The sequence below is a fragment of the Streptomyces sp. NPDC005803 genome (assembly GCF_040630435.1).
Lineage (GTDB): Bacteria > Actinomycetota > Actinomycetes > Streptomycetales > Streptomycetaceae > Streptomyces.
In genome coordinates this window covers 1-57,534 of the sequence record NZ_JBEXXO010000006.1, presented here as the reverse complement: position 1 = coordinate 57,534, position 57,534 = coordinate 1, and the positions used below count along the sequence as shown (strand labels likewise).

Genomic DNA, 57,534 nt, shown 5'->3' with positions numbered 1-57,534 from the left:
CGAGACCACTGCCGAGGACGCCCTGGCCAGGCTGGCCAAGCTGCCCGGTGAGCTCCGGGAGGTGCGCAGCCAGATCGACCGTTTCGCCGGCGCGGACTCGCCGGACATCGCCATCGCCCTCACCGAGATCAACACCAACACCGGCGGCAGCCGGCTCACCGCCCGTCCGAACGGCTTGTTCGCCGCCGACGCGTTCATGACGGCCTTGGAGAACGGCGTGTTCGCCGTCGACTGGTGGAACACTCATAACGGCGCGGGCCAGATCACGACCGTCGACGGCGAGACCGACTACGGCGACATGGGGATGCTCTCCAGCGGCGCCTGCACCGGCGACGTGTGCGAACCGGCGCCCAACACACCGTTCCATCCCTACTACGGGATGAAGATGACCAGCGAACTGGGCACCGCGGGCGACACCATGGTCGCCGCCGAGTCCACCGCGCAGGACGTCTCGGCCCATGCCGTGCTCCGTCGTGACGGGCGGCTGAGTGTCATGCTCGTCAACAAGGACCCGGACACACCGCGGACCGTGGACCTCGACTACGCGGGCTTCACCCCGTCCGCCACCACGCCCCGGGTCACCCGCTACGCGCGGGGTGACAGCGACATCACCGACGTCGCCGACGGTGAGGCGTCCGCGTCCCGCGTCACCGTGCCGCCGTACGCGTTGCTCACCGTGACCCTCGAACCACGAGCAGGGACCGGGCCGGGCGCCTCGGCTGCAGGCACCCCCGGCACCCCGAGGCTGGACATGGCGACCGACACCACCGCCCGCCTGTCCTGGGCGGCCGCGGCGGGCGCCACCCGTTATCTCGTCCTCGAGCGAGACGGCGCCCACACCCGCGTGGTCGGTGAGACCACCGGCACCTCCGTCACCCTGCGGAATCTGCCGCCGGGCAGCACCCACACGGTCAATGTACTGGCGGCGGATGCCTCGGGGCGGCTCTCCGCCCCGTCCTCGCCCCTGACCCTCACCACCGGCACTCCCTCGGACGCCGCCTGCGCGGTGACGTATCACCGTGATACGAGCTGGGGCAACGGCTTCGTCGCCACGGTGACCGTCCGCAACCTCTCGGACACACCGATCACCGGCTGGACCGTGGACTGGGACTGGCCGACCGAGGGACAGTCGGTGTCCTCCAGCTGGAACGCCACGTTCCACCAGGTCGGTTCACATATGCGGGTGACCGCCTCCGAAGGTGCGGGGCCGCTGGCCCCGGACGGCGGTTCGGCGGCCTCCTTCGGATTCGTCGGCGCCAACGACGGGCCCAACCCCGACCCGACTTCCTTCCGGCTCAACGGCACCGTCTGCTCCAGCGGCTGACACCCGGAGTGCCGGGTCCGGGAGCGCGCAGTTGACCCGCTCCCGGACCGACCCGGCCCGCTACCGGCCTCTGGCCGGCAGACGGTCCGCGAGCCGGGTGGTCCTGCTCGGCCCGCTTCCTTGCCCTTCCGGCACCGTTTCGGCGAGGGTGGGCCGATGCCAGGACAGGGGAGAAGAAGGCGGCGGGCCGAGGCCGAGAGGCAGCGGCTCGCCGCGCGCACGGCGCCGGATGCGGGGCGGTGGGAAGTGGTGTGCGAGACGCGGGACGAGGCGGAGTTGCGCGCACAGCAGAGCCGTCTTAGGGAGGCAGGAGTCGACGGGTCGATGATCCGTATCGACGTCCTGTGCGGGCGGCTGACGCTGCCGACCACGTACCGGTTGAGCCGGTTCGTCGCGCACTCCGGCAATCGCGGGCCGCAGACGTCCTCGGGGGAAGACGCCACACGCTGAGGCACGACGAAGGGCCTCTCGGCCGGTGTGAACACCCCAAGCCACACCGGACCCGGAGGGCAGCCCTCAGCCCGTTGACGAGCCCAGACCATGATCACAGGCAACGCTCCCGAGTTCCGTGGACAAAACCCCTGCGGTCAGCCGTCGGCGGCGCTCCCAGGGCAGCTCCCCGCTCCGTCGCACCGCGGTCACGGCGATGGTCGGGGGAGGGCGATCGTGAAGGCCTGAATCCCGTTGTGACCTGAAGGTGTGCGTGAACCCGGAATCGCGGGGCACAAGGATGAGCGCGACAGGGACCTGATGGCTGTCAACGCGAGGTCGGTCAGGTCGTGCCGGTCGTGATGAGGCCGCTGGGAAGTGGCATTCCTCGTAGCGCCTACAAGACTCGATGATGGGAGCTGACATGATTCTGCTCGGTGCGGTTCTGCTGATAATTGGCCTGCTTGTCGGCGTGTCCTTGCTGACGACCATCGGCGGAGTGCTCGTCGTGGTGGGCGCCATTCTGTGGATCCTCGGTGCAAGCGGGCGCAAGGTCGGCGGGCGCAAGCATTACTTCTGATACGCCGCCGCTGCTGGTCAGCGGCTGAACAGAGCTCTCTACGTGCGGGTGGGCCGCGACACTGCGTCGCGGCCCACCCGCACGTCGCCCGCCCTCGCAACCGGAGCGAGCGGAGGGAGAGAGGTTACTGCCGGTGCAGTCGGGGAAGCCGGAAAGGGTGGCCGGGGACTCCGTTCACGAACCGCGACCTCCAGGAGCGGGGTCTCCGGTCACGCGCCCGCCGTCCGCAGGCATCTCCCTCGGCGCCGTGCGTCGGCGCGACGTACCGTCGTTCCCGGCCGTCACCGGCCGGATGGACCTCCCCGGCTTGCGAAGGCCACCGCGCGAGCGTTCGAGCGCAAGAGGAGCGAGCCCGGCCGTAAGCCCGGGGACGGCGCACCCCTCCAGCAGCCGGTCCCGGTGGCTGCGCCTGGCGCAAACCCCCTCTTGACCAGCCCGTTCCGGCAGACCGGGCCGTCACCTACCGGGAGTGTCAGACTGTTTTCATGGACGTGCTCAAGAGGAACCGGGTAGCGGTGACCGGCCAGGACAGCGGTCCGGTAGTGATGCTCGCCCATGGCTTCGGATGCGATCAGAACCTGTGGCGTCTCGTCGCGCCCGAACTCGAGAAGCACTTCCGGGTGGTCCTGTTCGACCATGTGGGGGCGGGGCAATCAGATGTGTCCACCTGGAGCCCTGAGCGGTACGCCACCCTGGACGGCTATGCGCAGGACGTGATCCAGATCTGCCAGGAGCTCGGCCTCGGACCCGTGACCTTCGTCGGGCATTCGGTCAGTGCCATGATCGGAGTCCTCGCCGCGGCCCAGGAGCCCGAGCTCTTCGACAGTCTGATCCTCCTCACCCCGTCGCCGTCCTACATCGATGACGGCGACTACCGCGGCGGCTTCAGCGAGGAGGACATCGGCGAGCTGCTCGAGTCGCTGGACAGCAACTATCTGGGCTGGTCAGCGACCATGGCTCCGGTGATCATGGGTAACCCGGAGCGTCCCGAGCTGGCCGAGGAGCTGACCAACAGCTTCTGCCGGACCGATCCGGACATCGCCCGGGTGTTCGCGCGAGCGACCTTCCTGTCCGACAACCGGGCGGATCTCGCCACGGTGAGCGTCCCGACACTCGTCGCCGAGAGCGCGCGCGACACGCTCGCCCCGCGCGAGGTGGGCGCGTTCGTCCACGCACAGATCCCCGGCAGCCAACTGGTCACGCTGGACTCGACGGGCCACTGCCCCCAGCTCAGCGCCCCCGAGGAGACGGCCGAGGCAATCATCGCCTTCGTGCAGGGGCGGCCGTGACGGTGCCGCCGGGCAGCGAGCGGACAGAGGGCGTGTGGGCTGCGGGCGACAGTGAGCAGGAACAGCTGCCCTTCGCCGCCCTGCTGGAGGACAGTGCCGAGGATCTGTACGAGAACGCGCCGTGCGGCTACCTCTCCACCCTGCTGGACGGCCGGATCGCCAAGGTCAACGAGACCCTGCTGAACTGGCTCGGATACCGGCGTGAGGAACTGGTGGGCCACAAACGGTTCTCCGACCTGCTGACCGTCGGCGGCAGGCTGTACCACGAGACGCACTTCGCGCCGCTGCTGCAGATGCAGGGCGAGGTCAACGGCATCGCTCTCGAGCTCAAGACCGCGGACGGCAGCCGACTGCCCGTCCTCGTCACCTCCGTCCTCAAGCGGGACAGCGACGGTGAGCCACTGCTCATTCGCACCACCCTCCTGGACGCCCGGGACAGACGTGCCTACGAGCGGGAGCTGCTGCGAGCCCGGCAGGAGGCCGAGCACGAACGCGAACGTCTGCAACGCCTTGCCACGACCCTGCAGCGCACCCTGATCCCGCCGGCTCTCGAACCGGTGCCAGGCCTGGAAGTAGCCGCGCAGTACCACTTCGCGTCGCCCGACGAGCTGGGCGGCGACTTCTACGACCTGTTTCCGCTGGCCGCTGGACGCTGGGGGTTCTTCATGGGGGATGTGCGCGGCAAGGGCGCGGGCGCGGCCGTCGTGACGTCGTTGGCTCGGTACACCCTGCGCGCCGCGGCGGTCTCCGATCCCGGGCCGGCCGGCGTCCTGGCCAATCTCAACGCTGCCATCAACCGCGAGTTCCAGGAAGACGAACCGCGCTTCTGCACCGTGATCTTCGGCCTGCTCACCCTCGCGGGAGACGGCGCGGGATTCCACGTCGTCCTGGCCGGTGGCGGGCATCCCCCCGCCATCCTGCTCCGCGCCGACGGGAGCGCCGACTACCTGCCCACGCCGGGAGGCCAGCTGGTCGGGGCCGTGCCGGACGCGCAGTTCACGACAGCCGACCTGGAGCTGGGCCCCGGGGACACGCTGCTGCTCTACACCGACGGGCTCACCGAGGCGCGTACGCGGAGTGAGGACGGACGCTTCGGCGACGAGGCGCTCCTGGAGTTCGCCCGGGCTCTCGCGCCCACCTCGGCTTCCGGCACCGTCGAGGCGCTCACCGAGCTTCTGAAATCGTTCGGCGACGGACTCGACGACGACACCGCGCTCCTGGCGATGGGGGTGCCCCGCGGCGACCACGCGGACGGAGCGGACGGCGAGGGGAGGGGCACCGGCCTGACATGAGCGGGACTGCCCGCCGCGAGTACCTCCATGGCCGGCCCGCCGCGCGGCACGTTGAACACGCGACGGGAACAGCGTGCGACCGGTCGGAACTTCCGGTTTCCGTGCAGTCCGCGACGCTCGGCCCGCCCGCCCTCTGTGACGCAGCCGCCGCGGCGGTACGGCGCGCCGTGACGTCGGCCCCACTCGCCGCCCCTGCGTAACAGCCTCCCCGCACCTCATTGACAGCGCTTTCTGTGGTGGGCGAGTATCCCTCCGGACCATCCTTGACAACGTTGTCCTAGGCGGGAGATTCTCATGCAACCGCAGGATCACAGGAGCGGACTGCCACGAAGGCGCCTGCTGCAGGCAGGCGCCGTGCTCGGTCTGGCCGCCGTCGGAGCGGCCACCTCATCGCCCGGCCACGCCGCCGCGCGTACGACGGCCGGGCCACCCGGCATCGAGTTCGGCAGCGCGCAGGACCAACTGCTCGGCGGCGCCTACCGGTCCGCGTGCCACAATCTGCTGGACGTCAACACCGTGCCGTACGACCCGGCGGAGTACAACCAGACGGGCCTGATGACGGATGCACCCGGTACGTTCATCCGGGCCGGCGGCGGGTACGAGCAGCCGTGGACCAGGGACGCGTCCGTCAACTCCTGGAACGCCGCGAGCCTCCTGACACCGGACGTGGCCCGCAACACCCTGTGGGCGGTGTGCAGGCGCCAGGACGACGGCACACTGATCGTCCAGCAGGACAACCAGTGGTGGGACCAGATCGTGTGGACCGTCGCCGCCTGGAACCACTACCTGGTCACCGGGGACCGCGCGTTTCTCACCGACGCCTACCAGGCCGCCGTCAACACCCTGCGGACCGACCGGGAGCAGCACTACAACGAGCGCTACGGACTCTTCGAGGGTCCCGCGTTCCTCCAGGACGGCATCGCCGGCTACCCCGCCCCGCCCGCCGACCCGGACAACCCCTCCTCGTTCGTGCTCGACCACCCGGGCACGGACAAAATGATGTGCCTGTCCACCAACTGCCTTTTCCACGCCGGGTATCTGGCAAGTGCCGAGATGGCGGAAGAGACCGGCGACCGGCGCACCGCGCGGGAGTTCCGGGCGGCAGCCGCCCGGCTGCGTACGGCGATCAACGCCCACCTCTGGCGACCGGACGCCGGTACCTACGGCTACTTCATCCACGGCACGGGTGAGCGGGCGGGCCGGCTGGAGACGTATCAGGAGGCCAACGGCCTCGCGTTCGCCGTGCTGTGCGGGGTGGCCTCACCGAGCCGGACGCGCACGGTCCTCGACCGCACCCACCACGCACCGCACGGAGTGGTCAACGTATGGCCGCACTTCGACCGCTTCGACGACGCACATCCCGGCCGCCACAACGCGATCGTGTGGCCGATGACGGTCGGTATGTGGGGGCACGCGGCAGCGGCCGGCGGCCGGACGGACCTGCTGGCCGGCGCGGTCACCGACATCGCCTCCCTGGAGCAGCGCGACGGCCACTTCTGGGAGATCCACAACGCCCTGACCGGAGCGGTGGACGGTGGCTGGCAGAACGCGCGGCAGTGGGGGTCCGAGCCGGATCAGACCTGGTCGGCGACGGGCTATCTGCGCCTGGTCCACCAGGGCGTGTTCGGCATTCGACACCGCCGTGACGGGATCCGTTTCACCCCGAGCCTGCCGCACGGCTGGGGCCCGGTGACGCTGCACGGAGTGCCGTACCGCGACATGACCCTGGATATCACCCTCACCGGCTCGGGCCGTCGAATCGTCTCGTCCACCATCGACGGACACCATCGCACCTCGGTCCCCGCCGGCCTCAGGGGGCGGCACCGGATACGCATCGAACTGCGCTGAACCATGGCTGCGGGCCTCGACGGGCCGGTCAAAGGCGTCGGAGAGACGGTCCGGCACTCGTGAGCGGAGTTTCGGAGCCCCTTCCCGTTCGAGACCCTCTGACCCCGGCCGACTGCTGTGCGGCCGGCCGGGGGCAGAACGGTCCGGCCGCGTCAGGAGAGCGTGCAGCTCACTGTCGGGACGCCGCCCGACCCCGGAGTGCCCTGGAAGCCGAAGCTCGTGTGGGCGCCGGCCGCGAGGCCGCCGTTGTAGGCGGTGCTCGTGACGCTGACGGCGGAGCCCGTCTGCGTGTAGGTGGCGTTCCACATGTTCGTGACCTTCTGGCTCCCCGCCCAGGTCCAGGTCACCCGCCATGAAGTGGCGGCCGCCGCACTCGTGTTGGTGACGGTCACATCGGCGCCGAAGCCATTCCCCCAGTCGCCGCTGACCGTGTAGGTGGCCGTGCATCCGGCGCTGCCGCCGGACCCGCTGGTGGTCGCCTGCGCGGGGGCGGAGGATGCCGAGACGTTGCCCGCGCCGTCACGCGCCCGGACCGTATAGGTGTACGCCGTGCCGGCCGTCAGGCCGGAGTCGGTGTACGTGGTGCCGGAGGCACTGCCGACCTTGGTGGAGCCGCGGTAGATGTCGTAACCGGTGACTCCGGTGTCGTCGGTCGCCGCCGTCCACGAGAGGGACACCGAACCGCTCGTGACTCCGGTGACCGTGAGGCCGGCCGGGGCGCCGGGGGCCTCGGTGTCACCGCCGCCGCCCACGCTGCCCCCGCCGAAACCCGGTGCCTTGACGCTCGCCAGGTAGCCGTCCTTGACCGTGTCGACCGAGGTCCAGTCGTCCTTGAGGATGCCCCCCGTGTCACCGGAGTTGGGGTTCCAGGACCAGAAGGTCCACGAGAAGCTGTCGCCCCCGGACTCGCCGGTCGGCCGCAGGTACGCGGCCAAGGCCTTCAGCCACTTCTGGTCGGTGGCGGACTGGAGTGTGGTGCCGAACTCGCCCACCCACACCGGTGCGATGTTCTGCTTGAAGAGGTATCCCCAGTACTTGTCCCAGACGCCCGGCATGTTGTCGGGGAACGACGCGTCACCGAACCAGGGCTGCTGGGCGACGCTGGTCGCGTAGTCGTGGGCCGAGTAGACCACCCGGTGCGCCACGCTCAGCTCCACCGGATACCGGCCGGCGCCCATGAGGTTTCCGCCCCACCAGCCCGACACCCCGTCGAACGTCTGAACGCCCTCTACGAAAGCCAGGAGATCGGGATTGACCGACAGAATGGCGTTGCCGCCGCGCTGCGCCGCGAGCCGCCAGTCCTTCGTGGTGTCGCCGCAACCCCAACAGGCCGGATCGTGCGGCTCGTTGTGCAGATCGATGCCGATCACGGTGTCGTTCCCGACGTAACGACCGGCCACTGCCTTGAGGTTGGCCAGCCAGGTCGTCTCGGGTACGGACGCGGTGTACCAGAGCGCCGACTGGCCGGCGGAGTCGGGCCGGTGCCGGTCCAGGATGACCTTCATGCCGACGTGGCCCGCCTGCTCGACGATCCGGTCCATGACCTGGAGCGAACTGAGGCCCTGCAGCTCGCTGTTCATGCCGCCGGAGTAGTTGATGCTCGTGGGTGCCGTGCCCTTGAAGATGTCGTCGCTGTAGGGCAGCCGGATGGTGTTGTAACCCAGCGACCGCATCTGCTCGATCATGCTCTTGTAGTCGCGGGACCACAGGCCGTGGGGCACGTAGTTGGAGGTCTCGAAGCCGAACCAGTTGATCCCGGCGATGCGGACCGGCCGGTTGGCGGCGTCCAGGAGCTGACGGCCACTGGTGTGCCAGTAGCCGGTACCTGGCGGGGTGTCGGCAGCGGCGGCCACCTGTGATCCTGTCAGGGGCAGGAGGAGTGCGGCCGCGATCAGGGCGGCCGTTCTGATGGCTCTGGGGAAGAGGCGGAGAGGGTGGCGCACGGTGCTGGTTCCTCTCTTGGCGGCGGGGTTCCGCAGGCGGGGATGGGAGCGCTCCCATTCGACTGCGTACCCTGCCCTGGGCGACAAGGGGACGGGGTGGGGGCGTTTGCCGGCCCCGTTCACCGCGGAAATCCTCTGCTTCCCGGTGGGCGTGACGGCTTGCGGCCCGGCGCCATAAAAGCGATAGAGCCATGGGCATGTCAATGGGGCGGACATGGTTCATCACTTGAAGCCACGCTGCCTGTACGAGTGCCCTCCGGCCGGACTCGGCGTGAAAGCTTCAGGGGGTCACGCCGCGGTCGGCGACGCCAGGACCAACCGAGGGGGGCGTTGCGGCATACGGGAGGCCTGCCGCGGCACGGATGTACCGCTCTGCCTCGTCATGAAAGGCGGGGACGGGGGGAGTGGTCGACGCTGCGCCGTTTCGTCACGTGCTGTCGCTCTTGATCCCCATAGGATGAAATGCTGCCGGATACCCGTGTGGCGGAGGGAGCGATTCCCCACGCTGCTGCTGTGCACAGGATGATCAAAGATGAGGGCCGGCGCCGGAGCGTGCAGCGCAGCACCCGCGTGGGGAAGCAGAGGCAGCCGCAGGACGCACGGGCCCTGGCGTCGCGCCCGGCGAGGGAGACCACGCCACAACGGGCTTCGCTGCGTGAGCGGGCCCGGTACTGGTTCGACAACACGCTGGCGAGGGGCGTGGTCGTCCTCATCGGATGGCTCGCCGTCGCCTGCCTGGCTCTCGCCGTCCCGGCGAGCGCACTTCTGGTGTGGACGGATGATCACGCCCCGGACACCCCGTGGGCGAAGACCGCAGCGGTCTGGCGGAGCGTGGGGCAGACCCTGAGGCTGGGCGGCGAGGTCGGCTCGCCGCTGCGCGTCGTGCTGTCGGTCCTGCTGGCGTTGGTGGCACTCTTTTACGTCTCCACCGTCGTCGGTCTCATGACCACAGCGATCACCGATGAACTCACGGCCCTGCGGCGTGGCCACTCCACGGTCCTGGAGCACGGCCACACCGTCCTGCTCGGCTGGTCGGCCCAGACGTTCACGGTGGTGGCCGAACTCGTCGCAGCCCCCGCGAAACAGCGTCGAGCCGCCGTCGTGGTCCTCGCCGACCGGGACGTGACCGAAATGGAGGAAGAACTGCGCACCGAGGTGGGGGGCACCGGCCGAACGAGGATCGTCTGCCGCAACGGGCACCCCAGCGACCCGGCTGCGCTGGCGCGGGTCAGCCCGGCCACGGCGAACGTCGTCGTGGTCATGCCCCGTGACCGGGCGGACGACGATGCGGAGATCGTCAAGAATCTGCTGGCCTTACGGGCCACGGTGGACGACGACGATCGGGTGCGGGTGGTGGCTGCGGTCCGAGACGCCCGGTATCGCCTGGCAGCCGCACTGGCAGCCGGCCCGAACGCGGTGGTGCTCGAGGCCGACGATGTCACCGCCCGGCTCGTGGCCCAGTGCGCCCGGCAGCCCGGGCTGTCGCTCGTCTACCAGGAACTGCTCGACTTCGCCGGAGACGAGTTCTACGTCGTCGACGCATCGGCCCACGAGGGGCGTGTCTTCGCCGAGGTCCTGAGGATCTGCCCTGCGTCCAGCGTGGTCGGCATCGTACGAGCGGACGGGACCCTGCATCTGAATCCGCCGGCCGACTGCGTGGTCGCCGCACGTGACCGGCTCGTCGTGATCGCCCAGGACGACGACACCACGGTGCCCACCGACGAGCCCGCGGTCTTCGACGAGACGATGATCGTGAACAGGGCTCCGTCGGTACGCCCTTGCGAACGCGTGCTCCTGCTGGGATGGAACCGTCGCGCCCGGCACATCGTCCGGCACCTCTCGGGCCACGTTGCCGCCGGTTCCGTCCTTCACGTAGTGGCCGAGGGCGGCGAGAGCCTGGCCGCAGAGGTACGGACCGCCGCGACGGAGGCCGCCCCCGCGCTGACCCTCGCCTTCACCCCGGGTGACCCCACCCTTCCCGGGACGGTGAACGGCACGGACCTGGCGGAGTACGACGGTGTCATCGTGCTCGGCCCCGACCGCGGGCCCGGAGCTGAGGCACCGGACGACCGTACGCTGGTCACGCTGCTGCTCCTGCGCGAACTTGAGCGCACGTCGGGGGTCGCGGTCCGTGTGGTCACCGAGATGACCGACGACCGCAACAGGGCACTCGCGCCCGTCGGGGTCGGAGCCGACTTCATCGTGAGCGGGAAGCTGGTCGGCCTTCTGATGGTGCAGATCTCCCAGAACTGGCATCTCGCGGCCCTGTTCGAGGAACTCCTCGCTCCGCACGGCAACGCGATCCACCTCAAGCCGGCCGGCGACTACGTGAGGACAGGGCAGCGGACGTCATTCGCCACCGTCGTCGAGTCCGCCTCCCGCAGGGGGGAGTGCGCCATCGGCTACCGCAGTCGCCGCCTCGCGCGTTCGGGAATCGACGACGGTGTGCGGATCAACCCCGCCAAGAGCGAGGTCCGTTGCTGGAGCGCGGAAGACGACGTGATCGTTGTCGCCGGACGCTGACCGTCTGCCGGCCTCAGATCCAGCCCAGCCCGCCGCCGAGGCCGGGGGAGCGGCCGACGGCGAGCCACCGGGCCACGGGAGCGCTGACGGTCAGCGAGTTGGTCCCCGCTCGTCTGCCCTCTCGCTCGGCGCTTCCGGTGACGGCCGGGCCGTGACCGGCGGGGATGCGGAACCCCGCCGGGGCGACGGCTGCCTCGGCTGTGGCGGTCTCGCCGACAACGTCGTCGAAGAGCGGATGCTCCGAAGCGAGCGGTCCCCAACCGGCCAGGTGTCACATTGAGTTCGACACCGGGTTCGGTGCCGTAGACACGTGACCCCGGGTGTCCGTCACTCACGGTCCCGGCCCAAGTCATTGACCCGGCATGGGCCCGCGCGCCACGCAAGACGTTGCGCCGGAGCGGAGCGTGACAGAAGACGGGTAGGGCCCGGCACCGAGTGCCGGGCCCTAGCCGTCTGCGCGGCCCCGGGGGGAAGGGGCGCGCGACGTGACGTGAGGAGATCAGTGGCGGAAGGCGTCCTTCGCCTTCTCCTTGGTCTCGCGGGCGTCGCCCTTGGCCTGGTCAGTTCGGCCCTCGGCGGTGAGGCGGTCGTTGCCCGTAGTGCGCCCGGCGGCTTCCTTGATCTTTCCCTTGGCCTGTTCGGTCTTGGCCTGGGCCTTTTCGTTAGCAGCCATGTCACTCACACCTTGCTGTGGTCGACTTCAGGAACGACCAACGCCTGACCCGCATGAGCCCGTCTAAACGTCAGAGGCCACATTGTCACCACGTACCGGCGTTGGCGTACTGCCGATCACGGTCACGGGCTCCCCACGGTTCGCGTCGTAGCTGCGCGCGGGTATCGACACACCCCAGGCACTTCAGTGGGCAGGATCCGCCCCCCCAGGCCGCCGACCACGGGCCAGTGGATACGACCCCGCATTCACCCTGCGGTGGTCCATGAAATTTGTCACCGGGGCGGCGGACGAAGGCGTCGAGGCTGGCTTGTCGGCTCCGTCCCAGTGGCAGAAGCAGCTACCGTGGCCGTGCCACGCGAAGGAGGCACAGCATGACGATCCAGCGGATGGACAACGTCCTCATCGTCGTCGACGACCTTGAGGCTGTCATCGCGTTCTTCGTCGAACTCGGCATGGAGTTGGAGGGGACGGGGCCCCTCGAATGGCGCGGGGCAGAGCGCGTGATCGGTCTCGATGACGTCCGACAGGACGTTGCGATGCTGCGGGTCCCGGACGGTCACGGGCGGGTGGAGCTGGCGAAGTTCCACAGGCCGAAGGCCATCACCCCCGAACCGCGAGACGCACCGGCGAACACGTTGGGTATCCGGCGCGTCATGTTCGCCGTCGACGACATCGAGGACGTCGTCGCCCGCCTGCAGACGCACGGTACTGCCGCACTCGTCGGTGAGATCGTGCAGTACGAGAACATCTATCGGCTGTGCTACGTCCGAGGCCCCGAGGGCATCGTCGTAGGACTCGCCGAAGAGCTCAGCTAGAGATCTTTAGTCGTGGGCGTTACTGAGATGTGAGATCCAGCTCCGGGTGGACATGCCGGACGTGTTCGCTCGACGAGGTCCGCGATGTCAGTTGCGTATCGTCGCTGGACGTATGCGGTAGCTGAGGGCCGTGTCCGACTATGCTCCTGGTCATGAGCGAGTCAACTCCCCTTCCTGACCCGTCTGCGGCCCTCGCTGAGGCGGAGTCCCTGCGTTCAGTTCTCGAGCGCAACCGGCGGACCTTCGCCTGGAAAACGTCAGGGCTGGATGAGGAGGCTTTGCGCGCGACCACGGCCGCCAGTTCGATGACGCTCGGTGGCCTCGTCAAGCATGTGGCCCTGGTCGAGGCGGACTGGCTGGCCGTGAAGCTGGCCGGTCACGAGTACGGCGCCCCGTGGGACGCCGTGGACTTCGACGCCGACCCTGACTGGGAATGGCGCACCGGGGCCCTGGACTCCCCGGATGATGTCTACACAGTGTGGCGAGACGCTGTCGAGCGATCGCGCGAGCTCGTCGCTGACGTCATCAAGGAGCGCGGGCTCGACGGACCGGCGTCCTTCACCTGGCCGGACGGTCGCACGCCCAGCGTCCGGGACATGCTCTTGGACATGATTGAGGAGTACGCGCGGCACACGGGCCACGCGGACATCCTTCGCGAGACAGTGGATGGCCGCGTTGGCGAAGGTGCACCCGAGGACTTCACCTTCTAAGGGATCCAATGGCTGAGGGTTACGGCGGTCGGAAGTCGAGGCCTGGTCTTGGCGAGAAGACCGTTGATGACGCCGGGTCGATACTGCATGCGTCTGAGCCTGGTCTTCACCAGCGCGGGGAGCTGGTCGAGGCTGTGCTTGGTGAGGTTGGCCAGGGACCGTTTCAGGTGCGACCAGACGCCCCCGATCATGCTGAACTCCGGGGCGTACGACGGCAGCTGGTAGGCGGTCAGCCGCCATCGGGTGTCGGTCAGCTGCCGCATGGTGCGGCTGGCGTGCGTGTTCAAACCCCGCCGCCACCGGTTCGCCGACATCCGGGTCACCCTGAACCGCCGGGCCACCTCCCGGTCACCGGCCCCTGCCTCGATCAGATCGGCGGCCGTCAACCGGACCCGCTCACGCCGAACCCGCTCCTCAGCCCTCCGCCATGCCCGCTCCCCAGGGGTGGTCCAATGAGCCTTTCTCATTCGTGCGTTCGGCGGCCGGGGGAACAATCAGGTCCGGTTGACGGCCCTCGTACAGGGCCGGCCGACGGGTTTGGATACTGGCCCTCAACGCAGGCACGGATGAGGAGCACGAGCAATGGCCAGCGACAATCGCATAGGACCGCCCAGGTTTGGCAGTGAACGCGACATGCTGCGGGCTTTCCTCGACTACCACCGCGCAACCCTCGCCATGAAGTGCGAAGAACTCACTGACGAGGAGTTGCGGCAGCAGTCGATGTCGCCGTCCACGCTTTCGCTGCTCGGTCTGGTGCAGCACATGGCGGAGGTGGAGCGTGCTTGGTTCCGCCGAGTGTTCGATGACAACGACGCGCCCATGGTCTGGTCCGAAAAGATCGACTTTCAGGCAGCGTACGACGCGAGTGCGTCGACCAGGGACGAGGCGTTCGGGGCCTGGGACGCCGAGGTGGAGAACTCGCGGCGTATCGAGCGGGAGGCTGAGTCCCTGGACCAGGCCGGGTATCAGCCACGCTGGGGCGAGGAGGTGTCGCTGCGGATGGTGATGGTGCACGTGCTTCTGGAGTACGGCCGCCACAACGGGCACGCGGATTTCCTGCGTGAAGGTGTCGACGGGACCGTGGGCGCCTGAGTATGCGGAAGCGATCGGTCTCCACACGCTGATCCGTCCCAGAGAATCGCCCGCGGCGTCGGAAGGAGGGAATCTACTGGTCGCCGCCGTCGCTCTTCATGCTCTCGAACCCGTCGGCGGCGGTGAGGCCCTCGACGAAGGACTGAAAGTCCGGAGCGAGGGTCGATTCCGAGTGGTCGTCAGCGTCGAACCAGGTGACGGCCGGCACCCCGTGCCGGCCACCGGACCGGTAGTCGAGTCCGATCCAGCAATGCCCGTCACCCGAGACCAGCACCACAGGGGCGGGAAGGTCCCACTCTTCGATCAGGTACGGGCTGTCGAGCACGGAGATCATTCGCTCGCGGTGGCCGATTCCCAGCAGGCTGTCGACCGGGACGTGGTCGGCACTCCATGAGGTCGGCCCGCTCGTGGGGAAAGCGTTGCGGCTGCGCGTGAGCCGGCCCCCGTTCTGCTGTCGGAGCAGGTCGAGCAGGGAGCCAGGGAGCGTGACGTTCAACAGCCGCTCGGCCTCCAGAATCACCTCAGCCGTCACAGGCGGCTGTACTCCATAGTCGCTACCGGTGTCCCACAGGGACTGTTGGAGATCCTCGAAGCGTGCCACGCCTGGCATCGTACGAGCCGTGTCCGACAGCCGCGCCCCCCGCGTCCGTAAGCGCACCCATCTCGGTCGGTCATCGCCGGGAACCCGGGCCCGCTTTGCGGAGCAGTCATGGTGTCAGGCCGTCCGGATCCGGTCCCGCACCTCCGGTCGCGCCTCGAGCCCGGCCGCCTTGTACGTGGCGACGCCACCGACGTTGGAACTCGGCGTGCACACGCGCACGCTGGACGAGCCCATCTCCCGCAGCGCGGCCGCCCCTGCCACGGTGATCGCCCGGCCGTAGCCGCGACCACGGTGGTCCTCGTGCACGCCCATCGGCTCGACCAGCCCCGGCTTCCCCGGGCCGGCCGACCACACCGTCACCACCGCCGCCACGTCGCCCTGGTCGTCATAGGCGCCCAGGCAGCGGGCGTCCGCGGAGAACGGACCCGCCGACATCGCGTGCCAGTACTCGCGCGTAGGACTCGAGGTGTTGAACGCCGACCGCAGGACATCGGCGAAATCCTGCGCCTGCTCCGGGCCGATCGCCCTGATCCGCACGCCAGGGTCCTCCACCGGCTTCGCGAGGTCGCGGAAGAGCGGCGTCCACGGTTCGTCGACGCCCCAGCCCTCCTTGGTCAACAGGTCGTGCAGCAGCAGACCCAGCGGCGCCTCGATCGACACGGCCCCTTCCGGAAGCACGCCGCGCTCAGGCAGCGAGAGGTCCTCGACGAGCTGCCGTGCCAAGGCCTCGTCCTGGAAAGCATCCGGAGCGACCGTCATCCGCACCAGCGTCGGGGAGTCCAGCATGCCGACCGCGAGGATCCGTCCGTCCCGGCTCCAGGTCCGTACGGCCGAGGCCGTCTCGGCCGTTCCGAACCGGTAGTTCCAGCCGATGTCCCCCGAATGCAACTGCATCGGTGCTCCGTCGTACTGCCATTCCCGCAGCGCGGCCATGGCCGCCCGAACCCCGTCGACCGTCGGCGTTCCCAGCGCAAGCGTCATAGCCGGGATCAGACACCTCATGCAGAAAGGTCCGCAACCGATTAACGGATTGAGCGGCGCTCCCGCAGCGGCCCGCCTGAGCCCTTGGCTTCGCGTCACGCAGTTGCCCTGCCGGCGAGACATCGCTGTGTATCTGGTCGCTGCTCCGCCGCGTGGCGCGCATCTCCCCCTCGAACTCGCCACGCTCGCACCGTACTTCTGCCAGCTGCTCGGCCATCTGCTCCTCGACGATGTCGAGCTTCGCCAGCCGAGCGGCGATCCGGCCCAGCATCACGAGATCCGTCGGACGGCGCAGCGTAGGGAGTGTCTCGCGCACGGCGGCCGGGTTCGGGGAGTCGTCAGATGATTTCGTCAGCAGACAGCCACCCGCGACCAGCACGAGTGCTGCGACACGTTGCCGTCGGCACCCTGTGCAGGCGCCGCTGGGCAGCGCCTGCACAAGGTCCTCGGCATGGGGAACGTCGCCTGATGCGGCACCGGAGACCGCTGAGGCTCGGGGCGGCCCACACTGCGCTCTCCGACTTGCGCGTGTCGAGATGTCATCCCCGTCATGTCTCGTCATGATGCACGCACCGCAGGGCTCAGCCCCGCACGAGGCCATGCATGAGGAGTCCCAACTGCCCGGCAGCGATACGGGGGAGAGAAAGGGAGCCGACTCGCGGGTACGTTCCCTGGCCGAGCCGGCCCACCGGCAGCACCGTCGTCGTTCGGAGCGGTTGTCGTGCGCTCATGGTGAGGCAGGCAGAACGGGCGGTGTGGTGTCGCGCCGGGCTACCCGGTCGTCGGCACACCCGGCACGAGCCTCATTCAGGAGCCGGCCACGACGGCACCGAGGATCATTCCGCCCACCAGGCCCACGGCGCTGACCACGATCGCGGCCACGGCGAGGCGCTCGTGCCGGACGGTCTTGGCCACGATGGCCAGGACCAGGCCGACCACACCGAAGACGATGGGCAGGAAGATGAGTGAGATCACGCCCAGCACCATCGCGATGATGCTCAGCACGTTGCCGGTCGCCGCGCGCTGCGGTGCGTCGTGGGGCTGCTGTCCGGTCGGATGATTGCCATACTGCGTCGTCATGTGTGCCCACTCCTTCGTGATCCCTCTGAGGCCGGATCGCCAATCGACCGGCCCGATGCTCGCGTACCCTGAAGTCCCGCCGAAACACTGCGACTTGAGAAGAATCAGGGATGCGACTTGAGAAGAATCAGGGAGAGGATCTTCTGACCTTCGATGCCGTCGACCGACCCGCCCTCGGAGTGCGGCGGGGCAGTCGTGTCGCAGCGGGTTGGAACCTCGACCCGCGCACCGGGGTCGGGGTAGGGGTCCGATGCGGTTCCACGAGGCGTTGCCTTGCACGCAGATGGCCCCCGATGCTGTGAACAGGGGAGGTGGTAATGCGCTGAATGCTCGTTCTGAGGTGATTGATTCTGATGCATCCAGGGAAGGCGATTCCCATGCTCGTGAACCTTTCCGGAAGAACAGCCCTCGTTACCGGCTCCACGCAGGGGATCGGCGCGGCGATCGCCGCCGGACTCGCGGGTGCGGGTGCCCGCGTCGCGATCAACGGCCGCAGCGCGGACTCGGTGGCAGCTGCCATTGAGCGACTGCGTGAGCAGTGGCCGGAGGCGGAGTTCGTCGCCGCGCCGGGCGACATCGCTACGGACGAAGGGGCCCGGCAGGTGCAGGCCGTGCTGCCGCAGGCCGACATCCTCGTCAACAACCTCGGCATTTTCGGCGCCAAGCCGGCGCTGGAGATCGGCGACGACGAGTGGCGTCGCTACTTCGAGGTCAACGTCCTGGCCTCGGTTCGCATGACCCGTGCGTACCTGCCTGGCATGAAGGAGAACGGCTGGGGCCGTGTGCAGTACATCGCCAGCGACTCGGCGGTCGCGATCCCGGCTGAGATGATCCACTACGGCGTGTCCAAGACGGCGCTGCTGGCGGTCGCGCGCGGTTTCGCGAAGGACGCCGCAGGCACCGGAGTGACGGTCAACTCCGTTATCGCCGGGCCGACGCACACCGGCGGTGTCGAGGACTTCGTCTACGAGCTGGTCGACAAGGACCTCCCGTGGGACGAGGCGCAACGCGAGTTCATGCGCATCCATCGGCCGCAATCCTTGCTCCAGCGCCTCATCGAACCGGACGAGATCGCCCACATGGTGGTCTACCTGTCCTCTTCGTTCGCATCGGCGACCACGGGCGGCGCCCTGCGGGTGGACGGCGGATATGTTGATTCGATCCTGCCCTGAGCCCGCTTTCGCGGATCATGGCCCCGCAACCTGACGTGAAGGTGAGTCGTCGACCGGAGGGTCGCCGCCTGGTCGGCCGTGCCCGCAACCGTTCTCATGGGCACGGACAAGCGGCTGGGGCGGGGAACGACATGCGCCGAACGTGCCGTCGGGTCGGAGTCGGGGGCCTGAGTCGTCGGCTCGAAGCGCTCCTGCGGCGTGAGCATGCCCGAGGTCGGCAGCGCGGGCGCGCGCCGGTGAGCGGGTGGATGCCGGGTGAGCATGCCGCGAAAACGATTGTTGACGCAGGGAGTCTCACCTGCCGGGCCGCCGATGGTCGTGCCCTTTGGTCGGCGGGCTGTCGCTGCCTCCGGAGCCGGTGACACGGCCCCTGAGACCATGCGCCTCGGGGAGAGAGTCATTCCGGCTCCGGAGGCCGGGCGCCGTTACGGGGCGACCGAGCGGGTGACAGGGGCAGGATGCCGCCCCCGGATGTGTCGGCGCCCTTCAGGTCTGCGGACGGCTGCCGTGGTTCGCGCCGTTCTTGCGTCGGGCCTTCTTCTTGCGGCGTCGCTTCGAGGACATCGAGCTCTCCTTGATCTGCATCATCCGAATGGTTTCGTACCGGTTTGTCGCCCATGGCGATCAAAGACTCCTTACCCACTCATATAGCGAAAAACCCCCTCCGTGCGTACACGTGGATGACCGTGTCACCGTCCGCCACCGGTCACTCGTCCGGTACGTCGGATCTTCCGGCCAGGCTGTCGGGGGCGCCGAGTCCGCCGCGCTCAGGTGATTGTGCGTGGACCTCAGGGGCCGGTCGCTGTGGCGTCCGGCCCAGCCGGACGCGATGTGTTCGAGTGAATGAGGCGGGAGTGCTCGCGCCGGCACCCCACCAACCAGGCGCGCCGGGGAAGCCCGTACGGGAACGCGGTGACCCTGGCGTTACGGACAGGCAAGGGCACACCGAGGAACGGATTCCGCGCTCGATGTGTCGCGCGCATCCGGCGGCTTGTGCACAAAACAGATACGACGGAGAGAGATACCGCCGACCGGCCCCTGCTATCGAAGGTGAGACGTGGACATCAACGGCGTACACGTGCCGGTGACCGGCCCCGACGGGGCGCTCGGCGGTGGCGTCACCGCCGGACTGCTCGGCAGACGTACGAGCGACAGGGGCGGAACACCCGGCGTCGAACGGCGCGACACGTGACCCGGTGTTCCGAGACGCCCGACGAGATCTGCGATGTGATCATCGTCGGCGGAGGCGCGGCCGGGCTCAGCCTCGCCCACCGCCTGACGGCAGCCGGTTCCCTCACCGTCACCCTGGTGGACGCCCCGGGCGGTGCGCAGCGCCCGGCAGCCCGCACATGGTGCTACTGGGAGCGGGGAGCCGGTGAGTGGGACGAAGTCGTCACCGCCTCCTGGTCCCGGCTGCGCGTGCACGGTCACGACGGTCGTGCCACCACCGTGGACCCTTCTCCGTTGCGCTACCGCATGCTCCGGTCCACGGATCTGGAGCGGCTGGTGCATGCGGGGCTCGCCCGCTCACCCGGCTCGCGCGTACTGAAGGCGACGGCGGACAGCGTGCACAACACCCTTGACGGCGCGGAAGTTGCCTGTACGACGCCCGAGGGGCGGGCTATGACGCTCCGCGCACGGCATGTGTTCGACTCACGCCCTCTGCCCGCCCTGCCACCGGCCCGGACGCAACTGATGCAGCACTTTCGTGGGTGGTTCGTGCGGACCGGTACGGACTTGTTCGACCCCGAGGTCGCCGACCTGATGGACTTCCGGGTTCCGCAGCCGCGCCACGGCCTCGCCTTCGGCTATGTCCTTCCGCTGGCGGGGAATCGAGCACTCGTCGAGTACACGGAGTTCTCACGTACGCCGCTGACCACGGCGGCGTACGAGGCGGCGCTGGGGCAGTACACCCGCGACGTCCTGCGGCTCGGGGCCTTCACCGTCGACGCGGCGGAGGAGGGCGTCATTCCGATGACCGACGCGCGTTTCCCCCGCCGGGACGGGCCTCGCGTCTTCCGGATCGGGAGCGCGGGAGGAGCCACGCGACCGGCGACCGGCTACACCTTCGCGGCGGTCCAGCGGCAGAGCCGGGCCATCGCCGACGCCCTGCGCCGCGGGCGTGCGATCGCGCCCCCGCCGTACGGCCGGCGCGCGCTGGCCATGGACGCGGTGCTGCTGCGGGCCCTGGACACCGGGCGGATCGACGGCCCCGACTTCTTCACCGGCTTGTTCCGTCGCATCCCGCCGGAGCGCCTGCTGCGCTTCCTCGACGGCACTACCTCGCCGTGGGAGGAGTGGGGCATCGGCCTGCGGACACCGGTCGCCCCCATGCTCCGCACCGCTGTGGAACTGCCCTTCCTGCGACGCCGTGCCCGCCCCGCCCCCCGACCCGGAGAGAAACAACGATGACTCTGCTGCGCGACCACGAGCCGGCACGTGCGTGCGACGACGCGTCGCACCCCTGCGAGCTCCTCACGGCGCTCAACCCCGGTGACCGCACCGATGTCCCCCTGCGGGGGCGTTCACGGGCCGGGACGTGGCCCGTGCATGTCTGCTTCGAGGTTCTGACCACCGACGACGGGGATGCCACCGGGACGGGACCGTACGCCACCGCCTCTGCCGTCCACGCGGCCCCAGCCCGCGCAACTGTCCCAGCCCCCGCAACTGCCCCTGCCCCCGCAACAGCCCCTGCCTGCGTCACTGCTCCCGCCTGCGCCACCGCTTCCGCCGTCGCGACCCGTCCGGCCGACGCAGGATGCGGGGTTGTGCGAGCGGTCACCGCCGCCGGGCGGCAGACCGGCGTCGGACCCGCGGGAACCGTACCCGCTTCCCTGACCCGGAACGCATTCGCCAGGACAGCGCGGGGCGCCAGGTGACCGCCCGTCAACCGGCCGCTCGCCGGGGCCGCGACCGCAAAGCCGAGATCCTGATGCCCGCGGCCGGCCGGGAACGTTTCGACCGCACGGACGCGCCGGGCGTCGCCGTGGTCGGCGGAGGTATCGCCGGGCTGGCAGCCGCTACCTTGCTGGCCGAGCGCGGCGCTCGGGTGACCCTCTACGAGCGGGAGGCGTCGCTCGGCGGCCGACTCGCGGGTTGGCGCACCCGCCTCGCCGACGGTTCCGACGCAACCATGAGCCGCGGCTTCCACGCCTTCTTCCGGCAGTACTACAACCTGCGCGGTCTTCTGCGCCGGACCGATCCCGGGCTCGACCGGCTCCGCCCGTTGCCCGACTATCCGCTCCAGCACAGCAACGGGCTGGCCGACAGTTTCGCCCGCGTTCCCCGGACGCCGCCCCTCAGCGCGCTCGGATTCGTCGCCCTCAGTCCCACGTTCGGCCGGCGCGACCTCACCGCCATGGACGCCCGAGCCGCGCTGCCACTCCTCGACGTCCGCGTGCCCGACGTCTACCAACGCTTCGACAGCATGAGTGCGACGGCTTTTCTGGAGCGCGTCCGGTTCCCCGAGGCCGCCCACCACTTGGCGTTCGAGGTGTTCTCGCGGAGCTTCTTCGCCGACCCACGCGAACTGTCCGCCGCGGAACTCCTGCTGATGTTCCACATCTATTTCCTCGGCTCCTCGGAGGGCCTGCTCTTCGACGTACCGACCGAGCCCTTCCCGCAAGCCCTGTGGGATCCGCTCGGTGAGTACCTCCAGAGCCTCGGAGCGCATGTCCGCACCGGCACGCCCGTCCATGGCATCCATCCGTACGAGGACGGGGGAGTGGAGGTCCGCACCGACGGCCCCACCGACCGCCATGACGCGGTCGTGCTCGCACTCGACCCCGGCGCACTGCGTCAGATCGTCGCGGCGTCACCCGGACTGGGCTCCCTCGCCTGGCGTGACGACATCGCCGCCCTGGTCACCGCCCCGCCCTTCCTTGTCTCCCGGCTGTGGCTCGACCGCCCGGTCCGCTCCGATCGTCCTGGGTTCCTGGGCACCAGCGGATACGGCGGCCTCGACAACATCAGCGTCCTGGAACGTTACGAGGGCGAAGCCGCCCGCTGGGCCGCGCTGACCGGTGGCTCAGTAGTCGAACTGCACGCCTACGCCGTACCCGTCGGCACGGATCCGACAGCGGTGCAGAACCGTCTCGTCGAGAGCGTGCGGCAGGTCTATCCGGAGATCCGGGAGGCCCACGTCGTTGACGCCCGGCACGAGTGGCGCTCCGACTGCCCGTTCTTCCCCGTGGGCTCCCATTCCCGACGGCCCGCCGTCGTGACGCCCCATCCTCGGGTGACGCTGGCCGGTGATGCCATCCGCTGCGACCTGCCCGTCGCTCTGATGGAACGCGCGGCCACCACCGGATTTCTGGCAGCCGGCGCGCTGCTCGCCGCATGGGGCGTCCGCGGACAGACACTCTGGACGGTCCCCCGACGAGGGCGTTCCCCCGTGCTGCGAGCACTCGGCGCGGCAGGGAGACGCTGACAGCCGCGACTGGAAGCACCAGCCGACCGGGGCCCCCGCGACTGGAAGCACCAGCCGACCGGGGCCCCCGCGACTGGAAGCACCAGCCGACCGGGGCCCCCGCGGCCTGCCGCGCGTAGCGGAGGAGGACGGGTGAGCGCCCCCGTGACGCGCTGCGCTCACCCTGGGAAGCGCCCCGTGCTGCGCAGCGCCCGGCGCCGTTCCGCGTACGCCAGGTCGTCGCGCCACAACCGGCCGGCCGTCCGGCGCATCAAGGGGCGCAGCACGGGCGCGACAGCCCGGGCGAGGGCGAAGCCGCGCCGGTCCGAAGTGGCGATGACGGCCTCGATCACGGCGGTTCGCGGCTGCTCGGCCGCCTCGCCGGTCAGCGGCGTGGCATGCGTCTCCACGACGGACGTGGCTCCCTCGCCCTCGGTGATGTGCATGACGACCGTGCGCGGCTCGGGCGCGGTGAACTCCACCCGGACGGGCACCACCAGCCGGTTGGTCACGCGGAAGGAGACGTCGACGACGAAGGCGTCGTCCTCCTCGTCGCGCGGCACCCGGACCACGGTGAGGTCGGCGAACGAGTACGGGTGGAACCAGGAGCCGTGCCACGGGTCGAGCCGGTTGGCGATCACGTCCTGAGGTTCGCACCGCCCCACCGCCGTGAACACGGCGTCCACCGCCCTGCCCGAGAGCGGCCGCACCGGCACGACCGGACGATCCGACGGGTCCTCGCCGCCGACCGCGTCCAGCCGGACCCAGAGCAGTACGCCGTCGTCGTGAGCCGGGTAGGGATCCCAGCCGGGGACCGGCTCACCGTCCAAGGCCAGTCCGTGCCAATGGCACACCAGCGTGCCGCACACCAGCCGGCTGTCGCGCAGGGGCGCGCCAAGGTGCGGGCAGGCGCCCGGGCCTGCGTGCAGGCCACCGGTGTCCGACCGCCACAGCACGATCTCGACGCCTCCCACCGTTCTGCCGTACGGGCGGTCGCCCGCGCGGACGTCGCGGGAGGCGCCGACGACGAACCAGTTGCCGGACGGGCGTGCCGAGGCCCGTTCGAGCGCGTCGGCGATCAGAGCCGGGCGGGCCTCCCGCCACGTCGGTGTCTGTGCCGCCCAGTGCGGCCTGCGGCGCCGCCGCAACGGCGGCGTCCAGCCGGTCCGGTCCGCCCGGTCGCTCACTGCGGAGGCCCTTTCGTCGCGGTCACGGTGTCACTTCTCCGCACCCCCCCACCAGCGGTGCGCGCACGCCACGACGCGCCCGCGATCTGCAGAAGACCGGCGGTGGCCGTGGCCGCGCGACGCTTCCGGGAGACCACCGCACGCCGATGCAGTACGGCGTGGCCCTGCTCCGCGATGGCGTCGAGGATGCCCCCGTACAGAGTGAACGCGGTGCGGATGCAGGGGCGTGTCCTCGGGTCGAGCATGGCGATGCCCGGTTCCGCGGCCCGGTACACCTCTCTGGTCATGGCCTCGGCGGCGACCAGCGCGGCGCGGATCCGCGGGTCGCCGCCGCCCGTGCGCCGGCTCCACTCCAGCAGCGGCCGGTCCACGCCGTGTGCGGCGAGCAGGTCCGTCGGCAGATAGACACGACCGCGGTCCAAGTCCTCTCCCACATCCCGCAGGAAGTTGGTCAGCTGGAACGCCACTCCCAGCGCCGCCGCGTGCGGCGCCGCCTCCTCGCGGGGAACGACGGTGCCGAGCACGGGCAGCATCTGCAGTCCGATCACCGCCGCCGAGCCGTGCATGTAGGCCTGCAGGTCGGCGAAGGTCGGATAGTGCGTGACGTGCAGGTCGCTGCGCATCGAGACCAGGAAGTCCGCGAACAGCGCCGGATCGATGTCGTAGCGGCCGACGGTGTCGGCAACGGCCCGGACCACGGGCTCGTCCCCGCCCCCGGTCCGCAACCCGTCCGCGAGGTCGCTCTCCACGCGCCGCAACAGGCGGTCCCGCTCCTCGGGCGTGCGGTGCCGGTCCACGTCGTCCACGATGTCGTCCGCCCAGCGGGCGAAGCCGTACAGCGCGTGTACGGCGGAGCGGCGTTCGACCGGAAGCAGCCGCGTGGCCAGGAAGTAGCTCTTGCCGTGGCAGGCGTTGAGATGTCGGCACTGCGTGTAAGCGGCGCGCAGCACGGGATCGGTGATGCCGGCGGCGTCCAGTTCACGCCGGGTCATGAGCGGCCTCCGCGGAGGGGGAGGCCACCCGTGAGACCCGCGACGCGGGACGGGTCCGGACCGGACGGCCCCGGCCGCCCCCGGTGATACGCGCTGCCGCGAGCTTGCCGCTGATGAGTACCGTCGGCACGCCGACCCCGGGAGTGGTCCCGCACCCGGCGAGGACGACGTTGTCCAGGTCGCGTACCAGGTTGCGCGGGCGGAACGGGCCGGTCTGGGCGAAGGTGTGGGAGACGGAGAAAGGGCTGCCGGCCGCGTGCCCCTGCGCCGTCCAGTCCCATGGGGTGACCAGCATCTCCTCCTGCACACTGTCCGCGAACCCCTCCAGGCCCCGGCGCTCCAGCTCGGCGACCAGACTGTCCCGGTAGCGCGGCCCCACGTCGCGCCACGCGGCAGCGGAGGGGCCCACATCGGTGTTCGGGCAGGGCGCCAGCACGTAGTGCAGGTGCCTGCCCGGCGGAGCCAGGGAGGGATCGTGTGTCGTCGGCCGGGTGATGAGCAGGGAGGGGTCACTCATCAGGTGGCCCGAGCGGGTCAGCTCGTCGAACGTACGCTCCCAGGCCGCACCGAACGAAAGGGTGTGGTGGGCGAGGCCGGGCCACGAACGGTCCGTCCCGGCGTGCAGGACCACAGCGGACGGTGAGTGCCGCAGCCCGACCATGCGCCGAGGGGCGCGCCCCAGCAACCGGTACGCGGCGGACAGCTCGCACGAGAGCACCACGGCGTCGCAGGCGATCCGTTCACCCGAGGCCAGGCGTACGGCACGGACCCGTCCGGCCGAGCGCTCCAACGTGGTGACTTCGTCGGACCAGTGGAACGCGGCGCCCGCACCGGCGGCCGCGTCCGCCATGCCCCGGGGAAGGGCGTGCATGCCGCCCTTCGGGAACCAGACGCCGGCCACGGTGTCCATGTAGGCGATCACCGCATAGGCCGCGAGAGCCCGGGCCGGGGCGACACCGGCGTACAAGGCCTGGAACGTGAAGACCCGGCGCAGACGAGGGTCGGTGAGGAAGCGGGCAATGCGTCGGTCCAGTCGCCCGAAGCCACCCAGCGCGGCCAGGCGGGCCAGGTCAGGGTGGAGCAGTTGGAGGGGCGAGTCCACGTTCGCGTCGATGAACCGCCGCATCTGCGCCCGGTAGAGCTGTTCCAGCCACGTGCGCAGTGCGCGATAGCCCGCCGCTTCGGCAGGTCCCGCGAAACGGCGTACCTCCGCTTCCATCGTCTCCCCGTCGGTGTGCACGTCGAGCGCACTGCCATCCGCGAAGCTCGCCCGGTAGGCGGGATGCAGAGCCGTCAGTTCGACGTGGCGGTCGAGGCGGTCGCCGACGGCGGCGAAGGCTTCGGCGGCCAGGTGGGGCATCGTCAGGACGGTGGGGCCGGTGTCCACCTGGTAGTCGCCGAGCCGCACTCGGCCGGCGCGACCGCCCGGGCCGGCCTCCCGCTCGACGACCGTCACCCGGCGGCCGGCGCCCAGCAGGTGCAGGGCACAGGCCAGTCCGGACAGGCCTGCCCCCACCACGACGACATGGTCCGTCGGCCCCGGAACCGCCCTCACGCGACCTCCCCGGTGCGCTCCGGGGCCCCGCCCGCGGCCTGTTCGACCAGCGTGGCGAATTCGCGCTGGACGCAGGCTTCGGCGCCTGTCCGTTCGAAGTGCTTCAGGCTGGTCGCCCGGAGATCCGTGATCTTCGACTCCACGACAGCCCGTGCCCCGGTCCGCTCCAGCGCCGCCCGCATCCCCTCCACGGCATCAGCTGAAGGCACGAGGCCACCCGGGGCGAGCGCCTCGGCGGATTCCAGGTCACCGGAGTCCTGGGCGAGCTGGAGACCGACGGCGAGCAAGTAGGTCAGCTTGCCCGTCCGCAGGTCGTCGTCGGCGGGCTTCCCCGTGAGCGCCGGGTCACCGAACGTCCCGAGGAAGTCGTCACGTAGCTGGAAGGCGAGACCGGCGCACCGGCCGGCGAGGCGCAGCGCCCGCAGCGTGGAGGGTGAGGCGTCGGCCAGGGACGCACCGAGCGCCAGTGGCCGCTCCACCGTGTAGAGAGCGCTCTTCAGCGTGGCAATGCTCATCGCCTCGTCGACGCCGCATGCCCCGGCGGCCTGGGCACGGATGTCCCGGTACTGCCCGGCCACCATCTCGCCGCGCATGGCCCGCCACTCCTGGTACAGCCGATGACCGTGCGCGGAGCCGAGCGCCGTCTCGGTCAGGAGATCGTCCGCCCAGGTCAGCGCCAGGTCGCCGGCGAGCACCGCGGCGGAGGTCGCGAACGCGTCGGGCGGGCCCGTCAGGCGGGCGGCCTCGTGCATGCGGGCGAAGTCCACGTGTATGGCAGGAGCGCCACGACGCAGCGGAGATCCGTCCATCACGTCGTCGTGAATGAGAGCGCACGCCTGTACGAGTTCGACGGCCGCACCGGTACGCAGGACCGCCGTGACGTCACCCACGCCGCCGGCCGCCCGCCAGCCGCACCACGTGAACGCGGTGCGCAGCCGCTTCCCGCCACGCAGGACGAACGCGGAGACTCGGTCGGCGACATCCTGGGCGAACACGGGATCGGTGTCACGGGCCCGGCGCAGTCCTTCGTCAAGGACCGACCGGAGCTCTGCCTCGACGGCACGAATGGCGTCCCGGGCCGTCTGCGGAATGTCGGACGACCGGATCGGTTCCGCCGCGGTGTGCCGCAGTCCCAGCATGTGCAACCCCTTCTGCTCGCGGCCACGTGCACACCCACGCTGCTGCCGGGGTGCCTTTGTGCGGTGCGTGGTTGATACCTCCCCTGTCCGGGGGGACACGGTGAGACCCTCACCCCATCGGCCCAGACGGCGGGCGTGTCCGCCGCCCGGCACATCACCGGTCGTCGTAGGCCAGCCCCCGGCGGTGGCGACCGGTGTTTCGTCGGGCGGCAGGTCTCGTGGGGCGGCGTCCGCCGCACGGCGGCCCCGCAGAGCCGGCGTCGGGCGTTCCGGTGCGCTCGTGCGCACACCGGAACCGGGTGTGAGCTGCTCAGGCCTTGGGGCGGCCGGTCTTCTTCGCCGTCCGCTTGGCTGCCGTCCTACGGGCGGGGGACGCGGCTTCGGCGGCCTGCCGCTCCGTCCTGGTGCCCGCCGTGGACAGGGAGCCGCCGGTGCTCTCCAGATGGGCCCGGACGAACCACTGGAACTGCTCCAGGGAGCGCAGGTGCTCGATGAGCAGGTCCTCGGTGACGGGGTCGATGTCGCCGGCCTTGCCGAGCGCAGACCGGTGCCCCGTGATGATGCCGGTGTAGACGAGGTCAAGGGCGCCCAGGTGTGCCATGGCGTCCGCGCGGCCGAGGCTGTAGTCGTCCCAGGTCCGCTCGGCGACCAGGATGCCAGGTGTGCCGTGTGGCTCGCCGCCGAGCGCGGAGATCCGTTCCGCCGTGTCGTCGGCCATCCCCCTGACCGCGGCGGTCTGAGGATCGAGCATCTCGTGGACGGCGATGAAGTGGGGGCCCACCACGTTCCAGTGAATGTGCTTGAGAGTGAGCGCCAGATCGTTGAGAGCGTGCAGGCGCATACTCAGGAGCGAGATGATCTGCTTGCTGTCCTTGGTACTGAGACCTGGAACGGTGTACTGCGGGCCACCGGCGACTGCCATGACTCTCCTTCGTGGGATGGATTGTGCGCCGTGTTGTGTGCCCTTTCACCGACGATCCTTAACCCTGGTCGCGGCAAGTGGAGTCAGTGTCCGCGCCCGTGCCGGGCCGGCCGCGCGGTGCCTTCGCCGGGTGACCTCCGCGACGGCGGCCACGACGGATGCGGGGCGCACCGCGTGGCGAACCCGCAGGTCGGCCCTGCCACGCCCGCTCAGCGCCGGGCCGAGCGGCGAAGCCACTTCCGTCGTGCACGAAGGATACGCAGCCACGATCCTGGAGGGGCCGGACCAAGCGCACGGCGGCTGGCGACCGGGCACCCGAGGACGACGGGAAGGACCCACCATGGCGAAGAACGACAAGAAGCTCTCCCAGGGCGACGACGTCACCTGGCGAAGCCATGGGCAGAAGGTGGAAGGCGCCGTGACCCGGAAGATCGAGAAGCGTGCCGAGGCGGCCGGCCGGACGGTGGACGCCTCCGAGGACGAGCCGCAGTACGAGGTGCGCAGCGCCAAGACGGGCAAGAAGGCCGTGCACCGTCCGGAGTCACTGCGCAGGAAGAAGAGCGGGGGCGGCTCATGAGTGCCCCGAAGGACGAGGAGCGCCAAGGGACGCTCGACCATTTCCATGACGCCGTCAACATGAGCGCCGGCGAACTGGAGAAGTGGCTCGGCACCGAGCAGTCACAGGAAGTGGGTCAGAAGGACGGAGGCCAGGAGTCCACCGGTCACGCGTCCGGCCGGCGGATCGTCCAGCTGCTCCGCACCCGTGAGGGTGACCTCGGCGACGATGACCTCGCGCACATGCGCAAGGTAAGCGGCTATGTCAGGCGGCACTTGGCGCAGCGCCCCGACGGTGACGTCCACGCCACGCGCTGGAGGCATTCCCTGATGAACTGGGGCCACGACCCGGAGAAGTAGCCGCACCGTCGGCCCGGGGCCCGATGCGTCACACAGAAGCGCCGGCCAAGGCGCGACAGGCCGACCGGGGCGGCATGACCATGAGGCAGGGAGCACGAGGGAGGGCGGCGGCCCGTCCCTCGACATGACGCACACTGGGGACAGGCCCGATCGCTGCGCGAGCACCCGCCACGGTCGCCGGGCGCAGAGGGGACAAGCACGTGAATCAGCCGCCGACGGAACACGGGTCGGGAGCGCCCCGGCAACTGTCACTCTTCGGCTGGGCGGACTCTTCGCCGGAGCAGACCGCGCGACCAGCTTTCCGGGACAGCCCGGAGGCACGCCGGATGCTCGACGTGCGAGAGGTCTACGCGGAGCCGGCCGCGCTCGACTCCCCGCGCGGCCGGCAGATCATGGCGCGGCTCCCCGGAGTAGGCGTGACCGAGGTCGAAAGCCACTGGCGCATCCCCGCCCTCCACGGCAACGACGGGAACATCGGCCGCTGGGTCCGTATCAAGACCGACACGCTCGTCCTCGGCGAGAAGCACACACTCCGGACACGCCCCAACGGCAGATCGGCCGACTGGATCGCCCCCGGGCCGTCGAACGGGTGCGCCATGGCCTGCGCCTACTGCTACGTCCCCCGCCGCAAGGGCTACGCCAACCCCATCACGCTGTTCACCAACATCGAGGCGATCGTGGCGCACATCCGCCGCCACGTGCGGGCCCAAGGCCCCAAGACGGAACCCAACCAGTGCGATCCGGAGGCGTGGGTCTACGACATCGGCGAGAACGGCGACTGTTCCGTCGACGCCCTGGTGTGCGACAACACGGCAGACCTCGTCGTCGCCTTCCGTGGCCTCCCCACGGCGAAGGCGTCCTTCGCGACGAAGTTCGTCAACCCCGACCTGCTGGCACTCGACCCACAGGGCCGTACCCGGGTGCGCTTCTCCCTCATGCCTCACCAGGACGCCCGGTTGCTCGACATCCGTACCAGCTCGATCGACGAGCGGATCGCGGCGGCCGCCGATTTCCTCGACGCCGGCTACGAGGTGCACTTCAACCTCTCGCCCGTCGTCCTGCGACCGGGATGGCAGGAGGACTGGGCCGACCTCCTCACCCGGCTCGACGACGTCCTGCCCGCCCGCGTGAAGCGGCAGGCGGCCGCCGAGATCATCATGCTGACCCACAACCAGGCACTCCACGAGGTCAACCTGGGCTGGCACCCCCGCGCCGAGGAGGTGCTGTGGCAGCCGGCCGCCCAGGAGACCAAGCGCTCGCAGAACGGAGCCGTCAACGTGCGCTACTCGCTGGACATCAAACGGGAGGCCCTGACCCGGATGCGCCAGTTGCTGGCCACTCACGCTCCATGGCTGCGCATCCGATACGCCTTCTGAGCGACAAGGCCGTCGGAAGCGCTGGGGGCGGTGACGAGGAGACGGGCGAGCATCCCGCGCTGCGGGAGCGACGGGGCGGAGAGAAGGTGGAGGTATGGCTATGTCACTGACTCCTCCGGGAGAGACACCACCGGCCGAGGGCTCCATCAGCGAAGTCCACCAGCAACCAGCGGATGGAGGCATGTGGGAACACCCCCGGTTCTGGGCAGGACTGATCCTGCTGGGATCGGTCTTCTTCGCGGCGTACTTCATCGGGCGGATATTCGGCTACGGATGACCCACCGCGCTCAGCGACGTGCGGCAGCCCCGTGACCCCCGGCCGCAGGACTCCGCCCTGTTGTGACGTCGCCCCGTCCCGGCCGGCTCTGCCGTCCCCGCCCGACCGCCCGGTTCAGCCCGAGGAGACGGATGATGAGCGCGCAGCGCCGTGAGGTCCCCGAAACGATCGTCGTCGGCGCCGGGCTCGCCGGCCTCGCGTGCGCGCTGGACCTCAGCCATGCCGGCCGGCGTGTACTCCTGCTGGAGGCGTCGGACGCCGTGGGCGGACGCATGCGCACGGACCGGTACGAGGGATTCCTGCTGGACCGCGGCTTCCAGGTGTTCAACACCTCGTACCCGCAGGTGAAACGCCGACTGAACCTGCGGGAGCTGAAGTTGCGACCGTTCACCCCCGGTGTGCTCGCTCGCACGTCGAAGGGCCTCGTACGTCTCGCCGACCCGACCCGGCGGCCCCGGGCGGCCGCGAGCCTGCTGCCCGGCGCGTTCCTCTCAGCTGGAGACCTCGCCGCGCTGGCCGCCCTCACCGCCCGTGACGCGTTGTTGCCCGTGCGTATGCTTCGGGGCGCACCGGACCGCTCGACATCCGATGCTCTCGCGCGAGCCGGGTTGTCGGCCCAGGCTGTCGACGACCTGCTGCGCCCTTTTCTGGCCGGGGTGTTTCTCGAGGACGAACTGGAAACCTCCGCCCGCTTCTTCCACTTGGTCTGGCGCAGTATGGCGCGCGGCACCCTGGCCCTGCCCGCCGCCGGCATCGGGGCCGTACCGGCACAGCTGGCAGACCGGCTGCCGGAGGGCGTCCTCCAGCTCGGCACTGCGGTGAGCGAGCTGACGGACGCCGGTGTGCTCCTCCAGGACGGCACCGAGCGGGCGGCCACCGCCGTCGTCCTGGCCACGGAGGCGACCACGGCCCGCCGGCTCCTGCCCGGCCTGTCCGTACCGGACGGCCGCACCGTCACCACCTACTACCACTGCGCGGACCGGTCGCCACTGCGTGAACCCACCCTGGTCGTCGACAGCAGTCTGACCGTGCTGAACACGTGCGTCCTCAGCGAGGTCACGCCTGCCTACGCCCCGGCGGGCTCCGCTCTCATCGCCACTTCGGTACTGGGCGGAGACGGGCCCGGCAGGGAGGCTGCGGTGCGGAGGCGTCTGGCCGAGCTGTACGACACCGACACCGGCATGTGGCAGGGCCTGGCCGCCTACACCGTTGCAGGGGCCCTGCCGGCGATGCGACCGCCATGGCCGCTGACCCGCAGCAGCAGATTCGCCCCGAAGCGTTACGTGTGCGGCGACCATCGGGCCACCGGCTCGGTGCAGGGCGCCCTGGCCTCCGGATCTCGCGCGGCGCGCGAAGTGCTGGCGGACCTGGCAGGCGGATGACGCGCTGGAGACGGGACAGGGCAGGAGCGTCTGTCATGCCGCTTCGGCCGTCGCCTGCCGTTCCTGCCGCGACCGTGTGAGGCGCGCGGGGCTCGCCCGGGCCGGAACCGCAGGCGCATACTGGCCCCATGGACTCGTCCGCACGTGCACTGGCACACCTGCGCGAGCGGCTCGGCGGCGCCGTCTTCGCGCGGGTCGCCGGCCCGGCGGGGCCGGAGAACCGCGCACGTATCCACGAGACACCCGGGCCGCGATGGTTCGGCCCCGACCGGCCGATTCGCACGGTTCACGGCGATGCGTCCATGTTCATCGGCGGGCTCCGGGCCCTCCTCCTCCAGTCCCTGCACCCCTTGGCCATGGCGGCCGTGGACGCCCACTCCGGTTTCCGCGGTGATCCCTGGGGACGGCTGCAGCGCACCAGTACCTTCCTCGCCGTCACCACGTACGGAACGGCGGAGCACGCGCAGCAGGCGGTGGACCGAGTGCGGGCGGTGCACAGCCGAGTGAGCGGTACGACCTCGTCCGGAGAACGTTACGAAGCGGCCGACCCGCACCTTCTCGGCTGGGTGCACGCCGCCGAGGCCGACAGTTTCCTCTACGCCCACCAGCACTTCGGAGCCAAGCCGCTCGACGCCGCCGGGTGCGACGGCTACGTAGCCGACCTGGCACGGGTGGGGGAAGCACTCGGCGTCGTCGACCCCCCGCGCACGCGCAAGGAGCTCGACGCCCGGCTCGCGGCCTACCGTGGTGAGCTGCGACGGACGAAAGAAGCACGCGAGGCAGCGCACTTCATCCTGCTGCACCCGCCGCTGCCCTGGGTCGTCCGCGCACCCTACGGTCTTCTCGCCGCGAACGCGGTCGCCTCACTGCCCCTGTGGGCCCGACGCTCGCTGGGGCTGCCCCGACTGCCGGGCCCCGCGGAAGCCTGCGTGCCGCCGACCGGGCGCGCACTCACCGCAGCGATCCGCTGGGCCATGACCTCACCGGGCACGCCGTCGTGACCGTATCCGTCCGTCGTGACCGCACGGCCGTGGCCGGACAGCGGCTTCACCGCCACTGAGTCGGCGAGCCACGCCGGTACGCGTCACGGGCGTCACTCGGCCCAACGACCCACCGCGGTGAGCCAGGCGATGCCAGGGTTGAGCCACGCGGGGAACCTCCGCACCATCGTCTCGAAGTACTCGGCACGGCTGCCGGCGGAGGCGAAGACCTCCGCGGCCGCATGCAGGTACGCGCGGGTGTCGTCGATGATGGACGCCGGATCGTCGCGCTCCGGGTTCTTGTGTCCGGCCACGACGACGGACGGGGCGACCGCGGCCACGGCGTCGATCGCGCGGAGCCAGCTGTCGATGCCGTGCTCACCCGCCTCCGAGAGGTACTGGTGCACCTGGTTGTAGACGACATCACCGCTGACGACCAGGTCCAGTGACGGCACGTGCAGGAACGTGGTGTGCTCGGTGTCGGTGTGCCCGGCGGGGTGGGGGAGGAGCCGGTGCCCGTCCACCTCCAGGCCGTCCTCCGGCACGGGCTCAGCGATGAGCGGGGTGTCGCCGATCAAGCCCGGGAACGCCGCTAGCCAGAACGGGTTCGGCTGCCCGCCGGGGGTGGTCCGCTCCATTTCCGCGATCGCCTCGGGCGTGGCCCACACCGTGGCATCCGGGAACTGTTCCCGCACGGGTGTGGTGGCGTACCAGTGGTCACCGTGAGCGTGCGTGAGGTAGACGCCGGTGATCGTACGACCGAAACCGGCGGCCCATTTCGCGACGGCCACACCTTGTTCCGTCGTCAGACCCGGGTCGACGAGGACCGCCTCGCGAGGACCGTAGATGATCGTGGTGGACAGCGGGGACCACAGCATCGGACCGCCGTCAGGCCGAGGGGGCAGCGCGGCCGGCGCCAGCGGCTGCATCGGAGCGACGTGTACTGCGTAGGCCAGGGACGTCATGGGGTACCTCTCACCTGGTCAGGACGGGCGGCGATCGTTGCTGCCCCTTCCCGGGCATGCGCGGTCGGGTGTGGGTACCCGCTCCGTGTCGGTCGCCGCCGGCGTCCCGGGGACATGGGGGGAAGCGGCGGGATGACCCAGGTTCGCCTCCCGGCGAGTCACCGCGACCCGCCGCCGCACATTCTGCCGTTCGGTGAGCGAAACCCTCCCGCCCCGTGATCGGCACGGGCCGTTGGGGCAGCCCTTCTGCCCGGACACGCACCGGCCACAGGCGACGGAGCGGTGCGCGACGACGCCCGCTGACGTCTGCGCCCCGCACACCCCGAACTGCAACAGCCGCTCTGCACATGTCCCGTGGCCGGGGTGGACCTACGCCTCGTGGACCGCACACCGAGGCCCGCCGGCGGCGGTCACGTCGTCCTCACCGCACCGTGACCGCAGGCCGATGGCCGGCAGCCGGGGTGGGGTCAGTTGACTGATGCCCCGGCATATTCCGAAGGCGACCCTGGTGTGACCAAGCGGTGTTGCCTTGAGCATGTACTTCAGGAGGACCCATGGCCATGCCGACGCAGTTCGAGGAACTGGCCCGTCAGCTCACCGCCGTCGCCGTCGTCAGACGTGACATCCACCGCGTCCTGCCGTCCGACTGTCCGGGCGGCCCGACCACCGTGCTGACCCTGCTCGGCAGCCACGGCGACATGTGCGTGAGCAAGCTCGCCGAACTGCTCGCCGCCGAGCTGTCAGTGACTCGCCGCCACGTTGCGTACGCCGCCGCGCGCGGCTGGATCGAGCGGCTGCCGGATCACGCGGACAGGAACGCGCGCCTCCTGCGTCTCACGCCCGCCGGAGTGTGCCGGCTCGACGAACTCTCCAGGCTGTCCATCCGCCTTCTCGCCGACCGGCTGAGCCACTGGACCGAGGAAGAGGTCGGTCAGCTCATCGGCCTGATGGCACGGCTGCACGCCAGCTTCAGCTGACTCCGGCCCGCCCTCGGCGTGCCCGTCCGCGACCGCGGACGGCTGGACCACCCGCGCACACCTCGAAACGCGCCCGCGCGACAGCCCATGGCCACACTGAGTTGCGCGCGTACGCCGAGCGGGCTGACTGACTCGACGCCGCCACGTCGCTCCAACCGCCCAAGGCGTCATCTTCGGGCACGAGAACTGCACGTTGGTGTCAGCGCCTCGGGTGATGTGGGTGTCCCGGGCGCGCTCGGGTATACGTGTGAGGGTTGCATGGCGGCTTCGAAGACGTGAGATGTGCCGTCCACGAGCAGTACCGGAAGGGAATCGGGACGACGTGAACATCGAGATCGAAGCCGGGGTGACGGCTGGAATCGCGGAAGACGGGGCGCTCACCTTGCTGTCGCCCCAGGGCGCGCCCTACTTCTACGCACCCGAGGCCAGCGCCATCTGGATCGCCCTGCGCCAGTCCGGCGGCGACCTGCGCGCCGCCGCCGCGGAGGTGGGAGCCGCGTGCGGGACCGATGTCGCGGAGGTGCGCCACCTCATGGAGGAGCAGGTGCTGGACTGGCAGCGGGCAGGCCTGGTGAAGGTGTCGTCGGCGCGCCCGTAGGTCGGCTGACACCGCGGCCGGTGACGTCGGTGGTCGCAGGGGGAACCCGTCGAGCCCGGCCGGACCACCGGCCGGGTGCCCCCGGCCTTTCGCATCCTGTCGGCGGGTCAAGACACTGACCACAAAAATTCCACTCCCCGTCGACATGCTGAGTGGGCGGCTGGACGTGGCGCAGAGCCCGAACCGCCGACAGCCGCCGGCGCGGACCGTTCCGCAACGGACGGCGAGCCCCCGGATTTCGATCCCCCCAGAGCAGGGAGAACCCATGAGCACCGTCACCCATCACACCGCGCCCACTCAGTTCGTCGAGGAGGACGGTGTCCGCTATGCCTACCGCCGGCTCGGGTCCGGCGGTGAGGTGCCGCTCGTCATGCTGCAGCACTTCACCGGCAACCTCGACAACTGGGACCCGGCCCTCGTCGACGCCCTGGCCGCCGAGCGTGAGGTCATCCTGGTGGACTACCCGGGGGTCGCGTCCTCCACCGGCACCCCCGCGGTCACGATCGCCCAGATGGCGCAGCAGATGATCACGTTCACCGCCGCGCTGGGCCTGGACCGCATCGACCTGCTCGGCTTCTCGATCGGCGGGTTCGCCGCGCAGGACATGGCGCTGATCAGGCCGCGTCTGATCCGCCGCCTTGTGCTTGCCGGGACCGGCCCGAAGGGCGCGCCGGGCATGCACGGCTGGCGCGAGGACATCGAGAGGCACGCCCGTGCCGAGGCGCCCACCGGCGAGGATCTGCTCTACATCTTCTTCGCTCACACCGAGACCAGCCAGGCCAAGGGCGTGGAGTTCCTCGGCCGGTTCCTGGCCCGGACCGAGGGCCGGGACGTGCCCAGCAGCCTCGCCTCGCGCGACGCGCAGTACGACGCCGTGCTGGAGTGGGGCATTCCCGACCACTCCGCGCTGCAGCGCCTGACCGGTATCCAGTGCCCGACGCTCGTCATCCAGGGCGACAACGACCTGATGATTCCGACCAAGGGCAGCTACACACTGGCCGGTCTGATCCCGGACGCACAGATCAGCATCTATCCCGACGCGGCCCACGCGTCCCTGTTTCAGTACCCGGCCGAAGTCGCCAAGGACGTCAACGCGTTCCTCGGCTGAGCCGCCCCACTTCATTTGGAGAACAAAATGTCCGACCTGCTCAGCACCATCTTCGACGCATACGGTGGCCGCTCCCGCTGGGAGGAGGCCAGCCGGATCACCGCCCGCCAGTTCTTCGGTGGCGCCCTGTGGGGCATGAAGGGGCACCCCGGCGCCCTGAACGATGTCGACGTCACCGTCGACCTGCGCCGCGAGTACGTGTCGCAGAAGCCGTTCTTCCACCCCGATCACCACACCTCGTTCTCGGCCGGGCGCGTGGCGGTGGAGGACTCGGACGGCAACGTGATCGAGGAGCTGATAGACCCGCGCGCCTCCTTCGAGGGGCACACGTTGATGACCCCGTGGAACAGGCTGCAGCTGGCCTACTTCTCGGGCAGCGCCATGTGGACCTATCTGGCGGAGCCACTGTCGTTGACCTACCCGGGGGTCCGGACGGAAGAGATCGATCCGTGGACCGAGGACGGGGAGAAGTTCCGGCGTCTGCACATCGTCTTCCCTGAGAGCATCGCCACGCTCAGCACCGAACAGACCGTGTACGTCGACACCGACGGCCTGATCCGCCGACGGGACTACAGCGTCGAGATCGCCGGGAACACCCCCGCGGCCCACTACGTCTCCGGCCACCAGGAGGTGTCGGGCCTGGTCATCCCCACCAAGCGGGAGATCTACAGCCGGGACGAGAACGGCCACAAGATCCCCGACCCGCTGGTCGTCTCGGTGGGGCTGGAGAACGTCGCGGTGTCCTGACACGCGCGGGACACTGCGCATGGTGACGCCGGCGGCGGCCGGCGTCACCATGCGCAGTGAGGAAGGGGCGTGCAGTGCCTCGAGTCGGTCTGCCCCAGGGCCGGCCCGGCCGGGGCGCCCAGTGGCCCCGCCCCACCAGAATCATCCAAGCAGGAGGAACTTACGAATGACCACCATGATGCGTGCCGTTGCCTGCCGTGAGCCCCTGCCGGTGACCGACGACGAGTGTCTTCTCGACGTCGAGCTCCCGGTGCCCGAGCCCGGTCCCCGGGACCTCCTCGTCCGGGTCCAGGCCATCGCCGTCAACCCGGTCGACTACAAAATCCGCCAGAACGAGCGTCCGGGCGGTGACGAGCGGGTTCTGGGCTGGGACGTGGCGGGCACGGTCGTGGCGACAGGCTCCCAGGTGGAGTGGTTCACACCGGGTGACGAGGTGTTCTATGCCGGAGCCCTCGACCGGCCGGGCGCCAACTCCGAGTACCACACGGTCGACGAGCGCCTGGTCGCCCTGAAGCCCACCACGCTGACGTTCGCAGAGGCGGCGGCGCTGCCGCTGACCTCGCTCACCGCGTGGGAGGGTCTCTTCGAGCGGCTCGGTCTGCACCACGACCTGCTCGACGAGACGGGTTCGCTGCTGGTGACGGCCGCCGCCGGCGGTGTGGGGGCCATGGTCGGCCAACTGGCCAACGCCCTGACCGGACTGACGGTGATCGGGACGGCTTCCCGCCCGGAGACGGTCGACTTCGCCCGCCGGATGGGCGCCCACCACATCGTGAACCACCACCGGCCGCTGCAGCCGCAACTGGCGGAGGTGGCCCCGAACGGCATCGGCCACGTCTTCAGCACCGCGGGAACCGAGCGCAACCTGGCCACGTACGCCGAGGTGCTCGACCCGCTCGGAAAGATCGTCGCGATCGATGACTTCGAGGCCCTGCCCATCGGTCTGCTGAAGCCGAAGAGCATCAGCTTCCACTGGGAGTTCATGTTCACCCGGTCCCTGTTCCGGAGCGCCGACATGGACCGGCAGCGCAAGATCCTCACCCAGGTTGCCCGGCTGGTGGACGCCGGCATCCTGGTCAGCACCGCTACCAGGGATCTGGGCCCCGTCAACGCGTCGAATCTGCGCGAGGCCCACAAGATCATGGAATCAGGGAAGGCCATCGGCAAGATCACTCTCACGGGTTTCTGACGGCACGTGCGCCCGACGCGCGAGTGACGGGCGTGCCGGCCGGCTGAGGAGGGCGAACGCGAGGTCGATGGCCGCCGTTCACAGCTCCCTGTGCGGCGACGTCGGGAGTGCCGGTCCCTTGTGCCGTCACTCCCGACCCTCGCCGGCCCGGCGTCCTCACCGGCCCGGTTACGGAGACGTACGGGTCACGGTCCGGCGCCGGATCCCGGCTCGGTCGCGGACCACGCGGCCCGCGCGATGCGCCGGTTGTGGTCCAGCGCGCGCTCCGCCTCCGGAACTGCTCTTCGTCCGGCTTCGGTCAGCTCGGCTCCCCGGGGGGTGCGGACCAACAGTTCAACCCCCAGAAGGCGTTCCAGCCGGCGTACCTGCCTGCTCAACGAGGGCTGGGCGATGCCCAGCCCGGCCGCGGCATGGCCGAAGTGCCCTTCTTCGGCAACGGCCAGGAACGCTCGCAGGAGTCTGGGTTCGATGTCCGGCTCCGTGTCGGTCGGTAACACGTGAGGTTCGTACGCGTTCAATGGGTGTCCTTTCAGATGTCCCGCACGCGCCGAGGAGACATGCCGTGCCGGCATCGCCCGATGCGGGTCCGTCCCGGTCGCCGTGGCGCGGCGCTGATCCCATGGGCACCGGCACCTTCACCTCCCCGGCCCTCATCAGCGAGGGTTTGCCGCGGAACGGCTCACGCCAGGCATCAACCCCCGTGAGGCCATGGCTCCTTGGCGTACTGATCCGATGCGCGGGGGCCGTTTCCCGCCGATCCCGTGCCGTACCGTCCCGGGACTTCCGGCGGCCTCGATCACGTTCATCGTAGGAGGCGATCGGGTGTGAACGGGAAACGTCACGTGTGAGACGCGTCGCTCAGCACGGATGCGGGCCGGCCGGTGACGCTGCGCAGCCCGGCACGTGTGCCGGTGGTCTCCGCACGGGCTGCCGCGGCATCCGCGAGCGGCTCGACGGTGACGCCGGAGGAGAGGGTCTCGTCCGGGTGGGCAGCGGCCCGGACGTACGACAGCCGGGCCGCGAACCGTGCCGAGTGGCGAGGGTGTCCGTGCAGGCGCGGCTGGGCGGCCGCACGATCCGCTTCGCCCGAGCGGTCGAGTTCGGCCGCATAGGCCAGGACCAAGCTGTGGGCGCCGAAGAGGTCGTGCCCCCGGGCGTCCAGCAGACGGGCGCGCACCAGTTCCCCGGCGGCCGTGGCCGCCGCGTCGCGCGGGACGCCGGCCAGGCCGGCCAGCGCGGCCGTGGTGAAGTCGGCGGTCCGGTGCAGGGGCAGCAGCGAGAAGATCCTTCTGGCCTCGGCGCCGAGCCTGCGGTAGGACCAGGAGAACACGCCCCGCACATCGTTGGCGCTGTCGTCGTCGAAGCCGTGGAGCTTGCCCTGCGCGCCCGTCAGTTCGGCGGCCAGCCGGGCGAGCGGCTGCTCGGGGCGGCTCACCGCACGCGCGCCCACCACCGCGAGGGCGAGCGGCAGCCGGCCGCAGCGGACCACGATCTCCTCGACGACGGCCGGGTCGGTATCGGGATGCGTCGAGCCGACACGCTCGAGGAAACACGCCGTCGCCTCGGCCGTCGAGGGGACGTCCAGGGCGAGGAGCCGCGCTCCGTGGGCGGTCGCCAGTCCGCTCAGCCGGCTCCGGCCGGTCACCACGACCATGCACGTGGCGGTACCGGGCAGCAGCGGACGGACCTGGTCCGCGTCGGACGCGTTGTCCAGCACCACGAGCACCCGGCGGCCGGACAGGACGCTGCGGAAGAGAGCCGACCGGGCGTTCAGCGACGCGGGAATCTGGTTCCGGTCCACTCCCAGCGCTTCCAGGAACGCGTACAGGACGTCACCGGGGTCCGCCGGCTCCCCGGCGGACGCGAATCCGCCCAGGTCGGCGTAGAGCTGGCCGTCGGGGAAGGCCGCAGCCACCCGATGGGCGAAGTGGACGGCCAGCGCGGTCTTGCCCACACCTGGCATGCCGTCGATCGCCAGGACCCGCAGGCCTTCGCCGCGCCGGTTCGCGGCACGCAACGCTTGCGCGAGGGCCTGCTCGCGGCCGGTGAAGCACGGCAGGTCCGGGGGCAACTGGGCGGGCACGATCCATGACCGACGGGACTCCGCACGCGGCTGTGACCGAACGGTCGGCGACGTGTCGGACTCCGGTGACCGGGACAGCGGGCTGCCGCGCAACACCCGTTCCTGAGCGGCACGCAGTTCCGCGCCCGGCTCGACTCCCAGTTCGTCCACCAGCCGGGTGCGGAAGCTGTGGTACTGCATGATGGCCTCGGCCTGCTTGCCGTCCGCGGCCAGCACGAGCAGCAGAGAAGCCTGGAGTGACTCGTCGAGCGGGCAGCGGTCGGCAGCCTGTCGCACGGGCAGCAGGACGGAGCCGGCCCGTCCGCAGCCGAGCGCGGCGGTGGCCGCCTCACCCACGACCGGAGCGTACTCGTGCTCCACCATGGCGAAGGCCGGGTGGAGGGCCGCTACCGCGCCGAGGTCCTCCGCGCAGTGTCCCTTCCACAGACCCAGCGCCTTCAGGTACAGGTCGACGGCGGCGGACAGGTCGCCGTCGGCCGTCGCGGCGCGGGCCTGCCCGACGAGGCCGCGGAACTCGAGCAGGTCGAGACGGCCGGCGTCCACGTGCAGCAGGTAGCCCGCCGCGCGGCGGACGAGCCACCGCCCCGACGACCTGGCCGGCAAGCCCGGTTCCAGGAGCCGGCGCAGCGCACCGACATACCGGTGGACCGCGTTCACCGCGCTGGCCGGCGGGTCACCTTCCCACAGCAGGCCGATGAGCTCCGTCAGCGACACGGGCCGTCCCGCCCCCGCCAGCAGCGCGGCAAGAACCAGCCGCTGCTGGCGGGGGCCGACCGGCAGTTCCTCATCGGCCACCCAGGCGCGTACCGGTCCCAGCAACGAGAAACGTACGACCTCTTCGGGCTCCTGCTCTTCGTCGGTACGTCGGCGCGGTGTCGTGGGCATGGAAGGTCCTCCTTTCGCCGTCCGGACGGTGGCTGGGGCACAGGCCCGCCGCCTCACGTGGTGCTCACGGCCGTCGGCAGTTGGATGTACGGGTGCCGGGCGCGCGTACGTCCGCCCGGCGGTCCGCCCACGTCTTCGGAGACGGACCGCCCAGGACACGGACGCCCGGCACCCAAAACGTAGGCCGCTCCCTCCCGGGGAGGCATCAGTCGGATGACTCGTTACCGCTCACGGCGCCGGACCGCGGGGACGCAGGAGCCTCGCAGGCGCCCGTGCCGGCGCTGTGGCACGGAGCGCGGGCGGCGCCGGCGCTCCGTGCTCCTGACCCCTCACCGCGGACTCCGTCGCCGGGCAGGCCATGGCCGGGTCAGCACGCTTACGCGGACACACCACGAAGGGGGCAGTCATTCGACTGATGCAGCCGGTCACCTGGACGGTGACTCTTGGGACGGGGACCGGGACCTGGTGTTCCGGCCACCCCACCACCTGTTCACCAGTCGAGAGGACCCGAGGAAATGAGTGGCACGGCGGAAAATGTGGAGGACGTGGACCTGCTGGTGGTGGGTGGCGGCAAGGCGGGCAAGACCCTTGCCATGGACACCGCGCGGGCAGGCGGGCGCGTGGTCATGGTGGAGCGGGGCATGATCGGCGGCACCTGTATCAACGTCGCCTGCATCCCCACCAAGACGCTGGTGACCAGCGCCCGTCTGGCGCGCAGGGCCGGCAGCGCCGACGCGCTGGGGCTCCGGCTGGGCACACCCACGATCGATCTGGAGCTGCTGCGCTCGCACAAGCAGGGCGTCGTCTCCGACATGGTCCAGCTCAACCACCGGCAGTTCCTGGACAGCGGCATGGACTTCGCTCTGGGAACGGCGCGCTTCGTGGCGGAGCGAACCGTGGCGATCGACCTCAACGACGGAGGCCACCGGGTCGTACGCGGCGCCGACGTGGTGATCAACACCGGGACGAAGCCACGGCTCGCGGCCATTCCGGGGCTCGCCGAGGCCGAGCCGCTGACCAGTGAAAGCATCATGGACCTGAGGCGCATCCCGGAGCGGCTCGTGGTCCTGGGCGGCGGTTACGTAGGGCTGGAGTTCGCCCAGATGTTCGCCGCCTTCGGCAGTCAGGTGACGGTCCTGGAACGCGGCCCCCACCTGCTGCCGCACGAGGACCGGGACATCGCCACTGCCCTGGCGGCCTGCCTCCAGGAGGACGGCGTCGAACTGATCACGGACGCGTCGGTACAGGAAGTCCGCAGGGAGCAGGGCACGGTACGGATCCTGCTGAAGGACGGACGGACGCTGACGGCGGACGACGTCCTCGCTGCGACCGGCCGCGACCCGGTCACCCGCGATCTGGGGCTGGAGACGGCAGGAGTACGCACGGACGACCGGGGGTTCGTGCGCGTCGACGAGAGGCTGGCAACCGACGCCCCGCACACCTGGGCGGTGGGGGACGTGGCAGGCAGCCCGCAGTTCACCCACGTCTCGCTCGACGATTACCGCATCGTCAAGGCCAACATCAACGGCGGTACCCGCAGTACGGTCGGGCGGCTGGTTCCGTGGAACCTGTTCACCGACCCGGAACTGGCCCGTGTCGGTCTCACCGAGGAGGAGGCCCGAGCCACGGGCCGCTCCATCAGGGTCGCGAAGCTGCCGGTCAAGGCCATCCCCCGGGCCCGCACACTGCGGGACACCCGCGGTCTGTGGAAGGCGGTGGTCGACCGGGACAGCGAACAGATCCTGGGTGCGGCCCTGCTCGGCCCGGAGTCGGCGGAAGTGCTTTCCGTGGTGCAGACGGCCATGTGGGCGGAGATGCCCTTCACCCGGCTCCGGGACGGGATGATCGCCCACCCGACCATGGCGGAGGGCCTGAACGCGCTGTTCGCCTCCTGGACCGACTGAGGAAGCGCGGCGTTGTCTGCGCGAGCGACCGGGACCCGGTGGCCGTCTCACGACGGCTGCCGGGTCCCGGTCGCTCGCGGCTACGTGTGCAACCTACGCACCGCGGTCCGAAGCCGCGGCGCGGGTGTGCTCGGGCTGATGGTCAGACATGAACACCGTTCTCCTTCACGCCCCTGCCGCGCAGGGCGATGGCATACATGTCGTCGGGGTCGAGGCGCCTGAGCTCCTCGGCGATGAGGTCAGAGGTGGGGCGGACCTTCAGAGCGAGGGTCCGCGGAGGCTGGCCGGGCAGGGTCAGCAAGGCCACCGGGCCGGCGGGGCGCTCGATGACGAGCTCACCGTCGTCCGTGCCCAGCCGCACAGCGGTGACGACCGGACCCGCGCCGGCGACTCTGCCCACGCTCACGTCCAGACGGGCCTCCAGCCAGCGGGCCAGAAGCTCCGCGCTCGGGTCGGCCGCCTCGGCCTCGACGATCGCCGAGGTCACCCTTGCCGGGGCCTGGTCCAAGGCCGCCGCGAGGGCCGAGCGCCACGGTGTCAGCCTGGTCCAGGCGAGGTCGGTGTCGCCGGGAGCGTAGGAACGGAGTCGGGCCTGAAGCTCCCGGAGGGGCGCCGCGGCGGTGGAGGCGTCGGTGATCCGGCGCTGGGCCAGTGCACCCAAGGGATCGCGCGGGGGGATGCCGGGAGCGTCCACCGGCCACCAGACGACCACAGGGGCATCAGGGACGAGCAGGGGCAGGACAACCGACTCGGCGTGCTCGGAGACTTCGCCGTACATGCGCAGAACGACCGTCTCGCCGGTGCCGGCCTCTGAACCGACCCGCACTTCCGCGTCGAGGTGCGACCACGTGCCCGCACCCGGTATGCGGGCGGGACGCCTGATGACGACCAGGGTCCGCGACGGATGCTCCCGCGAGGCGTCTTCGGCGGCCCTCGTCGCGTCGTACGCGTTCTCCTCGTCCGTGACGATGACCATCGTCAGGACCATGTCCGCGGCCGGCGTGCCGATGGCCCGGCGCCCTTGGACGAGGGCGCGCTCGATGGCCCCCGCCGTCGTGTCGTCGAGGTCGATTCTCATGGCCTGCGCCAGCTCCGTCCGTCTCGTTCCATCATGTCGTCGGCCTCGGCGGGTCCCCAGGTACCGGAGGGATAACGGGCCGGCTCGCCGTTGGTGTCCCAGTACCGCTCGACCGGGTCGAGGATCTTCCAGGACAGCTCCACCTCCTCCGTGCGGGGGAAGAGGTTGGCGTCGCCGAGCAGCACGTCGAGGATGAGCCGCTCGTAGGCCTCGGGGCTGGACTCGGTGAACGACTCGCCGTACGCGAAGTCCATCAGCACGTCCCGGATCTCCATCGAGGTGCCCGGCACCTTGGAGCCGAAGCGGACGGTGACGCCCTCTTCGGGCTGGACACGGATGACGATCGCGTTCGCCCCGAGGTCCTCGGTGACGGAGGAGGCGAAGGGGGAGTGCGGGGCGCGCTGGAAGACGACCGCGATCTCGGTGACGCGGCGGCCCAGCCTCTTGCCGGTGCGCAGGTAGAAGGGGACCCCCGCCCAACGGCGGTTGTCCACGCCCACCTTGACCGCGGCGTAGGTGTCGGTCGTGGACCGGGGGTCGATGCCGTCCTCTTCGAGGTAGCCGACCGCTTTCCGGCCCCCCTGCCAGCCGGCCGTGTACTGGGCACGGACGGTGTCCCGGCCCAGGTCATCGGGCAGCCGGACCGCGCCGAGCACCCGGGTCTTCTCGGCGGCGAGCGCGTCGGCGTCGAAGGAGGCGGGCTCCTCCATCGCGGTCAGCGCCAGCAGTTGGAGGAGGTGGTTCTGCATCACGTCACGGGCCGCGCCGATGCCGTCGTAGTACCCGGCACGGCCGCCGATGCCGATGTCCTCGGCCATCGTGATCTGCACGTGGTCGACGTACGACCTGTTCCAGATCGGCTCGAATATCGTGTTGGCGAAGCGCAGGGCCAGAATGTTCTGGACGGTCTCCTTGCCCAGGTAGTGGTCGATACGGAAGACCTGGTCCGGGGAGAAGGCCTCGTGGACGAGGGAATTGAGGCCCCTGGCCGACTTCAGGTCGTGCCCGAACGGCTTCTCGATCACCGCGCGGCGCCAGGAGCCGTCGCTCCGGTCCGCCAGGCCGTGCTTCTTCAACTGCCGGGTGACCACGGGGAAGGAACTCGGTGGCACGGACAGGTAGAAGGCGAAGTTGCCCCCGGTGCCCTGGGACTTGTCCAGTTCCTCGAGGGTGCGGTGCAACCGTTCGAACGCCTCGTCGTCATCGAAGGCGCCCTGAACGAACCTCATGCCCTGGATGAGCTGCTGCCAGATCTCCTCCCGGAACGGCGTGCGGGAGTGTTCTTTGACGGCGTCGTGCACGACCTGGGCGAAGTCCTCGTGTTGCCAGTTCCGGCGGGCGAAACCGACGAGCGAGAAGCCCGGCGGCAGCAGACCCCGGTTGGCGAGGTCGTACACGGCGGGCATGAGCTTCTTGCGGGAGAGGTCGCCGGTGACTCCGAAAATGACCAGACCCGACGGCCCCGCGACACGCGGGAGCCGCCGGTCCGCGAGGTCACGCAGCGGATTGCCGTGCGAACGGTTCATCGGACCGGCCCCTTTCCGTGAGGCGGCCACGGTCTGACCGGTAGGGAGGGGGCGGCCGCCCCGGTCGGGTACGCACACACAGTGGCTCCTTGGGACTTGGTCGGACGGTTGACGTGTCGGCCGGGGCGGCGACTCCGGTGGGCCGGCCCCCGTCGCGTCAGGACTTGTAGTTCTCCACCTGGGACTGCGGGCGCACGTGTGCCTCGTCGGGATTCTCCCCGAACTCGGACCTGGCCCGTCGTTGCCGCAGCAGGTCCCAGCACTGGTCCAGCTCCCTTTCCAGCTCGACGAGTCGGGCGCGGTTCCCGGCAGGGTCCGCTGCCCCGTCCGTGACCAGGTGGTCCCGCAGCCGGCGTTCCTCGTCCGCCATCTCCGTGATGTGGTGCAGAATGCGCTGATTCGTCTTCATGGGCGGTCTCCTTGCTTCTACGGGCGCACGGGCATGTCGTCACCGCGGGGGTGACCGTGGCACATCAGGCGCGGTTCTCCGCCTGGAACATCCAGCTCTGCTTCTCCAGAGCCGCCGCCAGCGAAAGGAACAGGTCCTGCGTCACCGCGTCCGACCGGCCCGCCTCGTCGATGCGGGCGCGCATGCGCGTGATGAGGGTGGAGAAGACCTGGACGATGGCTTCCACCACCTTCCCGTCGTCGACCCAGCCGGACACGAAGGCGGGCAGCCCGCTGTTCTCCGCGACCGTGCCGGCTCGCCCGTCCGGGCTCACGCCGAGCGCCGCCGCCCGCTCGGCGACCTGGTCGGCGTAGTCCCGGGCCGTGGTCACCACCTCGTCGAGTTGCAGGTGGACGGCGCGGAAGCGCGGGCCGTAGACGTTCCAGTGCGCCTGCTTCGCCAGCAGCGAAAGGTCGAGCAGATCCACCAGGGTGCTCTGCAGCAGAGCACCGGTGTCGTCGCGCTCCTGCTTGGCGAGCGGGCCCGTGATCACGGTCATGATCGTTTCTCATTCCTCTTAGGGACAACCCGGACGGCCGCAGAGGGGCCCGGCCGGGGGAGACCTCGCCCATCCTTCCGGCGGTGCCACCCCTGGCTATCCGTTGTATGACTTACGACGTGTGCCGGCCGTACACATGTGACTCACTTGAGCTGCCACATGCATGTTGCCTGCCCGGCGCACTCGGGGAACCGGGAGCGCGTCGCGGGTGTGTCCCCACTCCTGCCCAGCACGCGTCCGTCCGCGAGATCGCCAGTGTGCGCAGAGCGCGGCCCTCGTGAGCAGGTCCGTGTCGCCGGTCGGAGCGTCACCTCGTCCGCCACCGTTCTCGGGCATGGGAGCAGAAGCCGTCAGGCGATCCTGATGCAGTCGCGCCATACGTTCGGCTCGCATACGCGGAAATCCATGCAGCCCGTTCTTCCGAATAAGTCAGATTTTCCTTGGTGCAGAGAAAGCAATTCCCGATTCATGAAAGAGCCCTCCGGACCGTCGGCATCCTTTCCTCTACCGGGCGACGGGCGCCGTGGGCAACCGCCAGGTCTCGGGGTGCGAGGCACTCAGCCCCGTTGCCACAGCCCGGCAGGAAGCGACGAAGCCATCCACGTCGGCCCGCCTGCTGTCCCCGTTCCACACGACGCTCATCCGATGGTGAAGACCCGGCAGAGGTACGAAGGCCACGTCCGCGTAGCCCGCGAAGCGGAAGGAGGCCGGAACGACGGACACGCCCAGGCCGGCCGCGACCAGGTCGGGAACCGCGGAGGGAGCCGTCGGCACGGGCGTCAGCCGGACGTGCGCGGCCGCGGCCATCTCGTGCAGCGCGTCCCAGCAGTGTCCGCGTTCCCGGACCGGAAAGAGAACCGGCTCGTCCACCAACGCGCCAAGGGGCATCTCCGACGCGCCCGCGAACGCGTGATGCCGTCCCAGGAGGGCACTGGCCCCTTCGTCGAGCAGGACCTGGGCGTGGTCGGCTCCCAGATCCCTGCCCCAGGTGAGAGCCGCGTCGATGCGGCCGTCCCGCAACGCGCCCGCGATGTCGCTGTCGTCCAGGCCCACCACCGACAGTTGCACGTCCGGGTGCGTGGCGCGGAAATGGCGCACCGCTTCCGCCAGCAGCCCGCCGGGAGGACTGGGCAGGGGGGCCGAGATCCTCAGCGTTCTCGTCCCCTCTCGCCCGGCCGCCGCCCTGGCGAGATGGACGAGCCGCCGGTTCTGGGCCAGGGCGTTCTCGGCGTGCGGCACCACGAGCCGCCCCGCGGCGGTCAGCCGCGCGCCCCGCGGAGTGCGGGCGAACAGTGACACCTCCAGCAGCCGTTCGAGTTGTTGCACCTGCCTGCTCAGAGCCGATTGAGCGACCATCAGACGGTCTGCGGCACGGCCGAAGTGACCTTCCCGGGCGACGGCCAGGAACGCCCGCAGCAGCCGTGGGTCGATATCGGGTTCGGAACGCTGCGCCTGGAGATCGGTCACGGCAACGGGAGTTCGGTCTGTCACTTCGAATCTTCCTCGGTCTCTTGTACGACGGTAGCCACGGGGAGTGAGGGCCGGCCGACGACGGGGTTGCGAGGCCGCCGGCGCGTGCATCCCGTTTCGGCATGAGGTGATGACGAATCGGTCTTGGACCGCGCGCATCGCCTTGTGCTCGAATACGAGCGGAATGAAGAAGGAGCGAGGAGAACAGTGACTTCCCTGCCTGGCAACATCACGACCCCGGTCATCACTGACCCCGATACCCAGCCGGCCCTGCAGTTCCTCGGCGGTCTGGTGCGGATGCGCGCGCGGGCGGCCGATACCGCGGGCGCCTACGCACTGCTGGAGCACACCGGTGAACGCGGATACATGTCGCCGTTGCACCTGCACGAGTCCGACGAGGAAACGTTCCTCGTCCTGGACGGCACCCTGCGGGTCGAGGTCGGCAATGACGTACGCAGCGTGGGGGCGGGTGCGCTCGCGCTCCTTCCTCGTGGGCTGGCGCACGGATTCGTGGTGACGTCTCCGACGGCACGTTTCCTGACGCTGCACACCCCGGGCGGTGGCTTCGACGCCTTCGTGGAGGAAGCGGGGGCGCCTTTCAGTGGCGCTGTGCCGCCGGAGGCCGGCCCCATGCCCGATCCTGAGGAGCTGACGCGGATGGCTGCCGCGCACGGTATTCAGATCGTCGGACCGCCGCTGATGCCCTGACCCACCTTCAGCGACGTCCCAGGGGTGACCGGAGGAATGGGCGCCCGGCCCCGCCTCCGGTTTCCGCGGCTCCGTGACCCGCATGGGCGCGTTCCTCCTTCCGGGAGACCGTCTCCTTCTCGGCAGTCCAGCCGGCGACAGCCCTTGAAGGCCACCCGTGCGGCTGGTGATGACCGGTCATGGCCGTGCCCAGGGTAGAACGGCGCGCACCACGCGGCATCAGTCGTCCGACTGCGTTCGCGGCACGCACGGAAATGCCCCGGGCCACCGGCTCACACCGCTGTGCAGTTCACACAGGGCCACATTGACATGTGAATATGGCTGGTCATATTTTTGCGGGTGGCCGTTGTGCGGCTCGCGTCCAGGTGTCGAAGCCACGGCTTCCAGCCTGGATGCTCAGGAGGACCCCCGGCCCGCTCCAGGGGCGCGCGGCCCGCGCGCCCGAGCGAGAACACCGGACGAGGCGAGTGCCTCCTGCCTGAATGACCCCCATGTCGATGCGGTGCCGCGCTGACCGCAGCACCGCCGGAGAAAGGACGACGCCCCATGTTCCAACGCATCCTGGTGGCCATCGACCCGAGTGACGCTCGCCGGACAGCCCTGTTGACGGCGGGAAGGATGGCACAGCTGACGAAGGCCGATGTCCACGTACTGCACGTGGTGGCGTCCGCCGTGACGGCGGGCACCGTGATGGTCCTGGAGGAGGAGAACGAAGGACGAGCCATCCTCGACGAGTCGCTGGCCGAGCTCCACGGACTCGGCGTGAAGGCCGACGGGCGTCTGGTCCATGGGCTGACCACCGAGGTTCCCGCTCTCATATCGGCGGCGGCCGAGGACTTCCAGGCCGATCTGCTGATCGTCAGCCCTCATCACAGGAGCGCGGTCTCCGCGTTCTTCAACCCCCGGGTGAGCGACGCGGTCGCACACGCCAGCCGGATCGCCGTACTCCTGGCGCCGGAGGAACCGGCCAAGCCGTAACCTCTCCTCCCTCGACGCCGCTGACGCCGGCGTTCGGAACCACGGGCTTCTCTCCGCGGTTCCGAACGCCGGCGTCAGTGCGTTGAGGCCTGGAGACGGCGTAGGTCGCTCCTTTCCCACCAGGAACAGTCAGACGACTGATGCCCATCGCGCCCGGGTTGGCCAGGGTGGAGGAACACAGGTTCTCGCGGAGGTGGCGATGAAAGCATTGGACGGGGCCCCGTTGTCCCCTGTCCCCAGGGAACTCTCGCTGTGGCGCCGGGGCGCCGGGGACGGAGGGCCCGGACGGTCCGCTCCCGCCTGGCAACACCGTTCCCTGTGCCGGTTCGAGGACCCGGAGCTGTTCTTTCCGATCGGCGAGGCGGGACCGGCGCTGGGACAGATCGCCGAGGCCAAGGCCGTCTGCGGGCAGTGCCCGGTCATCCGTACCTGTCGGGCGTGGGCGCTCGACCACCGTGAGGAGACGGGCGTATGGGGCGGCCTCAGCGAGCACGAACGACGGACCATCCGGCAGCGCGAGGCCCGCGCGGCCCGTCACGTCCGCGCGCCCCTCTAGGGAAGAACCGCTTCCTCCGCCGGGCGCGACGGCCGCGGGCAACGCCCGCGGACATCGCTCTCCCGCATCCCTCATGTCCCTGGGGTCACCACGCGCGCGACGCGGCACGGGCCTCGCAACCGACCAAAAGGACGCCGGTCAGATGACTGAGCACGGAAACCACACCGAACTCCGCACCACCCTTCACTTCCTGTCGGCGCCCCCGGACCGGAGCGAGGTCGATGGCAAGTTCACCTACAGCGTGGACGATCCGTTCGCGGTGCGCATGCACCTGCTCGTGACCGCGGGGATAGGGGTCACCTGGGTCGTCGGCCGGGATCTGTTGGCCGCCGGTACCGAACGGCTCAGCGGAGAGGGCGACTTCAAGGTATGGCCCTCACGGGGGCCGCACGACCGGCCTTCCCTGTATCTCAGGCTGGAACGCCCGCAGGTAAGGGCCACGTTCGTGGCCGACCTGACAACGGTCCGCCGATGGCTGGACGACACGTACGCCATGGTGCCTTCGGGGAGGGAGGACACCTTGCTGGACTGGGACGCCCTCACCGAGAGCCTGCTCCCGCCCGTCTGAACACAGGCCCACGACGGCCGTCACCCGGAGGTTCAATGCGCGGAGCCCCTTCTGCGCGGCCGGGCACACCAGTTGCCCCGGCACGCACCGGCGCCGGCCCATGGCCCCGTCGGCACTTCAGGAGCGGCAAGATGGACAGGTGGGTTGTGGATGACCTGCACGGAGGGGGGCGAGCCGTTGCCCGCCCCCCTCCTCCGGGCCATCTTCGCGCCTCGTACCGTCCTCCACCTCTCCACACATGGCGCACTGCCCCGTGTCAGGAGCCGTCCGCGAGCACATGTCTTCCGGGGCGGCTCTTCTTCGCTTTCCGTTCCTCTTGTGTGCAATGTCTGAGTACGATGCCCCAGTCATCCACGCACACAAGGGAGTGAAGGCTGTGCCCGCTAAGTCAGCCACCGCCACGATCCGATCGCGATACACGCAGCAAGCCGCTTCCGATCTCAAGGACAACCGCCGGCAACAACAGGAACTGGCGCAGCAGATCGAGGCCCTCCAGGAGGAGGAGAAGCTGCTCCTGGACATCCTCAGCCTCGCCGAACCCAGTGCCGCTGTGCCTGAGCAGGCACAGCGGCCGGCCGTGACCGCGGGAGCGCCGGACAGCCCGAAACCGTCTGCCAAGCCCCCCGCAGGCCGGACCAGGGTGCCCGCCGGGAAGCCCTCCCCCGAGAAGAAGGCACCGGTCTCCCCGCAGCGCCCGCTGCTGGGACACCTCCTCACCGACCTCCTCAAGAGGCATGACGAGCCCAGGCTGGCCAAAGAACTGCGCGAGGAACTCCTGAGCACGTATCCCGACAGGGCGCCTACCCCTCAGGTCGTGCGCAACACGATGGAGGGCCTCGTCGCCAAGGGACTCGTCGAGCGGCACAAGCAGCAGAGGTCGGTCATGTACACCTTGATCCAGGCCGAGCCGGACGAGAACACCGCTTCGGCGGGCGACCACGCCGCCTGACGCCGAAGGCGTCGTACAGCGGTGCGAAGACCGGGTGGACAGCGGGGCGCCGATCGGCGCCCCGCTGCCACACGTATACGTGCTCGGTTCCGCCCGTCGGTCCGTCACGCGTCCGTGAGACGGATGCGGAAACGCTCCTATGGTCAAATGCCTGATGCCCGGACTCCGCGACATCGTCAGACTCGACGACGTACGGAGCTCCCGCTGAGCGGGGAGCGTACCCCTCCCAGCGAAGGAACCGACGTGTACATCGACGCACCGAACCTCATGGTCGACGCCGCGAACGGCGTCAGGTACGCCTATCGGCGTTGCGGCCGTTCCAGCTCGGAGCCGCCGCTGCTCATGCTCTCGCACTTCCGGGGCACCCTCGACAGCTGGGATCCGGCGCTGGTCAACGCGCTGGCGGCCGAGCGCGACGTCATCACCTTCGACCATGCCGGGGTCGGCCTGAGTTCGGGGACCACACCGCGCACCATCGACGGCACCGCCGCCGACGCCCTTGCGTTCATGGCGGCCATCGGCGTGTCGCACGCCGACGTGCTGGGCTTCTCGATGGGCGGCTACGCCGCTCAGGCGCTCGCGCTGCTTCGCCCTGCCGCCGTGCGCCGCCTGATTCTCGTGGCCACTGCCCCCAGGGGCGGCCCGGGTATCCACGGCTGGCCGGACGACGTCTTCGACCGCGCGAACGCCGAGGAGCCGAAGCTGGGGGACTACCTGTACACCTTCTTCAGCCACACCGAGGCCAGCCAGCGCAGTGGGCTCGAGTTCCTGGGCCGGTACATCGAACGCGAGCACGACCGGGACCGGCCGGTCACCCGAGCGGCCATGGAAGCGCAGTATGAGGCGATGGTGGAGTGGGGCGTCCCTGACGCCGGTGCTCTGAGCAGAGTCCCGGAGATCGCGCAGCCGGCCCTCGTCGTCCTCGGGGACCGCGACCTGGTGACACCGGCCCGGGCGTCCTACCTGCTGGCGGGTCTGTTGCCCGACGCACGGGTGCGCGTCTATCCCGACGCAGGTCACGGCTTCCTGTTCCAGCACCACGAAGAGTTCGCCCGGGAGGCGCTGGGCTTCCTGGCCGAAGGCTCCCAGGACCGGCCGACACCAGTCGACTGACGGATGTGCCGACCGTCTTCCGTTCCCCATCATGTGGGTGCTGGTACGGGCAACCGCCCTCTGGCACGGGAGGAACGTTGTTGGTTGGCCGTACGTCCGAGCTGCAGGCACTCGAAGCGCTGCTGGCCGAGGCGGAGAACGAGGGAACCGCACTGCTGCTGCAGGGCGACCCCGGCGTGGGGAAGACCGCGCTGCTGGACGCCCTGACGGGGCGGGCCAGAGCGGGCGGTCTGCGTGTACTGCAGGTGGTCGGTGTGGAGAGCGAGCAGGAACTCGCGTTCTCCGCCCTGCACCAGCTTCTTTATCCGCTCTTCGACCACCTGGAGGAGCTTCCGGCCTTCCAGAGTGGTGTGCTGGAACAGGCGCTGTCCGTCCGCGAGGGATCGGCGCCCGCCCGCTTCGCCATTTCGGCGGCGGCCCTGGCGCTCCTCCAAGTGGCGTCGAAGGCGCAGCCTCTCTGCGTGGTGGTGGACGACGTGCACTGGATCGATCGTTCCAGCGCCGAGGTACTGACGTTCGTCACCCGCAGGCTCAGCAGCTGCCGGGCGGCGTTCGTCATGGCGGCCCGCAGCGGAGGGCATGGCTCGCTGGATCCCACGGGGCTGCGCGTTCTTCCTGTCGGCCCGCTGCCGGCCCCCGACGCGCTGGTACTGCTGGACAACAGCCACCCGGGGCTGGCCGAACCGACGCGGCGGCGACTGCTGCACGAGTCGGAAGGCAACCCGCTCGCCCTGGTCGAGCTGCCGGGCCAGCTCACCGACGCCCAACGGGACGGAGCCGAGGCCCTTCCCGTCACGCTGCCGCTCAGCAGCCGTCTGGAGAGCGTGTTCGCCGACCGCATTCGGCAACTCGACTCCGCGACGCGCTTCGCACTGTTGCTGACGGCCCTGGACGGGGAGCGCCCCGGCAATCTCGGGGACATCCGGGCGGCTTGCGCGACGGCCGGAGAGGTATGGGACGACGGGCAGTTGGAGACGACCGAGCGCATCGGGCTGGTGCGAATCGACCACCTGGGCGAACAGGTCACCTTCCGGCACCCCCTGGTCCGGTCCTGCGTCGTCCACATGTCACCGGGTCCACGTCGTCGGGCGGCGCACCGTGCCCTGGCGGAAATCCTGAAGGCGGAGCCCGAGCGGCGTGCCTGGCATCTCGCCAACGCCGCTGCGGACCCCGACGAGGCGGTCGCCGTCGAACTCACCCGTGCGGCGGAGCGAGCCATGGCCCGTGGCGGCTCCGCGGAGGCGGCCACCGCCTACCGTCGCGCGGCCGAACTCAGCCAGGACCCCGCCGAACGCACCCGCCGTCTGGACGAAGCGGCGTTCGCCGCAGGTGTCGGCGGCCTGCTGGACATGGCCCACGAACTGGCCGGCGCCCAGCCCACCCAGACCTTGCGCGGGGCGGCTGCAGCGGCTTATGTGCAGTTCCACAGGGAGGGTGACATCGAGGCGGTCTACCGCATCCTGCCCTCGGTCATGGCGGCGGCTCCCCGCCCCACCTCGACGGAGGACATCGACGCGTTCGACGACGCCTTCTACGTACTCCTCAACACAGCGGTGTGGGGCGGCCGGCCGGAGCTGTGGCCCGCCGTGTACAGCGCGCTGGACCGCATCTCCGAGCCCGCCCGGATGTGCTTCGACTGCGTCGCCGATCCGGCGCGGACCGCGCACGACGTACGGGAGCGGCTGGACCGCGCGACGGCCGCGCTGTCTCCTGACACACCTCTGTGGCAGGTCAACTGGCTGATCTACACCGCCATGTACCTCGACTGCTTCACGTTCTACGACGGCGTGTGGCGGGACGCCGTCGGCCACGACGCGTACGACGGCCTGCGTTTCGGTGTGGTGGCCAAGACGCACGAGGCGTTCATGCGGGGTGAATGGGACCGCGTCCAGGCGATCGTGGCGCACGGTATCGCGGATGCCACCGAGCACGACTACCACCTGGTCCACATCATCTTCACCTACGGACTGGCCATGGTCGCCTCCGGCCGCGGCGACGAAGAGGCCCTGCGCAAGCACTGCGAGACGATCACCACATGGGCTCAGCCACGGCGCATGCAGTTGCTGATGACCACCGTGAACGAGGTCTGGGCCCGGGCCGCTGTGGGCCGCGGTGATTTCGAGGAGGCGTACCTGCTGGCCTCCGCACTGACCCCGCCGGGAGAACTGCCGCCGCACTTCCCCCACTATTCGCGGATCTTCCTGGACCTCGTGGAGTCCGCGATGCGAACCGGCAGAACGGCAGAGGCGCGTGCGCACGTCGAGGCGGGGCAGCGGGCCCGCCTGGACACCATCTCACCGCACCTCGCGGTCATTCTCGCCGGGGCTGTCGCGATCACCGCGCCCGACGACCAGGCCAGGGAGCTCTACGAGGCGGCCCTCGCCGTGCCGGACGCCTCCCTGTGGGCCTACGAATACGCCCGTATCCGCCTGTACTACGGGGAGTGGCTGCGCCGCCGCCGGGAGTACACGGCCGCTCGCGTCCAGCTGAGCGTGGCCCTGGAACTGTTCGAGCAGCAACTGAAGGCACCTCTGTGGGCGCAGCGCGCACGGGACGAACTGCGGGCGGCCGGTGTCGGTGTGAGGGTCCCGGATTCCAGGAGCGGGGTGAAGATCAGCGCGCAGGAACGGCGTATCGCGGAACTCGCGGCCGGCGGACTGTCCAACAGGGAGATCGGGCGGCAGCTCAACATCTCTCCCCGAACGGCCGGCGCCCATCTCTACAGGGTGTTCCCCAAGCTGGGGATCACCTCCCGTGCCGCGTTGAGGGACGCGCTCAAGGCCTTCGACGAGGCCAACAGCGTCTGACACCGGACCGGATGCCGACGGCCGAAGCCGACGGCCGAAGCCGACGGCCACCGCGGACGCGCGGCCCCGGCCGATGTACACGGCCGGACTTCGCGAGTGTGACGGTAGCCGATGGACTCCTTGGGGAGTGATTGCCCGATGGTGCAGTAACACGTCCACGGGGCGCCCAGAGGACATATGTGCCGGTTCCACGGAGAGCGGTGGGGTTATGGTCGATTTGTATCCCACCCACATCCGCCTGGAGGCGAAGTGAGCACCTTCCCCGTGCGACGTCTGGACGTTGCCGTGCCGTCCGCGTCCGACTTCCGGCAGCGCTACGAGGCCGCTGTACCGCGCGTTCCGGAGGAGGAGCTGGAGGCCCTCGTCCGGAACGGAGCAGCCTGGTCCGAGATCACGGAGCTCATCGACTCGGCCGCACCTCACGGCTTCATGCTCTTCACAGAAAACGAGGCTCATCCCCTCTTCCGGCGCGCCGGGGACCAGGCGGTCTGCTACTGGTACCTGATGGGCAACCACACCATCGCCGAGCGGATGTACCGGCACGACCCGCGCACCATGCTCTACGCGCCGCTGCGCACGGTCATCTGGGAGAACGAGGCCGGAGCGGCCTGTTTCAGCGTGGACCAGCCGAGCACTCATTTCGCCGGGCTGGGAATTCCGGAGGTGGCCCGGGTCGGCGTCGAACTCGACCGCAGACTCGCAGCGCTCCTCGCCTTCCTCGGTACGGACGTACCGCAAGAGCTGCTGAGCAGCTGAACCGGGGAGCCCGACCGCGCCGCCTGGCACCGCCATCAGAACTGCCGGGACGACCGCGGCCGGGACCCGGGGCCCCGGGTCCCGGCCGCGGTCGTGCCCCGGATAGTAGGGGGGGGGTGACACCAACGCACACAGCG

At 70.0% G+C, this 57,534-nt stretch carries 52 protein-coding genes and 2 pseudogenes (1 of these 54 only partly in view); 34 read left to right on the top strand and 20 right to left on the bottom strand.

The annotated features are described in order from the left end of the window. The 6 genes from ABZ454_RS10790 to ABZ454_RS10765 form a co-directional block, all read left to right on the top strand. A protein-coding gene (locus ABZ454_RS10790) for a cellulose binding domain-containing protein (protein WP_359537191.1) crosses the window boundary here: on the top strand, positions 1–1,324 show its 3' portion. It extends 803 nt beyond the left edge of the window; 1,324 of the gene's 2,127 nt are visible here — the last part of the coding sequence; the start codon falls outside the window, past its left edge; it ends in the stop codon at positions 1,322–1,324. 324 nt (positions 1,325–1,648) lie between these two features. Then, positions 1,649–1,774 carry a hypothetical protein gene (locus ABZ454_RS10785; protein WP_359537190.1) on the top strand — a complete coding sequence of 42 codons (126 nt, stop codon included), beginning with the start codon at positions 1,649–1,651 and terminating at the stop codon, positions 1,772–1,774. Between the two features lie 403 nt (positions 1,775–2,177). Continuing rightward, complete coding sequence (locus tag ABZ454_RS10780) at positions 2,178–2,333, top strand: hypothetical protein (protein ID WP_356321841.1); 156 nt, start codon at positions 2,178–2,180, stop codon at positions 2,331–2,333. A 485-nt stretch (positions 2,334–2,818) separates the two neighbouring features. Further along, positions 2,819–3,622 (top strand): alpha/beta hydrolase, encoded by an 804-nt coding sequence (locus ABZ454_RS10775; protein WP_356321842.1) that lies wholly within the window; start codon positions 2,819–2,821, stop codon positions 3,620–3,622. 32 nt (positions 3,623–3,654) lie between these two features. Next, positions 3,655–4,914 carry a SpoIIE family protein phosphatase gene (locus ABZ454_RS10770; protein WP_359537484.1) on the top strand — a complete coding sequence of 420 codons (1,260 nt, stop codon included), beginning with the start codon at positions 3,655–3,657 and terminating at the stop codon, positions 4,912–4,914. A gap of 294 nt (positions 4,915–5,208) precedes the next feature. Then, positions 5,209–6,762: a hypothetical protein gene (locus ABZ454_RS10765; protein WP_359537188.1), complete on the top strand. Its 1,554-nt coding sequence runs from the start codon at positions 5,209–5,211 to the stop codon at positions 6,760–6,762. 152 nt (positions 6,763–6,914) lie between these two features. Here the strand turns inward: ABZ454_RS10765 and ABZ454_RS10760 are convergent, their stop codons facing one another. Further along, a complete protein-coding gene (locus ABZ454_RS10760; RefSeq protein WP_359537187.1) occupies positions 6,915–8,705 on the bottom strand; it encodes a cellulase family glycosylhydrolase in 1,791 nt (596 codons plus the stop codon). 522 nt (positions 8,706–9,227) lie between these two features. Here ABZ454_RS10760 and ABZ454_RS10755 point away from each other — a divergent pair. Then, on the top strand, positions 9,228–11,228 hold the full coding sequence (locus ABZ454_RS10755) for an NAD-binding lipoprotein (protein ID WP_359537186.1): 2,001 nt from the start codon (positions 9,228–9,230) through the stop codon (positions 11,226–11,228). 499 nt (positions 11,229–11,727) lie between these two features. Here the strand turns inward: ABZ454_RS10755 and ABZ454_RS10750 are convergent, their stop codons facing one another. Continuing rightward, entirely contained in the window at positions 11,728–11,901 is a 174-nt protein-coding gene (locus ABZ454_RS10750) for a CsbD family protein (RefSeq protein ID WP_356321851.1), read from the bottom strand. A gap of 371 nt (positions 11,902–12,272) precedes the next feature. Here ABZ454_RS10750 and ABZ454_RS10745 point away from each other — a divergent pair, with 371 nt between their 5' ends. Then, positions 12,273–12,716 (top strand): VOC family protein, encoded by a 444-nt coding sequence (locus ABZ454_RS10745; RefSeq protein ID WP_356321852.1) that lies wholly within the window; start codon positions 12,273–12,275, stop codon positions 12,714–12,716. A 152-nt stretch (positions 12,717–12,868) separates the two neighbouring features. Continuing rightward, the gene (locus ABZ454_RS10740; RefSeq protein ID WP_359537184.1) at positions 12,869–13,426 is read left to right on the top strand and encodes a DinB family protein; all 558 of its coding nucleotides are present in this window, start codon (positions 12,869–12,871) and stop codon (positions 13,424–13,426) included. Here ABZ454_RS10740 and ABZ454_RS10735 read toward each other — a convergent pair. Together ABZ454_RS10735 and ABZ454_RS10730 are read right to left on the bottom strand one after the other, a co-directional pair. Then, a complete protein-coding gene (locus tag ABZ454_RS10735; RefSeq protein WP_359537494.1) occupies positions 13,423–13,713 on the bottom strand; it encodes a hypothetical protein in 291 nt (96 codons plus the stop codon). The two genes, ABZ454_RS10740 and ABZ454_RS10735, sit on opposite strands and share 4 nt — an antisense overlap. Before the next feature lie 51 nt (positions 13,714–13,764). Further along, positions 13,765–13,893, bottom strand: a pseudogene (locus ABZ454_RS10730) (hypothetical protein); the annotation flags it as partial. A gap of 115 nt (positions 13,894–14,008) precedes the next feature. Between ABZ454_RS10730 and ABZ454_RS10725 the strand changes: the two are divergent. Beyond that, positions 14,009–14,518, top strand: a complete 510-nt coding sequence (locus ABZ454_RS10725) for a DinB family protein (RefSeq protein ID WP_359537183.1) — start codon at positions 14,009–14,011, stop codon at positions 14,516–14,518. A 73-nt stretch (positions 14,519–14,591) separates the two neighbouring features. On the opposite strand, the gene ABZ454_RS10720 is transcribed toward ABZ454_RS10725, so the two are convergent. From ABZ454_RS10720 to ABZ454_RS10710, 3 genes are all read right to left on the bottom strand, one after another. Continuing rightward, positions 14,592–15,119, bottom strand: coding sequence for an SMI1/KNR4 family protein (locus ABZ454_RS10720; protein ID WP_359537182.1), 528 nt, complete (start codon positions 15,117–15,119; stop codon positions 14,592–14,594). 114 nt (positions 15,120–15,233) lie between these two features. Next, positions 15,234–16,100 carry a GNAT family N-acetyltransferase gene (locus tag ABZ454_RS10715; RefSeq protein ID WP_359537181.1) on the bottom strand — a complete coding sequence of 289 codons (867 nt, stop codon included), beginning with the start codon at positions 16,098–16,100 and terminating at the stop codon, positions 15,234–15,236. 807 nt (positions 16,101–16,907) lie between these two features. After that, positions 16,908–17,180 (bottom strand): hypothetical protein, encoded by a 273-nt coding sequence (locus ABZ454_RS10710; protein ID WP_356321858.1) that lies wholly within the window; start codon positions 17,178–17,180, stop codon positions 16,908–16,910. Positions 17,181–17,557: 377 nt separating this feature from the next. Here ABZ454_RS10710 and ABZ454_RS10705 point away from each other — a divergent pair, with 377 nt between their 5' ends. From ABZ454_RS10705 to ABZ454_RS10690, 4 genes are all read left to right on the top strand, one after another. Continuing rightward, the gene (locus tag ABZ454_RS10705; RefSeq protein WP_359537180.1) at positions 17,558–18,352 is read left to right on the top strand and encodes an SDR family oxidoreductase; all 795 of its coding nucleotides are present in this window, start codon (positions 17,558–17,560) and stop codon (positions 18,350–18,352) included. A gap of 1,057 nt (positions 18,353–19,409) precedes the next feature. Beyond that, positions 19,410–19,544 carry a hypothetical protein gene (locus ABZ454_RS10700; RefSeq protein WP_356321859.1) on the top strand — a complete coding sequence of 45 codons (135 nt, stop codon included), beginning with the start codon at positions 19,410–19,412 and terminating at the stop codon, positions 19,542–19,544. Then, on the top strand, positions 19,541–20,764 hold the full coding sequence (locus tag ABZ454_RS10695) for a lycopene cyclase family protein (protein WP_359537179.1): 1,224 nt from the start codon (positions 19,541–19,543) through the stop codon (positions 20,762–20,764). The genes ABZ454_RS10700 and ABZ454_RS10695 overlap by 4 nt, the downstream gene beginning before the upstream one ends. A gap of 520 nt (positions 20,765–21,284) precedes the next feature. After that, positions 21,285–22,781 carry an NAD(P)/FAD-dependent oxidoreductase gene (locus ABZ454_RS10690; RefSeq protein ID WP_359537482.1) on the top strand — a complete coding sequence of 499 codons (1,497 nt, stop codon included), beginning with the start codon at positions 21,285–21,287 and terminating at the stop codon, positions 22,779–22,781. A 158-nt stretch (positions 22,782–22,939) separates the two neighbouring features. Here ABZ454_RS10690 and ABZ454_RS10685 read toward each other — a convergent pair whose 3' ends face one another. The 5 genes from ABZ454_RS10685 to ABZ454_RS10665 all read right to left on the bottom strand — a co-directional run bounded on the left by ABZ454_RS10685 (position 22,940) and on the right by ABZ454_RS10665 (position 28,555). After that, on the bottom strand, positions 22,940–23,947 hold the full coding sequence (locus tag ABZ454_RS10685; protein WP_359537178.1) for a DUF5914 domain-containing protein: 1,008 nt from the start codon (positions 23,945–23,947) through the stop codon (positions 22,940–22,942). Further along, complete coding sequence (locus ABZ454_RS10680) at positions 23,944–24,939, bottom strand: phytoene/squalene synthase family protein (protein ID WP_359537177.1); 996 nt, start codon at positions 24,937–24,939, stop codon at positions 23,944–23,946. Before ABZ454_RS10680 ends, ABZ454_RS10685 begins: the two co-directional genes overlap by 4 nt. Beyond that, a complete protein-coding gene (crtI, locus tag ABZ454_RS10675; protein ID WP_356321863.1) occupies positions 24,926–26,494 on the bottom strand; it encodes a phytoene desaturase family protein in 1,569 nt (522 codons plus the stop codon). The genes ABZ454_RS10680 and crtI overlap by 14 nt, the downstream gene beginning before the upstream one ends. Then, positions 26,491–27,633 carry a polyprenyl synthetase family protein gene (locus ABZ454_RS10670; protein ID WP_359537176.1) on the bottom strand — a complete coding sequence of 381 codons (1,143 nt, stop codon included), beginning with the start codon at positions 27,631–27,633 and terminating at the stop codon, positions 26,491–26,493. The genes crtI and ABZ454_RS10670 overlap by 4 nt, the downstream gene beginning before the upstream one ends. A 310-nt stretch (positions 27,634–27,943) precedes the next feature. Next, entirely contained in the window at positions 27,944–28,555 is a 612-nt protein-coding gene (locus tag ABZ454_RS10665) for a DNA starvation/stationary phase protection protein (protein ID WP_356321865.1), read from the bottom strand. A gap of 340 nt (positions 28,556–28,895) precedes the next feature. On the opposite strand from ABZ454_RS10665, the gene ABZ454_RS10660 reads away from it, so the two are divergent. From ABZ454_RS10660 to ABZ454_RS10635, 6 genes and pseudogenes are all read left to right on the top strand, one after another. Beyond that, a complete protein-coding gene (locus ABZ454_RS10660; RefSeq protein ID WP_356321866.1) occupies positions 28,896–29,132 on the top strand; it encodes a DUF2945 domain-containing protein in 237 nt (78 codons plus the stop codon). Beyond that, positions 29,129–29,470, top strand: a complete 342-nt coding sequence (locus ABZ454_RS10655) for a DUF3140 domain-containing protein (RefSeq protein WP_359537175.1) — start codon at positions 29,129–29,131, stop codon at positions 29,468–29,470. The genes ABZ454_RS10660 and ABZ454_RS10655 overlap by 4 nt, the downstream gene beginning before the upstream one ends. Positions 29,471–29,715: 245 nt before the next feature. Further along, entirely contained in the window at positions 29,716–30,846 is a 1,131-nt protein-coding gene (locus ABZ454_RS10650; RefSeq protein WP_359537480.1) for a spore photoproduct lyase family protein, read from the top strand. Positions 30,847–30,925: 79 nt separating this feature from the next. Further along, a pseudogene (locus tag ABZ454_RS10645) lies at positions 30,926–31,123 on the top strand (DUF6480 family protein); the annotation flags it as partial. 134 nt (positions 31,124–31,257) lie between these two features. After that, positions 31,258–32,505 (top strand): NAD(P)/FAD-dependent oxidoreductase, encoded by a 1,248-nt coding sequence (locus ABZ454_RS10640; protein ID WP_359537173.1) that lies wholly within the window; start codon positions 31,258–31,260, stop codon positions 32,503–32,505. A 128-nt stretch (positions 32,506–32,633) separates the two neighbouring features. Then, positions 32,634–33,506 carry an oxygenase MpaB family protein gene (locus ABZ454_RS10635; RefSeq protein ID WP_356321870.1) on the top strand — a complete coding sequence of 291 codons (873 nt, stop codon included), beginning with the start codon at positions 32,634–32,636 and terminating at the stop codon, positions 33,504–33,506. Positions 33,507–33,598: 92 nt separating this feature from the next. Here the strand turns inward: ABZ454_RS10635 and ABZ454_RS10630 are convergent, their stop codons facing one another. Beyond that, on the bottom strand, positions 33,599–34,450 hold the full coding sequence (locus ABZ454_RS10630; RefSeq protein ID WP_359537172.1) for an MBL fold metallo-hydrolase: 852 nt from the start codon (positions 34,448–34,450) through the stop codon (positions 33,599–33,601). A gap of 554 nt (positions 34,451–35,004) precedes the next feature. Here ABZ454_RS10630 and ABZ454_RS10625 point away from each other — a divergent pair. From ABZ454_RS10625 to ABZ454_RS10605, 5 genes are all read left to right on the top strand, one after another. After that, complete coding sequence (locus ABZ454_RS10625; RefSeq protein WP_359537171.1) at positions 35,005–35,427, top strand: MarR family transcriptional regulator; 423 nt, start codon at positions 35,005–35,007, stop codon at positions 35,425–35,427. Between the two features lie 322 nt (positions 35,428–35,749). Further along, positions 35,750–36,025: a hypothetical protein gene (locus tag ABZ454_RS10620; protein ID WP_359537170.1), complete on the top strand. Its 276-nt coding sequence runs from the start codon at positions 35,750–35,752 to the stop codon at positions 36,023–36,025. A 265-nt stretch (positions 36,026–36,290) separates the two neighbouring features. After that, positions 36,291–37,133 (top strand): alpha/beta hydrolase, encoded by an 843-nt coding sequence (locus tag ABZ454_RS10615; protein WP_359537169.1) that lies wholly within the window; start codon positions 36,291–36,293, stop codon positions 37,131–37,133. 27 nt (positions 37,134–37,160) lie between these two features. After that, entirely contained in the window at positions 37,161–37,880 is a 720-nt protein-coding gene (locus tag ABZ454_RS10610; protein WP_359537168.1) for a hypothetical protein, read from the top strand. Positions 37,881–38,046: 166 nt separating this feature from the next. Next, entirely contained in the window at positions 38,047–39,069 is a 1,023-nt protein-coding gene (locus ABZ454_RS10605; protein ID WP_359537166.1) for a zinc-binding alcohol dehydrogenase family protein, read from the top strand. A 185-nt stretch (positions 39,070–39,254) separates the two neighbouring features. Here ABZ454_RS10605 and ABZ454_RS10600 read toward each other — a convergent pair whose 3' ends face one another. Together ABZ454_RS10600 and ABZ454_RS10595 are read right to left on the bottom strand one after the other, a co-directional pair. Next, entirely contained in the window at positions 39,255–39,566 is a 312-nt protein-coding gene (locus ABZ454_RS10600) for a LysR family transcriptional regulator (RefSeq protein ID WP_359537164.1), read from the bottom strand. A gap of 341 nt (positions 39,567–39,907) precedes the next feature. Then, positions 39,908–42,037: a BTAD domain-containing putative transcriptional regulator gene (locus ABZ454_RS10595; protein ID WP_359537162.1), complete on the bottom strand. Its 2,130-nt coding sequence runs from the start codon at positions 42,035–42,037 to the stop codon at positions 39,908–39,910. Between the two features lie 515 nt (positions 42,038–42,552). Here ABZ454_RS10595 and ABZ454_RS10590 point away from each other — a divergent pair. Continuing rightward, positions 42,553–43,941, top strand: coding sequence for an FAD-dependent oxidoreductase (locus tag ABZ454_RS10590; RefSeq protein WP_359537160.1), 1,389 nt, complete (start codon positions 42,553–42,555; stop codon positions 43,939–43,941). Positions 43,942–44,083: 142 nt separating this feature from the next. Here the strand turns inward: ABZ454_RS10590 and opcA are convergent, their stop codons facing one another. The 5 genes from opcA to ABZ454_RS10565 form a co-directional block, all read right to left on the bottom strand. Then, entirely contained in the window at positions 44,084–45,019 is a 936-nt protein-coding gene (gene opcA, locus ABZ454_RS10585) for a glucose-6-phosphate dehydrogenase assembly protein OpcA (RefSeq protein ID WP_359537158.1), read from the bottom strand. Beyond that, positions 45,016–46,545, bottom strand: coding sequence for a glucose-6-phosphate dehydrogenase (gene zwf / locus ABZ454_RS10580; protein WP_359537157.1), 1,530 nt, complete (start codon positions 46,543–46,545; stop codon positions 45,016–45,018). Before zwf ends, opcA begins: the two co-directional genes overlap by 4 nt. 157 nt (positions 46,546–46,702) lie before the next feature. Further along, complete coding sequence (locus tag ABZ454_RS10575; protein WP_359537156.1) at positions 46,703–46,954, bottom strand: DUF2630 family protein; 252 nt, start codon at positions 46,952–46,954, stop codon at positions 46,703–46,705. A 64-nt stretch (positions 46,955–47,018) separates the two neighbouring features. Further along, positions 47,019–47,492, bottom strand: a complete 474-nt coding sequence (locus tag ABZ454_RS10570) for a DNA starvation/stationary phase protection protein (RefSeq protein WP_359537155.1) — start codon at positions 47,490–47,492, stop codon at positions 47,019–47,021. Between the two features lie 504 nt (positions 47,493–47,996). After that, complete coding sequence (locus tag ABZ454_RS10565; protein WP_359537154.1) at positions 47,997–48,983, bottom strand: LysR family transcriptional regulator; 987 nt, start codon at positions 48,981–48,983, stop codon at positions 47,997–47,999. A gap of 123 nt (positions 48,984–49,106) precedes the next feature. Here ABZ454_RS10565 and ABZ454_RS10560 point away from each other — a divergent pair, with 123 nt between their 5' ends. From ABZ454_RS10560 to ABZ454_RS10525, 8 genes are all read left to right on the top strand, one after another. Beyond that, on the top strand, positions 49,107–49,670 hold the full coding sequence (locus ABZ454_RS10560; protein ID WP_359537153.1) for a cupin domain-containing protein: 564 nt from the start codon (positions 49,107–49,109) through the stop codon (positions 49,668–49,670). A 546-nt stretch (positions 49,671–50,216) separates the two neighbouring features. Next, positions 50,217–50,648, top strand: coding sequence for a universal stress protein (locus ABZ454_RS10555; protein ID WP_359537152.1), 432 nt, complete (start codon positions 50,217–50,219; stop codon positions 50,646–50,648). A gap of 250 nt (positions 50,649–50,898) precedes the next feature. After that, on the top strand, positions 50,899–51,204 hold the full coding sequence (locus ABZ454_RS10550) for a WhiB family transcriptional regulator (protein WP_359537478.1): 306 nt from the start codon (positions 50,899–50,901) through the stop codon (positions 51,202–51,204). Positions 51,205–51,346: 142 nt separating this feature from the next. Then, on the top strand, positions 51,347–51,772 hold the full coding sequence (locus ABZ454_RS10545; RefSeq protein WP_359537151.1) for an SsgA family sporulation/cell division regulator: 426 nt from the start codon (positions 51,347–51,349) through the stop codon (positions 51,770–51,772). Between the two features lie 376 nt (positions 51,773–52,148). Continuing rightward, positions 52,149–52,721: a hypothetical protein gene (locus tag ABZ454_RS10540; RefSeq protein WP_359537150.1), complete on the top strand. Its 573-nt coding sequence runs from the start codon at positions 52,149–52,151 to the stop codon at positions 52,719–52,721. A 243-nt stretch (positions 52,722–52,964) separates the two neighbouring features. Continuing rightward, positions 52,965–53,834 (top strand): alpha/beta hydrolase, encoded by an 870-nt coding sequence (locus ABZ454_RS10535; RefSeq protein WP_359537149.1) that lies wholly within the window; start codon positions 52,965–52,967, stop codon positions 53,832–53,834. Positions 53,835–53,914: 80 nt separating this feature from the next. Next, entirely contained in the window at positions 53,915–56,641 is a 2,727-nt protein-coding gene (locus tag ABZ454_RS10530) for an AAA family ATPase (protein ID WP_359537147.1), read from the top strand. A 249-nt stretch (positions 56,642–56,890) separates the two neighbouring features. Continuing rightward, entirely contained in the window at positions 56,891–57,397 is a 507-nt protein-coding gene (locus tag ABZ454_RS10525) for a DUF302 domain-containing protein (RefSeq protein WP_359537146.1), read from the top strand. The last annotated feature ends 137 nt before the right edge of the window (positions 57,398–57,534 follow it).

Coding starts and splice junctions, on each gene's coding strand:
- ABZ454_RS10785 (WP_359537190.1), top strand. CDS start 1,649: ATGATCCGTATCGACGTCCTGTGCGGGCGGCTGACGCTGCCGACCACG.
- ABZ454_RS10780 (WP_356321841.1), top strand. CDS start 2,178: ATGATTCTGCTCGGTGCGGTTCTGCTGATAATTGGCCTGCTTGTCGGC.
- ABZ454_RS10775 (WP_356321842.1), top strand. CDS start 2,819: ATGGACGTGCTCAAGAGGAACCGGGTAGCGGTGACCGGCCAGGACAGC.
- ABZ454_RS10765 (WP_359537188.1), top strand. CDS start 5,209: ATGCAACCGCAGGATCACAGGAGCGGACTGCCACGAAGGCGCCTGCTG.
- ABZ454_RS10755 (WP_359537186.1), top strand. CDS start 9,228: ATGATCAAAGATGAGGGCCGGCGCCGGAGCGTGCAGCGCAGCACCCGC.
- ABZ454_RS10750 (WP_356321851.1), bottom strand. CDS start 11,901: ATGGCTGCTAACGAAAAGGCCCAGGCCAAGACCGAACAGGCCAAGGGA.
- ABZ454_RS10745 (WP_356321852.1), top strand. CDS start 12,273: ATGACGATCCAGCGGATGGACAACGTCCTCATCGTCGTCGACGACCTT.
- ABZ454_RS10740 (WP_359537184.1), top strand. CDS start 12,869: ATGAGCGAGTCAACTCCCCTTCCTGACCCGTCTGCGGCCCTCGCTGAG.
- ABZ454_RS10725 (WP_359537183.1), top strand. CDS start 14,009: ATGGCCAGCGACAATCGCATAGGACCGCCCAGGTTTGGCAGTGAACGC.
- ABZ454_RS10715 (WP_359537181.1), bottom strand. CDS start 16,100: ATGACGCTTGCGCTGGGAACGCCGACGGTCGACGGGGTTCGGGCGGCC.
- ABZ454_RS10710 (WP_356321858.1), bottom strand. CDS start 17,180: ATGACGACGCAGTATGGCAATCATCCGACCGGACAGCAGCCCCACGAC.
- ABZ454_RS10705 (WP_359537180.1), top strand. CDS start 17,558: ATGCTCGTGAACCTTTCCGGAAGAACAGCCCTCGTTACCGGCTCCACG.
- ABZ454_RS10690 (WP_359537482.1), top strand. CDS start 21,285: ATGCCCGCGGCCGGCCGGGAACGTTTCGACCGCACGGACGCGCCGGGC.
- ABZ454_RS10680 (WP_359537177.1), bottom strand. CDS start 24,939: ATGACCCGGCGTGAACTGGACGCCGCCGGCATCACCGATCCCGTGCTG.
- ABZ454_RS10670 (WP_359537176.1), bottom strand. CDS start 27,633: ATGCTGGGACTGCGGCACACCGCGGCGGAACCGATCCGGTCGTCCGAC.
- ABZ454_RS10665 (WP_356321865.1), bottom strand. CDS start 28,555: ATGGCAGTCGCCGGTGGCCCGCAGTACACCGTTCCAGGTCTCAGTACC.
- ABZ454_RS10660 (WP_356321866.1), top strand. CDS start 28,896: ATGGCGAAGAACGACAAGAAGCTCTCCCAGGGCGACGACGTCACCTGG.
- ABZ454_RS10655 (WP_359537175.1), top strand. CDS start 29,129: ATGAGTGCCCCGAAGGACGAGGAGCGCCAAGGGACGCTCGACCATTTC.
- ABZ454_RS10640 (WP_359537173.1), top strand. CDS start 31,258: ATGAGCGCGCAGCGCCGTGAGGTCCCCGAAACGATCGTCGTCGGCGCC.
- ABZ454_RS10635 (WP_356321870.1), top strand. CDS start 32,634: ATGGACTCGTCCGCACGTGCACTGGCACACCTGCGCGAGCGGCTCGGC.
- ABZ454_RS10630 (WP_359537172.1), bottom strand. CDS start 34,450: ATGACGTCCCTGGCCTACGCAGTACACGTCGCTCCGATGCAGCCGCTG.
- ABZ454_RS10625 (WP_359537171.1), top strand. CDS start 35,005: ATGGCCATGCCGACGCAGTTCGAGGAACTGGCCCGTCAGCTCACCGCC.
- ABZ454_RS10615 (WP_359537169.1), top strand. CDS start 36,291: ATGAGCACCGTCACCCATCACACCGCGCCCACTCAGTTCGTCGAGGAG.
- ABZ454_RS10610 (WP_359537168.1), top strand. CDS start 37,161: ATGTCCGACCTGCTCAGCACCATCTTCGACGCATACGGTGGCCGCTCC.
- ABZ454_RS10605 (WP_359537166.1), top strand. CDS start 38,047: ATGACCACCATGATGCGTGCCGTTGCCTGCCGTGAGCCCCTGCCGGTG.
- ABZ454_RS10595 (WP_359537162.1), bottom strand. CDS start 42,037: ATGCCCACGACACCGCGCCGACGTACCGACGAAGAGCAGGAGCCCGAA.
- ABZ454_RS10590 (WP_359537160.1), top strand. CDS start 42,553: ATGAGTGGCACGGCGGAAAATGTGGAGGACGTGGACCTGCTGGTGGTG.
- opcA (WP_359537158.1), bottom strand. CDS start 45,019: ATGAGAATCGACCTCGACGACACGACGGCGGGGGCCATCGAGCGCGCC.
- zwf (WP_359537157.1), bottom strand. CDS start 46,545: ATGAACCGTTCGCACGGCAATCCGCTGCGTGACCTCGCGGACCGGCGG.
- ABZ454_RS10575 (WP_359537156.1), bottom strand. CDS start 46,954: ATGAAGACGAATCAGCGCATTCTGCACCACATCACGGAGATGGCGGAC.
- ABZ454_RS10570 (WP_359537155.1), bottom strand. CDS start 47,492: ATGACCGTGATCACGGGCCCGCTCGCCAAGCAGGAGCGCGACGACACC.
- ABZ454_RS10555 (WP_359537152.1), top strand. CDS start 50,217: ATGTTCCAACGCATCCTGGTGGCCATCGACCCGAGTGACGCTCGCCGG.
- ABZ454_RS10545 (WP_359537151.1), top strand. CDS start 51,347: ATGACTGAGCACGGAAACCACACCGAACTCCGCACCACCCTTCACTTC.